The following is a 57,671-nucleotide window of genomic DNA, read 5'->3' as shown; positions in this document are numbered from 1 at the left end:
CTCATGATGTGAAATGGCTGAGCCAACGACACCCAAAATGGAAAAAACTTCGTGGGATTGGTATGACTAAGAATACCATTGATAAAGACGGCGTCATTACGGAAGAAGTTCGTTACTTTATCCTCAGTTTCAAGGGTGATGTGCAGACTTTTTCACAGGTTGTTCGCGGCCATTGGTCGGTTGAGAGCCTACATTGGTTGTTAGATGTGGTTTACCGAGAAGATAAGAACCAGACCTTAGATAAACGAGCTGCTTTCAATTTAAATGCTATTCGTAAAGTTTGTCTTCATCTTTTACAAACTATGACATTCCCTAAGGAAAAATTGAGTTACTGCCGCAAACAACGCTATATTTCTGTCCATTTGGAGGATTATTTGCCACAATTATTTGGAAATCGCGGATAAGGTGGTTGGACAAAGGTAGATATCAAGTTTAAAGCAGTTCTTTCCGGGGACAAAAGGAGAGAAGAAATTTTTCATGCGTATGGCGTGTTAATCGATCACGCCAAACGCATGAAGAAAATTTTGTTTTCGGAAAACGCACTTTCATATTTTATACAGTTTTTAGCAAAAATTTATGCTATAATTAGTCTGAATTTGAGGAATTATTCATGACTAAATGTAAAAGCTATGAAAATAAATTAAAAAATGTATGTAACAAGAAAATGGTTACATGCATTTTCTTTATGCGTACGACGTGGTTAATCGATCACGACAAACGCATGAAGAAAATTTTGTTTTCGGAAAACGTACTTTCATATTTTATACAGTTTTTTAGCAAAAATTTATGCTATAATTAGTCTGAATTTGAGGAATTATTCATGACTAAATGTAAAAACTATGAAAATAAATTGGAAAAATGCATGTGACAAGAAAATGGTTACATGCATTTTCTTCATGCGTACGACGTGGTTAATCGATGAAAAAGGCTTTACAGAGCCTTTTTTTTGTGCTATACTAACCTTTGTGCGAAATAACAGCAGGGCAAAATGAAGCTCGTCAACAGAAGGTCAGCAAGAAGAGTAATCGTTGCTGTTTCGATGAAGGCCTCCTGCACGAATCAGGTTTGCTTAAAACGTTATTTCCTACAAATAATTTTTATATTTTATTTTAGGAGGACATAACTATGTCACGTTATACAGGACCATCTTGGAAACAAGCTCGTCGTCTTGGCTTGTCATTGACAGGTACAGGTAAAGAATTGGCACGTCGTAACTACGTACCAGGTCAACACGGACCAAACAACCGTTCTAAATTGTCAGAATACGGTTTGCAATTGGCTGAGAAACAAAAATTGCGTTTCTCTTACGGTTTGGGTGAAAAACAATTCCGTAACTTGTTCGTACAAGCTACTAAAATCAAACAAGGTACTCTTGGTTTCAACTTCATGCTTCTTTTAGAGCGTCGTTTGGACAACGTTGTTTACCGTCTTGGTTTGGCAACTACTCGTCGTCAAGCACGTCAATTCGTAAACCACGGTCACATCCTTGTTGACGGCAAACGCGTTGACATCCCTTCATACCGCGTTGAAGTTGGTCAAGTGATCTCAGTTCGTGAGAAGTCAATCAAAGTTCCAGCTATCCTTGAAGCTGTTGAAGCAACTCTTGGACGTCCAGCTTTCGTATCATTCGATGCTGAAAAGCTTGAAGGTTCATTGACTCGCTTGCCAGAACGCGACGAAATCAACCCAGAAATCAACGAAGCTCTTGTCGTAGAATTCTACAACAAAATGCTCTAAGATTTGTATTGATATTTTAAAAGCCCTATTTACAAGGGCTTTTTGTCTGTATTTTAGGAGGGATTATGTGGCGTAAGTATTTTTTGCTAGTGCTAATAGCTATTTTGGTCGTAGGTGGGGCCTTCTTTCTATCTCAATCAGCGACTACGCCAAATGAATCAGACTATGTGAAGGCTGTAAAGAGTTACCAGACTATTTCGATAGATGAAGTGGAGCAAAAGGTCCAAGACGAGGAAGAATTTATATTATACATAGGTCGTGAGACATGCCCTTATTGTCGTGATTTTGTTCCGAAATTAACAGAGGCAGTAGAGCAATCACGTGCGACTATCTACTATTTGGATAGCGAGTCGGATCCGAGTGGAAAAATACAACAATTTCGACAGAGTCAAGGTCTTGCTACGGTTCCTAGCTTAACCTATTATAAATCGGGTAAATTATCTGGAATACTTCGTAAAGGGAGTCAGGCAACAATTTCCGAAATAGCAAGCTTTTTAGCTCTTCAAGGGTGGTAAATAATTTTTATTAATGTATGATTTGAATTCTATGCATTTATATTATTGTGAAAAATGTTTCAAAACAGATTGAAAAACATTTCACAATCTTGTATAATACTAATATCAGATAAAAATTGGAGGTTTATCATGAAAAAGAAAGCTTGGTTAGGCTTATTATTGAGTCTACTTGCTGTTGTGTTTTTAGTGGCATGTGGAGGCAAGTCTGAAAAGACAGCTACATCTTCATCATCTACGACCTCTTCTTCATCAGAAGAAGCTGTTTCAGGTGCATCTGAGAAAGTTTATACAGATCCATCTGAGTTGAAAGATAGCTACGATGTTATCGTTGTTGGTTCAGGTGGTGCAGGTATGTCGGCAGCTATCTCAGCTAAAGATGCTGGTGCTAGTGTTGTTTTGTTAGAGAAAATGCCTGTTATCGGTGGTAATACGGCTAAATCATCAGCTGGTATGAATGCTTCACAAACCAAATTCCAAGAAGCGGAAGGTATTGCTGATTCAAACGATAAATTCTATGAAGAAACACTTAAAGGTGGTAAAGGAACAAATGATCCGGAATTACTTCGTTACCTTGTAGATAACTCAGCTGGTGCAATTGACTGGTTGGATGGAATGGGGATTACTCTTAGCAACCTAACTACAACTGGTGGTATGAGCGAGAAACGTACCCACCGTCCTGCAGATGGTTCAGCTGTCGGTGGCTACTTGGTAAATGGTCTTTACCACAATCTTGTTGAACGTGAAGTACCAATTTTTGTCAATGCAGATGTTACAAAACTCCAAGACAAGGATGGGGCTGTGACAGGTGTTGAAGTGAAGATTGCTGGTGAAACTAAGAAAATCTCAGCTAAAGCAGTTGTATTGGCGACTGGTGGTTTCGGTGCAGATTTGGAAATGGTTGCTAAATTAAACCCAGCATTGAAAGGTTATGTTACAACCAACCAAGAAGGTTCAACAGGTGACGGTATTGCACTTGCTGAATCAGAAGGTGCAGCAACTGTTGATATGGAACAAATCCAAATTCACCCAAGTGTTGAGCAAGAAACTTCTTACTTGATTACAGAAGCAGTTCGTGGCGAAGGTGCTATCCTTGTCAACTCAAAAGGTGAGCGTTTTGTTAACGAATTGGAAACTCGTGATAAAGTTTCTGCGGCTATCAATAGTTTGGATCCAAACTACGCTTATGTTATCTTTGATGATGCCTTGAAAGATCGTGTGAAGGCTATTGCTCAGTATGAAGAAAAAGGTCTTGTAAAAACGGGTGCTACTCTTGCGGATTTGGCTAAAGAAATTGGTGTACCTGCGGATGCTCTTCAAACAACACTTGATACTTGGAACAAGGCTGTGGCAGACAAAAATGATGCGGCATTTGGTCGTACATCAGGTATGGACCATGCTTTGAATACTGGTTCTTACCATGCGATTAAAGTTGCACCTGGTGTCCACCATACAATGGGTGGTGTGAAAATCAATACCAATACTGAAGTATTGAAAACAGACGGTTCAGCAATTTCAGGTCTTTATGCTGCTGGTGAGGTAACTGGTGGTGTTCATGGTCAAAACCGTATCGGTGGTAATGCAGTAGCAGACATCATCGTATTTGGTCGTCAGGCTGGCGAACAAGCAGCAGGATTTGCTAAGAAATAAATTGTAGATACAAGAGGCTCGGCAGAAAGATGGTCGAGCTTCTTTTTCTTGTCCCTCTATCTCTAAGATGATATACTTTTAAGGTATGAAGAAGAAAATAGTATTATTGTTAGGAGCTATTGTAGTCATTGTTTTGATTTGGTCTGCTATTGCTGGTCAGCGTCAGCAATCCTATGCCGAGGCTGAATTAAGAGACCAGGATAAAATCTGGATTATCACTGATTTGCATTATTTATCACAGGATTTATTTGATGATGGAGAGGCTTTTTCCTATATAGAAAAAACAGCTGCTGGCAAGGATTTACGTTATGGAAAAGAGCGGATGGAGGCTTTGGTTGAGCAGGTTGAGCGTGAACATCCTTCCTTGTTACTAGTCAGTGGAGATTTGACTCTAAACGGTGAAAAGCATAGCATGGTTGAGTTGGCGCAATACTTTACACGCATGGAAGAACATGGAACGGAAGTTTTGGTGATTCCTGGTAACCATGATGTTGCCAGTGGATGGGCTAGGGCCTTTAAGGGAGACCAGCAGATAGTGACGGATCAGGTCACTGCTCAGCAATTTGCAGAGCTATTTGTCAATCACGGTTATCAACAAGCTAGCAGTCGTGACAAAGCCTCATTGAGCTACCTGGCCAAACCATTTTCCAATGCTTGGTTTCTGATGATAGACAGCAACATCTACTCTGACAGCTACGGAAAAGGAGCTCCTCCAACCAATGGACGTATCAAAAAAGAGACCCTAGAATGGATAGAAGTTCAGCTTCAGGCAGCCAAGGAAGCTGGAGTGAGCCTGATACCTGTTGTCCATCACAATGTCTTGCAACAGCATGCCATGCTGACAAAAGGCTATACTTTGGATAATGCTGCCGATTTGAAGACCTTGTTCAATCAATATGGGATTCATTTTGGTTTTTCAGGGCACACTCATTCTCAGAATATTGTTAAGGAAGACTTGGGACAAGTTAACTATACAGAGGTGGTCAATGGAGCATTTTCTATTTATCCAGCTATTATCGGTCAATTGAGCCTTGATGATACAAGTATTCACTATCAAAAAACTCAACTTGATATGGCTTCGTGGACAGAAAAGCACCAACCTAGTGATCCAAATTTGAAGGATCACGTTACCTACTTACAAACTGTCTTTGACAATACCAGTGACATCATGGTCCACAATGTGTTAAACGATGAGCGTTGGTATGATGGGGAGACGGCAGATGCTATTTCACAATTTATCATGCCGGCCAACCGTGCTTATTTTTCAGGAGAAAAACTAGATCAGACTTGGCTAGATGAGAAGGTATTTCCAAGCCAGACTTATCAGACCTTGCAAGCAGCATCACCGAGAAGTTTCTTGGCTGATTATCTTGATGTGATTATAAAACGGAGCCAAAGTCGAGATGTAGAGCAAGTAACGGTTTCTAAATGATGAATAGAAAAAAGGCTGGGCAAGCCCAGTCTCGCTTCTCAGAGTTCGTGTCAACATCTCAGCGCAGTGGTTGATTGGCAGATTTGTTCGTGTTTCACACTCCAAATCTGACCTATACGACTGATGCGAACAGAATTCGCTTCATCTCCAACCTCAAACTGTCTCCCAGACAGTTTGAGCTGTGCGGGGGTGGGAGTGAAACAGTCTGGGGATAGACTGTTTCAGCTCAACAACTTAAAACGAAAAATTGTTGACGAACTTTTTTAGACTAGTCGAGTTCTATCCCACTCCCTCTATGCTTGTAAAGGGAGAATGATTTTTAGTTGAACCCAATTATCTTCCTTGCTAAGTGTGAGACTGCCACCGTATTTATTGGCAACATACTCCATACTCTTAAGACCGAATCCGTGGTAGTCCTTATTTGTTTTTGAGGTTGCAGGGAGCTGTCCTGTGGATAAGTCAAGTGAAGAAGTATCGTAGTTGTCTAATCGAATGATGAGAAATTGCTGATGGCTGGCAACCTTTAAAGTAATCAAGCGTTGTTCAGGGTTATCTATTTTTTCCACAGCCTCGATGGCATTGTCAATGGCATTTCCAAACAGAGCTGAAATATCCATCACATCCATAAAATGGAGGGGTTCTCCCTGAACAATACAGGTAAAGTTGATTCCATTTTGCAAACAGTAATAATTTTTCTGGCTGAGAATGGTATCTAGAATGGGATTTCCTGTTTCAATCTTGGCATCAAGGGTCTGGATCACCTCGCTCATTTCCTCTAGGTATTGCTCCTTTTTGGTTTTATCCGATTCTTGTTGGATGATGGCCAGTTGATGCTTTAAATCATGGACCTTACGGTCAAGAATCTCACTGTTTTCACGATAGGCTTGGTATTGCTTGTATTGAAGTTGAAAGATATTATTGATAGAAGTCAATTCCTGCCGTAAATAGCGATCGTATTGTTGAGATTCTTGGGTGAATAGGAGTAGAAGACCAGAGAGATTGATGGTTGTCCGGAGAATGAAGATGCTGGTCGAATCTTGAAATTGGCGCGTGCCAGAGAGGATGAAACCAATATTACTGAGAACAAAGATAGATAAGGTTGTAAAGACGGCTACAGTAACATCTCGCTGCTCAATGAATTTATCCAATTCTTCTAAGCGAACTTTTTTATCTTGTAGATAGATGAGCCAGTAAGAAAGTAGAGAAGTTATCAACAGAAATAGCCCCTGTGTCCACAAGTTATCCACAGGTTGTTGATAAATCGTCAAACAGTAGAGATGCCAAGTAATGGAGGCTACTAATTCGGCAATAATAAAGGCTTTTGCTGTCAAATAGAGACTAGTCCTCTTGTGGATAACTCCAAGAAATCGAACGGAAACAAACATCCAAGCGATATTGGTGCCCATTCCTACAGTCCAAAAAAGCAAAGGGAGTTTGCCAGCTACAAGTTGAAGTAAGATTTGGATGAGAAAAATCAGGAGGATACGTACCTGTTTGCGTGACCATTTTTCAGACAAAACAAGTGAGGAACATACCAGTAGGCAGGCCAAGCTTTCTGTTAGTGCAGTATAGAAACGTGGAATATCAGGGAAATTGATCATAGTAGGCTATCTCCGATGAAGTTGGTTAGAGCTGTCATAAATTCCTTTTTCCTTGGGCGGCTAATCGGCAAGGCTGTATTTGTGACGTAAACAAGGCTACCTTCCACTTTTTGAACATGGGACAAATTGATGATATAGGCCGAGTGGGCTCGTACAAACACTTTACTGTCTAACATGGCTTCGAGATTTTTGAGACTATTATGGGTAATGGTTAGGCCACCATCAACTGTGTAGATGTGAACCTGATGTCCTTGACTTTCTAGGTAAACAATATCTTCTTGATAGAGTTTTACGGTGGACTGCTTGCTTTTTATATACAAACTTTGTTTCTCTTGGCTATCGGGTAATTTTCTAAGAATTTTTTTAAAATGTTCCTCAAAGACAAAGGAGCTCAGTGGCTTGAGCAGAAAATCAATAGCTTCAACTGAATAGCCCTGAATAGCGACATGGGAATGATTGGTCACAAAAACGATGAGAACATCTTTATCCACAGACCGAATCTTTTGAGCGGTGGTCATCCCGTCCATAATCTCCATCTCGACATCTAGGTAAATCAGATCAAATTGTTTTTGATAGTCACTAGTGATATGGAGACCGTCATTAAAACAGCTGATTTCCACTACAATCCCAGCTTTTTGGCAGTAGGTTTTGATGTAGTTGGACAATCTCTCTTGCTCGATTTTTTGATCTTCTACAATCGCGATTTTCATAAAGCACCCCTTTTATTTTCTATCAGTATATCAAAATTAAAATGAAATTGTTAGCTATATTTTAGAAAAATCAAATGATAAAATAGCAAGAGTAGGATTATTTTTCTCAATTTACAAATTATGAAGATTAAATGACAGATTATGAAGAAAGGGTTTTCATAATATACTCGCTTTGATAAAGTAAGAGCAAGAAAGGAAAAGGCTTACAAAAGCTGATTCTAAAAAATTTTTAGGAGGAGTCTTATGAAGACTTGGAAAAAACTTGGTTTAGCAAGTCTAGTTACTCTGATGGGAAATGTCGGAGTAACAGTATTTGCGGAAGAGGTGGATTATCCAACAAAATATGTGTCTATGGATAGTAGTACATTCACAAATATACTTTTTTGGGTGGTATTACTGATTATCCTAGCAATGTTTGGTTATTCTATCTGGAGATTCAGATGTAATAAGTCTTTAAAATCTCATTGGAGAAAAGTAGGATTATTCTTTTTAACGATTTTATCTGTTTTTGTATTAGTTTTAAATTTTATTTTAAATATGTTTGCAACAACAGTAAATATGTACTTTTCGCCGTCCTATGCAGATAATGAAAAAATTGAAGTAGCCTCCCAACAAACAAAAGAACTTGTTACAGAGGTACAAGAAGAAGGAACAGTTCTATTAGAAAATAAGAATAAGACTTTACCGTTGAATTCAACAAAAAAAGTAAACTTGTTTGGAATATCTTCTGTTAGTTTGACCTATGGAGGAACAGGTTCTGGTGCCGGAGATGAATCCTCTAATATTACTCTCCAAGAGGGATTGGAACAGGCAGGTTTCGAAGTCAACTCTACTTTAGTTGATTACTACAAAGAGAATTTACCTGAGAAAAGACAAACTGAAATTCACAATTTGACTGGTGGAGATTTCTCAATCAAAGAATTAGATAGTAATAACTATCCGTCAGATTTAATTTCAGAAGCCAAAGACTTTTCAGCTATCGCTATTGTAACTTTTTCTCGTCAAGGAGGAGAGGGTGGAGATTTGCCAATGGATATGGCAGAATATAATGGTGATGCAGGGAAGCACTATTTAGAACTACAAGATGTAGAGCGTTCTCTTTTGGATAAAGTAAAGGAGAATTTTGGAACAGTTATTGTATTGATTAATTCCTCAAACGCTATGGAACTAGGCTTTCTTGAAGAAGAAGGTGTAGATGCGGCTTTGTGGATTGGAGGTCCAGGCTCAACAGGAGCATTGGCAATCGGTAAAATTCTTTCAGGTGAAGTAAATCCTTCAGGAAGACTGGTAGATACATATGCGTATGACGTAACGTCATCACCTGCTTTTTATAATCAAGGGAATTTTACCTATTCCAATATTAGTACAACCGTTGAAAAAGATGGAGAACAAGTGACCGAATATCCTGAACACTTTTTGAACTATACCGAGGGTATTTATGTTGGTTACCGTTACTATGAAACACGTTTTGTAGATAATACGACTGGTCAAGTTGATGAAACAGCTTATGATGCAACTGTTCAGTATCCATTTGGCTATGGTTTGAGCTACACAGAATTTTCTCAAGACATCACAAAAATGACTGAAACAGACGGGCAAATTGAGGTTGAGGTAAAAATTACCAACACAGGCGATGTGGCCGGTAAGGAAGTAGCTCAAGTTTACTACACCGCTCCATATACAGTGGGTGGTATTGAAAAATCTCATGTAGTTCTAGCTGGTTTTGAGAAGACAGAGGTATTAGAGCCAGGACAAAGTGAAACAGTAACCATTAGTTTTGACCGTGACGATATGGCTTCTTATGACTATAAGGGTGAAAAAGCCTACGTTTTGGATAAAGGAAACTATGAAATCAAACTCATGAACAACGCACACGATGTGCTAGATTCTGAAACCTATACTGTTGAAAAAACAGAAGTTTTAACACAACGTCAATCTGATGAAGCTGAAGTAACCAACCAATTTGATGATGCAGCTGGAGATTTAGTCTATGTATCTCGTGCAGATTGGGAAGGAACTCTTCCAACAGAGCGCACAAAAGATCAAGAAGCTTCAGATGAAATTGCTAATGCATTAGATGTAAGCAAAATTGTTATCGAGAATGATGACTCAGATGAAGATATTGTTATAAAAAATAATGGTCTTCGTTTAGTAGACATGATAGGGCTAGATTACAATGATTCTAAGTGGGATTTATTGTTAGAGCAACTGTCGGTCAATGATATGAAGAGATTGGTAGGATCAGGTGGTTATGGTACAGTAGAGATTAAGTCAATTGACAAACCTTCTACTGTCGAATTAGATGGTCCGGCAGGGATTAATGGTATTTTTAAACCTATTTTTGGAACACAACTAAACTCAGAAACAGTTATTGCTTCAACTTGGAATACAGAATTGGCAGGAAAAACAGGAGAAGCATTGGCAAAAGAAGCATTAGCATTTGGAGTAGTGGGGCTTTACGCGCCAGCGGTAAATATTCATCGGACACCATTCTCTGGTAGAAATTTTGAATATTATTCAGAAGACCCTCTCCTATCTGGGAAATTAGCTTCAGCTGTTATTCAAAAAGCATCTGAGCAAGGTGTCTATACTTATCTCAAACACTTTGCTCTTAATGACCAAGAAACAAATCGTCAGCGTGTAGCAACATGGTCAAATGAGCAAGCAATACGTGAAATATACTTAAAGGCATTTGAAGTACCTGTTAAGGAAGGAAAAGCACCAGGGGTAATGTCTAGCTTTAACCGAGTTGGAACAACTTGGACAGGTGCGTCTTATGAGTTACTAACGACAGTTCTACGAGAAGAGTGGGGATTTGTTGGAACAGTAATCACAGATGGTTCATTTGGTAAGGCTTATATGAACGTTGATCAAGCTATTCGTGCAGGAAATGATCTCATTCTCAATCCATTACCACTTGGAAATGCTGTACAAAATAACAATACAACTAATCAGGCATTACGAGCTGCAAGTAAAAATATCTTATACACAATTGCAAACTCTAAAGCAATGGAAATTTATACACCCAAAACGCGTACTTGGATGGTGGTAGCTATAGTAGCAAACGTCATCGTTGTTGGACTATGGTCTTTGGGGATGTATGCATTATCTGGTAAACCGAAGATAAAACAGAAAAAAGAAAAAGTTGCATAGGAGACCGTATGAATGAATGGATTGCCAAACACCCAGACTTGTGGGAATTTATCAAGTTTAATGTGTTATCAAACATAGCGACCATTACAAATTTCTGTGTTCTTTGGTTGTCAACAAATTTCCTCTTTACAGCCTTGTCAAGTCAGCCATTTCACTGGTTCATCTTCCATTATTCCGTAGAAAATGGCGGTTTAAACGGCTTTCTCTCCTTCCTCTTGGCCTATGTAGCGGCACAGATTGTCAACTATATCGTCCAAAGGAAGTTGGTATTCGGTGCAGAAAATGATATTTCCAAAACCCTCCATTGGTATATCTTGACTGTTCTAGTTGCAGGCATTTTGTCCATCGTGCTACCACCTTACACTACTCAACTTTTTACATCATGGGGTTTGAGCTTGGGCTGGGCACAGACAGCGGCCAACTGGGTCAATATTTTCGTTCAAGTGGCTGTCAACTATCCAATGATGAAGTTTGTAATCATGAAATAAGAAGACGATCTCCCTAGTATTTTCTGGGGAGATTTTTTATAGCAGATTATGTCCAAAATCATACAGATTATGAAGAAAGCGTTTTAATTGCTTGTGTAGTCTGATATGATAATGGTAAATAAATATGAATGAGGAACAGGAAATGAAGCATCAGGAGATTATTAATCGTTTAACGTTGGAAGAAAAAGCTGCACTCATGTCTGGAAAATCTGTTTGGGAAACTAAGGATTACCCTGAAAAAGGAATTCCATCTATCTTTTTGTCTGATGGACCACATGGTATTCGCAAGCAAGAAGGCGAAGGAGATCACTTAGGGCTGAACGCTTCTGTTCCTGCCACCTGCTTCCCGACAGCTGCGACCCTAGCAAATTCTTGGGATGTGGACCTGGTTGAACGTGTCGGACAAGGTCTTGGCGCAGAAGCAAATAGCTTGGGTGTCAATGTCATTTTGGGTCCGGGGCTTAATATCAAGCGCAGTCCCTTATGTGGTCGAAACTTTGAGTATTATTCAGAAGATCCATATCAAGCAGGAAAACTGGCGGCCGCAATGATTCGGGGAATGCAGTCGCAAGGTGTTGCGGCAACGCCTAAGCATTTTGCTGTAAACAGTCAGGAATTGCGCCGTATGGCTTCAGACTCCATTGTAGATGAGCGTACACTGAGAGAGCTATATCTGACAGGATTTGAGATTGCAGTGCGTGAAGGAAATCCAAAGGCAATCATGTCTGCCTATAACAAAATAAACGGCGTCTATGCTAATGAAGACAAGCGCCTCTTGCGTGACATTCTGCGTGATGAATGGGGCTTTACAGGCTTTGTTGTATCGGATTGGGGTGGCTCCAATGACCATGTTCTCGGTGTTGAAAATGGTAGTCATCTGGAAATGCCAGGTACTAAAAAGGTCGGTCAAAAGGAAATTATTGACGCTATTCAGTCAGGTCGTCTGTCCGAGCAGGTATTGAATGAGCGCGTGGATGAACTGATTGATTTAGTTTTAGAGTTGGCTCATGCTGAAAAACGATCTGTAGATTATTCTGAACAACATGAATTGGCCCGTCAGGCTGCCACTGAGAGCATTGTGCTATTAAAAAATAAGGATCAGATCTTGCCCTTATCTAGTGAGACAAAAATAGCCCTCATCGGAGAATTTGCCCAAAATCCTCGCTATCAGGGAGCCGGTTCTTCTTTAATCAATACAAGACAATTAGATAAAACAGTGGATTGCATCGCAGATTATCCATTAAATGTTATTGGTTACGAACAAGGCTATCAACGTGTAGATAAAGAAGATAGGGTGTTAGTTGACAGGGCTGTCAATCTTGCAAACCAAGCAGAACTTGTTCTTTACTATATGGGGCTAGATGAAATGAGTGAAAGTGAGGGCTTGGATCGTCATCATATAAGTCTTCCTAAAAACCAGTTATCCTTACTGAATGCCTTGGTGGGGACAGGTAAAAAAATCGTTGTTGTCCTATCAGCAGGCTCAGTTGTGGATATGAATTGGGATGTGGATGTAGATGCGGTTCTTCACGGCTATCTATCAGGAGAAGCTGGTGCCAGAGCCATGTTAGATACCTTGACAGGACTTGTCAACCCATCAGGAAAACTAAGCGAAACCTACCCTATTAATCTTGCAGATGTTCCATCTTCGGATGACTATCCAGCGGAAGGCGATTTTGCCCTCTATAAGGAAGCTCTCTATGTAGGCTACCGTTACTTTACAAGCCTTGACAAGACTGTCAAGTATCCCTTTGGCTATGGATTATCCTACACAGACTTTTCTTACAGTCAATTGGATGTGACCGAATTAGGAGTCACAGTCACTATTACAAATATTGGTCTGGTTGATGGTGCTGAAATTGTCCAATTGTACGTAGGCAAAGAAGATAGTCAGATTTACCGCCCTGCAAAGGAGTTAAAAGGCTTTAAAAAAGTATATGTAAAAGCAGGCGAGTCCAAACAGATTTTTATTCCTTTTGAGGACTATACGTTCCGTTATTTTAATAAAGAGACAGGCCAATTTGAAGTAGAGGCTGGAAATTATCTCTTGCATGTAGGTGCAAGTAGTCAGGATATTCGCTTAGTTGGCGAGATTACCCAAGAAGGCACTATAGACCAATTTCCTGCTTCAGAACAGATTCCGACTTATCTGACAGCCCAAGTGCAGGCCGTCTCATCGCAGGATTTTGCACAATTGCTTGGACGTCCAGTTCCAGAAGAAACCTGGAAAATTGGTCAAGAACTGAGCCTGAACGATCCAGTTTTGAAACTCCAATTTGCTAAGAGTGGGTTGGCACGTGGCGTGCATAAACTATTGGCTAGCTTACTGAAAAAAGCAGAGCAGAAAGGGACTCCTGACTTGAACCTGCTGTTCCTTTATAATATGCCATTTAGGGCTATGGCTAAGATGACAGGTGACATGCTCGATTTACCGATGGTGGAAGGGATTCTAACCATTGTCAATGGCCATTTTTTCAAGGGCCTAGGCCAACTATGGAGAGCCTATCAAGCAAAAAGAAAATATCAAAAGCAACTTTCCTGAAAATGTGATAAAATAGTAACAAATTGTGTCAAATGGAGAGAAAGATGACCTTACTAAGCATTGCCATTCCGAGTTATAATTCGGAGGCCTACCTTCATTACTGTGTTCATTCCCTTGTTATGGGGGGTGATAAGGTTGAAATTCTGATTATTAACGATGGTTCGACCGATCGGACTCAGGAAATTGCAGAGGAACTTGCTAATCAATTTTCGAATGTACGAGCTATTTATCAAGAGAATAAGGGTCATGGCGGAGCTGTTAATACAGGGATACGTGAGGCCAAGGGGAAGTACTTTAAAGTTGTAGATTCAGATGACTGGGTCGATACCAGGGCCTATTTGAAGATCCTAGAGAGTTTGCAGGCTTTGGAAGATGAAAATACGCCAGTTGATGCCTTTATCTCCAACTTTGTTTATGAAAAAGAGGGACAATCTCGCAAAAAATCCATGTCTTATCAGGATGTTTTACCAGAAAATCGGATTTTTGGCTGGGAAGATGTGGGGGCATTTTCCAAGGGACAATACATGATGATGCATTCCTTGATTTACAGGACAGATTTACTGCGTGAGGTTGGTCTTGTTCTGCCAGAGCATACTTTTTATGTGGATAATATTTTTGTATTTACTCCTTTGCAGGCTGTGAAAACGATGTTCTATCTGCCAGTAGATTTTTATCGTTACTTTATTGGGCGAAATGACCAGTCTGTCAATGAATCCGTCATGATTAAGCGCATTGACCAGCAGTTAAAAGTCAATCGAATTTTGGTAGATAATTTAGACTTGGAGGCGATTGACAATCCTGATTTGCGAAGTTACCTGCTCAATCATGTGGAGATTACGACCATTATCTCCTGTGCCCTTCTCAATCGTGCTGGAACAGCTGAACACATGTTGAAAAAGCAGGAACTCTGGCACTATATTCGGGATAATAATCCAGCTCTATTTAAAATCGTTCGAAAAGGGTTACTTGGTCAATTAACCAACCTTTACGGTTATCCAGGTCGAAAAATTTCCAATGCCGTCTATAAAATCGCGAAAAGAATTTATGGTTTTAACTAAAACTCAGTTTCGGCTGAGTTTTTCTATTATAATAAGGAATATGAAAAGCGTTTACAAGGGAGAAGATAAATGCAAAGATTAGGACAAACAGGATTAGAAGTTTCACGAATTGGTCTAGGCTGTATGCGAATGGCTAGTTTGAGCGAGCAGGAAACGGCTAAGGTCTTGAAAACAGTCGTTGGACAGGGAATCAACTTTTTTGATCATGCGGATATTTATGGTGGTGGTGAATCAGAAATTCGTTTTGCCCAGGGAGCCAAGTTGGCAGGCATCAAGCGTGAAGACATGATTCTTCAATCAAAATGCGGCATTCGCAAGGGTTATTTTGATTTTTCTAAAGACTACATCTTGGAGTCAGTGGACGGTATTCTCAAGCGCTTGGATACGGAATATTTAGACGTTCTCGCCTTACACCGTCCGGATGCTCTCATGGAAGCAGAGGAAGTGGCAGAAGCCTTTTATCTCTTGAAAAAAGCAGGGAAGGTTCATCATTTTGGCGTCAGCAACCAAAATATTTACCAAATGGAGTTATTGCAATCCTATCTCGATCAACCGCTTGCAGTTAATCAATTGCAGCTATCTCCTGCTCACACGCCTTTGATTGATGCTGGATTACATGTCAATATGAAAGATGATGCTGCGACTATGCGGGATGGTGGACTGATTGATTATTGCCAGCTTAAAAAAATCACTATCCAAGCTTGGTCTCCTTTCTTGATTGATTTGCAACGAGGTATTTTTGCCAACCATCCTGACTATGCTCTTTTAAATCAGGCCATTGGAGAAATAGCAGAGCGATACAATGTTTCACATGAAACAATTGTCGTAGCTTGGATTTTGCGTCATCCAGCAATGATTCAAACCATTGTTGGCTCCATGAATCTAGAACGTTTGACCAAGATTGCACAGGCTAGTCAGATTACCTTGACTCGACCAGAATGGTACGAGATTTACAGAAGTGCAGGGAACATTCTGCCCTAGGAGGAATGTATGAAGTGGGAAATAAAAACATTTGAACAACTTAGTTTACAAGAACTTTACACCATCTTGACACTTCGGACCGATGTGTTTGTCGTGGAACAAGCCTGTCCCTATCCAGAAATAGATGGAAAGGATCCAAACTGTCTTCATCTTTTGGGAACTGATGAAGGGGAGTTAGTGGCTTATTTGAGAATATTGCCGGCTGGTCTAAGTTATGATGAAGTTTCCATCGGTCGTGTGGTCATCAAGCCAAGCCATCGTGGTAAAGGATTGGGTCGGCCAATGATGGAGCAAGCTATCCATTACATTACAAATGAATGGAAAGAAAGTCAGATTAAAATCGGTGCCCAAGCCTATTTAGAAAAATTCTATCAATCACTTAGCTTTAAGCCAGTTTCTGAAGTATATTTGGAGGATGATATTCCGCATTTGGATATGCTATACATCAAACCAGTCAACTAGGGCTGGTTTTTCGATTTTTTCTCGGCAATTTCTCCCAAAAATCAGCTATTTTATGGTAGAATGAATAGGTATAAAATCAGTAAAAGAGGAAGAATATGAAACGTTCTATGTACGCTGGACGTGTTCGTAAGGAACATGTCGGACAGGAAATTACTTTGAAAGGTTGGGTTGGCCGCCGTCGTGACTTGGGTGGCCTGATTTTCATTGACTTGCGTGACCGTGAAGGCATTATGCAATTGGTGATTAACCCTGAATCAGTTGAAGCTGAAGTGATGGCAAAAGCGGAGAGTCTTCGTTCCGAGTTTGTTATCGAAGTAACAGGAACGGTTGTGGAGCGTGAGCAAGCTAACGACAATATCCCGACAGGAGCTGTTGAACTGCAAGTAACCAGCTTGACAGTGTTGAACACGGCTAAGACAACTCCGTTTGAAATCAAGGACGGCATTGAAGCCAGTGATGATACCCGTCTTCGTTACCGTTATTTGGATCTTCGCCGTCCAGAAATGCTTAACAACTTCAAATTGCGTGCAGCTGTAACCCACAGCATTCGCAACTACTTGGATGACTTGGAATTTATCGATGTGGAAACACCAATGTTGACCAAGTCAACACCAGAAGGTGCGCGTGATTACTTGGTGCCATCTCGTGTGTCAAAAGGTCACTTCTATGCCCTTCCACAAAGTCCACAGATTACTAAGCAGCTTTTAATGAACGCTGGTTTTGACCGTTATTACCAAATCGTTAAGTGTTTCCGTGACGAAGACTTGCGTGGGGATCGTCAACCTGAGTTTACACAGGTGGACTTGGAAACCTCATTCTTGAACGAAGTTGAAATCCAAGACATCGTAGAAGGCTTGATTGCTAAGGTCTTGAAAGATACCAAAGGGATCGACGTGACTTTGCCATTCCCACGTATGTCCTATGACTACGCCATGAATTTCTACGGTTCAGACAAGCCAGATACTCGTTTTGACATGCTCTTGCAAGACTTGACAGATACTGTCAAGGAAGTTGACTTCAAGGTCTTCTCAGAAGCACCAGTTGTTAAAGCCATTGTGGTCAAGGGTGCGGCGGATAGCTACTCACGTAAAGATATTGATAAATTAACAGACTACGCGAAACAATTTGGTGCTAAGGGACTTGCTTGGGTTAAAGTAGACAAGGGAGAATTAGCTGGCCCGGTTGCCAAGTTCTTGACAAACATTACAGCAAACTTGACAGCAAGTTTACAACTGGAAGACAAGGACTTAGTTCTCTTTGTGGCAGATGAATTGGAAGTAGCCAATAATACCTTGGGAGCCTTGCGTAACCGCTTGGCAAAAGAGCAAGGTTTGATTGATGAAAGCAAATTCAACTTCCTCTGGATTGTAGACTGGCCGATGTTTGAGTGGTCTGAAGAAGAAGGTCGCTACATGAGTGCCCACCACCCATTCACCTTGCCGACGGAAGAAACAGCTCATCATTTGGATGGTGATTTGGCGCAGGTGCGTGCAGTTGCCTACGATATTGTTTTGAATGGTTATGAATTGGGTGGCGGTAGTCTTCGTATCAACCAAAAAGAGATGCAAGAACGGATGTTCAAGGCTCTCGGTTTCTCAGCTGAAGATGCGCATGAGCAGTTTGGTTTCTTGCTTGAAGCTATGGACTACGGTTTCCCGCCACACGGTGGATTGGCTCTCGGGTTGGACCGTTTTGTCATGTTATTGGCTGGTGAGGATAACATTCGTGAAGTAATTGCCTTTCCGAAGAATAACAAGGCATCTGATCCGATGACACAGGCACCGAGTACGGTTGCATCAGCTCAATTAGAGGAATTGGCTTTAGACATTACACTTGAAAATGAATAAATTTTTCAGAAAACAGCGAATACGCTTGATAAGAATGACCAGAAAGAATAAGTTTTGGTCGGTCATTTTGGGAATTTCTCGGGAAAAATATGCTGAACGGATATCGGGGTCCATTATTTATGGACTCCTATCTAGTATTGCAGTCAATTTTTTCTTTCGACCAGGGAATGTCTATTCGTCTGGAGTTACTGGTCTTGCACAGATTGTTTCTGCTCTGGCAGCTTCTTACGCTGGTTGGAATGTACCGATTGCGGTGGTCTACTACGGCCTGAACATTCCCTTGCTTATCTTAGCTTGGTATAAAATTGGTTATAAATTTACTATCTTTACCTTTATTACGGTATCCTTCAGTTCTTTCTTTATCCAATTTATGCCGCCAGTTACCCTGACGACGGATCCGTTAGTCAATGCTATTTTTGGTGGTCTCATGCTGGGAACTGGAATTGGCTTTGCGCTTAGGAATAATGTATCCAGTGGTGGTACTGATATTGTCTCTATTATTATTCGCAAGAAGACGGGACGACAAGTTGGCTCCATTTCCTTGATTGTCAACATCCTGATTATGTTGATTGCAGGGATGACCTTTGGCTGGCAATATGCCCTGTATTCAATGGTTGCGCTATTTATCTCCAGCCGAATGACGGATGCAATCTATGTCAAGCAAAAGCGGATGCAGGCTATGATTATTACCAATCAACCAGAACGAGTTATCAAAAAAATCCATAAGAAGCTCAATCGCGGTGTGACCATTATCAACGGTGCTGAGGGTGCTTATAACCATGAGCAAAAAACGGTACTGATTACTATTATCACGCGTGCGGAGTTTAGTGAATTTAAGCAAATTATGAAAAAAGCAGATCCTCAAGCCTTTGTATCGGTAGCTGACAACGTCAATATTATTGGTCGGTTTGTGGAAAGTGACTGATTGACAAACACTACATGTAGGAGTAAAATAGTATTTACAGTCTACATGTAGTGTTTTTATTATAAAGAGGAAATGTATGAAGAAGAAAATATATTTGGTTTACATCAGTTTGAGTGGCAATACAGAGAGTTTTGTGAAACGTCTAAAGTCCTTTTTCCAATTTCAAACTGACTGGGAGATTGAGCTAGTTCATGTTAAAGATTTGGTCAAGCAGGATATTCCTTTCTATCAGCTAGATGCACCCTTTGTCGCCTTTTTACCAACCTACTTAGAAGGTGGAAATGGAGTGGACAACGGAGATGTGGAAATTCTGACCAATCCTCTCGGAGATTTTATCGCTTTGGGGACCAATGCAGAGCTCTGTCTGGGTGTCGTTGGCTCAGGTAACCGCAATTTTAACAACCAATATTGTCTAACTGCTAAGCAATATGCTGAGCGATTTAATTTTCCTGTTATAGACACCTTTGAACTCAGAGGAATGCAGAATGACATTGAACGCATTGGTCGGAAGATAATGGAATTGATGTAAAGAGCCTCAACTCAGCTTTATGCTGGGTTGTTTTTTTGGTCACACAAAAAAACTCACCAGCGTGACCGATGAGTTTTAAGGAGATTATGAAAAATATTTAGGATTGACTATAGTATACCTCAGACTATATCGTGTTTCATCGGTCTAAAGTCCTATTTGTCTTCTAAAATGCAAATACTCTGTCCTGCAATCGTGATTTCTTGCTGATCACGCTCTTCGACTGGAGGATAGTTGTAGAGAACTGCCTTATCTTTTTCACGTTCATAGGTAAAGTCGCTATCCGCAAAGTTGATGATAAATTGAATGGTCTTTTCTTCACTTGTTACTTGATAGCGAAGAACATATTCAGTTAACCAGTAGAAATCACAAGTTTCTTGGATACTTTCGTAGTTATCCTGGCTGAGTATTGGATTATTTTTGCGGAAGGTAATTAATTCCTGAATGAACTCGATATGTTCCTTATAACGAATAGCTCGTGTCCAGTCCAGACGGTTGATACGGTCAGGGACATTGTAAGTATTATCTATTTCATCTTTTGTACGGAAAAATTCTTGTCCACTATGAATAAAGGCCATACCCTGAGAAATCAAAATCAGTTGAAGTCCAAAGCTTGCAGCACGTTTCTGCTGTTGAGGTGTCCAGTTTGGATTCTCAATATGGAAATAGTCAAATGCTGTAGCATTATCATGGCATTCGATGTAGTTGAGGGACTGTTGAGGCGTTAAGAAATGGCTTAATCGGCTACCAGTCAGGAGATGTTGTACCTTTTCGTGTAATTGCTTATCTACTAGACGGTTTGGATTGAGCAAGAGTTTCTTAAAGGTATCACGGTAATCGTCATTGAAGAAGCTGATTTCAGGTAACTGCTCTGCATTGTACTGGTGAGCCAGCTTTTCAAATTCGAGGCCTGTTGCCATTTTCCATCCTTCACCATAGAGGTAGACATTTGGGTAAATGGCAGATAATTCAGTTTGAATCTGGTTGATTGTTTCGCTATCTAAAATACCCATAAGGTCGAAACGGAAGCCATCAAAACCATAGAGTTCTAGCCATTGGCGAAGGGATTGTTTGATGTAGTTGCGGACCATACTGCGCTCGCTGGCAACGTCGTTACCGCAGAATGTCCCGTCTGTTCGCATGCCGTGGTCATCATAGCGATAGAAGTAGCCTGGAACGATGAGCTCAAATGCGTACTTTTCAGCATGATAGACGTGGTTGTAAACAACGTCCATAATAACTGAAATATCTGCATCATGGTAGGCCTGGATAGCCTCTTGTAGCTCTAGAATACGTGCGTAAGGATCGTTTGGTTGGCTAGAATAGGAACCTTCTGGCAGATTGTATTGCATAGGGTCGTAGCCCCAGTTGTAAACAGCTTGGGGTTTATTTTCATCCACACTGCCAAAATCATAAACAGGCAATAATTGAATATGGGTAACGCCTAGTTCTCTGATGTAATCCATTCCTAGCTTCATTCCATCCATGGTAGGAGACTCTGTCAATCCGAGAAATTGACTGCGATGCTTGAACCCGGCTTCTTTTTGCCATGAGAAATCACGGACGCTCATTTCATAGATAATGGCCTGAGAGATAGGTCGTTGGGTCTTAGCACGACGAATTTTATGAAGTTTATCTGGATTGATAACGTAGCTGTCACCTGAGTTGGCTGTGGAAGACAGGGCGTAGGGATCGTGAACGGAAATCCATTCACCGTTTACTTTGTGGAGATAGTGATAGCTGTGCGCTTCTAGGTCTCCTTCAACAGTAATTTCCCAAACTCCTTTTGCTCCCTTAGTCATTGTATGTGGGTTTCCTTCTAGAACAAGAAAAACTTGCTTAGAAATAGGTGCCCATAACTTAAAGGTTGTTGCCTCTGGTCGATAGGTTGCTCCCAAGTCTTGGCCATTGTATGTATAACTTTGTTCAAAAAGTGTAGAGCGAACGATATGACCATAGCCGAGTTCAGCTTTATTACGGTCCTGGTCGTAGATGGTATAGTCCTTGTCCAATGTCAATGCATGGAGGCTGGTTAGATAATAGATAACGAGATTGTCTACTTCTAGACAGGAATGGATAAAAAGTTGAGACGTAGCATCATTTGATTCGAGTGAGAAGCTCATATGTTCGGAGTCGAATCGTTTTTCCATGACCAAGCGAATAGTAGCTACATCATCTAGAAATGCTTGAAATTGTCGTAATGCCATGAGCCGAACGGCTCCTTTCTAGGTTAAAGTTCAGTAATCGTATGTGGAATGACGCGGCGGTAGCAGACCTGCTTGTCTTCCTTATTGTCGCTGATGATTTGGTGCAGAGTGTTGAATGCGACGCGTCCTAGTTTAATAGCGTGGACGTCAACGTAGGCTTCAATATCTAGTTTTGGCTTGACGGAGTCAAAAGAAATGATAGGAAGTTTGACTCCGACTTCGTTGAGATATTTGACAACACCTTCGGCAACGGAAGTGTCGGTTGTGACGATTGCATCCAGGTCTTGTTTGAGTAATTTCTTAGAAATTTTATAGGCACTGTCTTCGAGAAGGAAGCCAGACACAAACTTGACCTTGTTTTCATCCAGGGGAATATTGTGCGATTTAAGGGCGTTCTTGTAACCAGTATAACGGTCTTGAGATACGACTAACTCTTTGTTACCAGCGACGAAGGCAATGTTTTTGTAACCTTTATTGATGAAGTAGTTGGTAGCTTCAAAGCCGGCCTGGATATTATCATTATCAACTAGTGATATGAATGGAGAATCCGCCTTACCAAGAATGAGGAAGGGGAATTTGTGTTGGATAGCTAATTGTACCAATGGATCGTCGGGCTTGGAATAGAGGAAGATGAGGCCGTCCACTCGTTTGCCGTAGACCATCTGAGAAATTGCTTCTAGACGTTGTTCTTCATTCTTTCCTGTGGAGATTTGGATGGCATAATTATGATCTGCCGCAACTTGAGAAATTCCTCGTAAGGCGGTAGGGAAGAAGGGGTTTTGATAGAAAACATCCGAGTCATCTGGCAAAACTAGTCCGATAACCTGTGTATAGCTAGAAACTAGGCTTCGAGCGTTGAGGTTTGGATGGTAGTTGAGATCCGCCATGGCTTTCCGCACCAAGTCTTTCGTTTTTTGGCTAATGGCAGAGCTATTTTGAATGACACGAGTAACTGTAGATGGCGAGACACCAGCTAATTTGGCCACATCTTTGATGGTAGCACGCATATAGACCTCCTAGATTTCATCTCTGAATTTTGTTTTGAAAAATACCCATAACAAGCATAGCACAAATAGGATATTTTGTATGGTTAGAAGGGTAGTCACAGGTTGACCAAATAGTCCAATTAGACAGGCTATAAGAGTAGGCAGGCCCAGACAGTTGAGAGCAAAATTATAGCACTCTGCAAACGTTTCAAAATGGAAGAAACGAGACTTTTTAGTCAAAAAGAGGAAGAAGCTGGCTCCTAGTAGGATGAAGAGTAGGTTTGTTGTTAAAATAAAGGTCGAAATAAGAGTGATGGACAGTCCGACAGCTGCTCGGTTGGCTTGATACCATTTTTTAGAGATGGTTGCAGTCAAGGTCTCCTTACTAGCAAAATCGTCAGTATTCAAACCTTCATAAGTCAATTCGCTTAGAATATCACTTCCTTTACGAATAGTCAGAGACTGATTGGCGAATTGATAAGTAAAGTCAGAACTAGAGCTAACGGTATCACCAAATGTCACTTGCTCCCAGTTAGTATTTCCAGTATAGGTTAGGTGGTTGTTTTCGATGACTGCGTGTTGCCGGAGGTCATCTACGACCGGATCTGTCAGAGGTGCATAGATACCTTCTACGAAATTTTCTAAAGGATAGGTTTCGAGATTGACAGTCTGTAGGGAGCTCGGAATGAGCAAGAGCGCCACTAAAAAAAGCGTTGTAAACAACCGTTGCCAAAGGTTCATTAGTCTACGATTGGCAAACATATTTCTTGGAGAGAAGATACTAGAAAAATAGGAAAAAGGATATGGGAGCATTCGTTGAACCTTTCATAAATATCAATGTTTCCCCTGAAAAGGGAAAAGGTGGGACAGGGTTATCCCTTGTCGCCACCGCTTGTTAAACCAGATACAAAGTTCTTTTGTAGGAAGAAGAATAGGATACTGATAGGGAGGGCAATAAGAATGGCACCTGCCGCAAAGTAGGCAATCTTCATATTCTTCACATCACTGATGAAGGTTTGAAGGCCGACAGCTACAGTATAGAATTCTTTTTCACGAAGCAAGAATTTGGATAGGATGTAATCTCCAAAAGGTCCCATGAAGGCCCAGAGCGCTTGTACAGCAATCATTGGACGAACGAGTGGGAGGACGATTTGCCAGAAACGTCTGAAGTGACCGGCACCGTCTAGTTTTGCAGATTCATCAAGTGAGATTGGCACCGTATCGAAGTAGCCTTTCATGAGCCAAGCGTTCATTGGGATACCACCACCGACATAAAGGAAGATGAGGAACCAGCTTTGGTTGAGCGCATTGAGCATGAGGGCCATAACGAAGAAGGCGGTAAGAGCAGCCATGGTTGGTACCATTTGGATAATCAAGAAGAAAACCAAACTCTGCTTACGAGCGATGAAGTTATAGCGACTATAAGCGTAACCCGCTAGTACCACTATACTTGTTTGAATAACCATTGTCAAGAGAGCAATGATAAGCGTATTGAGGTACCAGGTTCCGTATAGAGTCTCGCTAAAGAGCTTGCTGAAATTGTCTAGTGTAAAGTTGATATTGCTATCCAATTTGAAGGCAACCACGTTACCAGACTTGAAGGCGGACATGATTGTAATCAAGAGAGGATAGATGATGATAACAGACAGAACAATCAGATAGAGATAGGTTAAGGTCTGATTGATTCTACGTCTAAATTTTACAGATACTTTCATCTTATACATCCTCCATTTCAAAAGCATTTAGTTTTTTGAAGGCAATCATGGAAATACTGATGACAATCATTGAGATAATCAATGTAACTGCTGCCGCCATTGAGTATTGAGGTGATGTACCTGTGGTTAATTTATAAATCCATGAAATCAAGATGTCAGTTGAACCTGCTCCACCACCGACGCTACCAGGACCACCATTGTTGAAGAGGTAGATGATAGAGAAGTTGTTGAAGTTGAAGGTGTATTGACTGATTAGTGTTGGAGCTGCTACTGCTAAAATCATCGGAAGGGTGATGTTACGGAATTTTTGAATGGCACTTGCACCATCAATGTAAGCAGCTTCGTACAAGTCGTTTGGAATGGATTGTAAAATACCCAAGGTCAAAACATAGATATAAGGGAAACCAAGCCAAGCCTGCATCATAATGAGAGCAACTTTAGTCCAGAATGGGTCGGTCTTCCAAGGGATAAGGAAATTATCGATGAATGGTAGGAATTTGCTCAAGAATGGCAATACCTGTGTGTTAATAGCACCGACACTATCGTTGAACATGTTACTAAAAGTCAAGATAGTTACGAAGGCAGGGACAGCCCATGGGAGCAAGAAGATAACACCGAAGATACGTTTTCCTTTGATGAATGGCTGATTTGCGATGATGGCTGTCAAGATACCGATAACAATTTGAGCTGTTGAAGCGCAGAGTGCCCAGATAATTGTCCAGCCAAGTACAGAACCAAATGCGGTACGGAATGTGCTTAGTTTCCAGATGTTTGTAAAGTTAGTAATACCAATCCAATCCAACAATGCGCTTGGTGGCAGGTGTTTGAAGTCGTAGTTTGTAAAGGCGATAAACAATGTAACGACAACTGGGAAGATGATAGCAAAGGTCATCGCAATATATGATGGGATAATCAAGAGATATGGGAAACCATTCTCATAGATACCTTTTACCATTTCTTTTAATGTGGTAGCCACTGGCATCCCTGAATTCCATCGTTTCGCGGTATCACGTGCATCTTTTAGGTTGAGTGCATAGAAAGCGAGATAGACAACCGTGATAATCAAATGGAAAGAACCGCGAATCAGCATGAATAGTGAATTATCTTGTCCACGAACACTACCGAGGGTAATCAAGTTGCCTAATTCACCAGCTGCAATAGCAATAAAATAAACAAGGAAGGCAAGCGTAACACCTAAAAAGATGTATCCTTTAGCTTTTTGTTTATTGTAGATTTGTCCGAGACCAGGGATCAGGGACAAAAGGAGTGCCTTACCTGGATTTTGTTTCATAGTCATAGTCTCCTTATATAGCTTCTGAATAGATGGTGGATGTTATCGTCATTTAGTTTTTCTTTTATTACTTCGTTAACTCGCCTTGCCTAACTTCAGTTATGCCTGCGGCTCATTACCTCGGAATAAAAGCAAACTAAAAGACTATATCTATTCAGTTTATCGTTAAGTAATAAAGTAGACTGGGAAGAGAACTCCCAGTCCAACTTTAAACTTGACTAGTTGCTGTGTTTTTGAGCAATTTCGTCTGCAATAGCTTTCACAGCGTCTGTTGCAGCAGTCTTAGCGTCTTTTGAACCACTTGCAGCTTCGAAGAGCATGTTACCAGCTGGTGTCCAAACTGAACCCATTTCTGAGATGTTTGGCATTGGTTGAGCTGAAGCAAACTGGTTGATAACTGCAGTTGTCAATTCGTCTTTTTTGCTTACAGCATATTCACGAGCTTCAGTGTTAGCTGGAACTTCGTTTGTAGCGTCGTAAAGTGCTTTTTGTTGGTCTGTAGCAGTCAAGAAGTCAACAAACTTTTGAGCCATTTCTTGGTTTTTAGCACCTGCTGGAACAACCCATGCTTTACCACCACCGAATGCTGAGTAGTTTTTGCCGTTTACAAGAGTTGGTATTGTTGCTACACCATAGTTTACACCAGCTTCTTTATATGAAGCTGCTTTCCAAGGACCTTCGATGATAGCAGCTGCTTTACCGTCTGTAAATTGAGTGTTAATCAAGTTGTTTGCAGCAGTACCGTCTTGAAGACCTTGAGGCCATTTTTCGTACCAAGTTTTAGCGTATTCAATTGCTTTGATGGCACCTTCATTAGCAAGTCCGATGTCTTTTGGATTTGTACCATTTTCACCGAATACATAGCCACCGTAACCAGAAAGAAGTCCGTATGTATAGTAGAAATTCGTCCAGTCAGCTAGGAATGCTGAAGTTTTACCCTCTTCACCAGCAAATGCGTATTTACTGTCTTTAGCAAGTGTTTCAAGTTCTGCAAATGTTTTAGGAGCTTCAGTCAACAAGTCTTTGTTGTAGTAAAGAACAAGTGTTTCGATAACCGCAGGTGAACCATAAACTTTACCACCGTTTGTTACAAGAGCAGTTGTTGTGTCATCTGCTTTGCTATCATCTGCAAGAGTCAATTCAGATAGTTGACCTTCAGAACCAAGGCTACCTACACGGTCGTATGGTGCCATCATAACGTCTGGAGCTGAACCAGATTGGTTATCCAATGACAAGTTATCCAAACCAGTTAAAGCATCACCAGTTTTAACGGTAACAGATACACCATTTTCTTTTTCGAAGCTAGCTTTGACATCGTTGATGTAAGATTCATAACCTTGGTCAACGTAGACAGTCAATTCTTTGCTACCTTCAGCAGACTTAGATGCCTCTGTTGATGAACCTGAGTTTGAGCATGCAGCTAAAACAGCAGTTGATGCAGCAAGAAGAGCAACGCTCTTAAAGAGATTGTGTTTCATTTTCTTCCCTCCGAAGATAAATAGTTTTGTGTGACGCTTGCTTTGCGCAAACGTTTTCCTAAGTTGATTTCATTATACACTAGATTGAATCCGTTTGCAAGCGTTTTTATAAAAATTTTTAAAATTTTTTTTGAGTTTAAAAAAATATAAGAATTTTTTTGCACACATTAATGAAAAGAAATATGGAATGGCATGTGAACTAACAGAATTAAATGGAAATTTCTTGATTTGTTACCGTTTTCAGTATATAATAAAAAAGAGAAAACGTTTGCGTTGTGCAAGCGGATTAGATAGGAGAACTTATGAAAGTAAGACAGAGTGGTGTGCTGATGCACATTTCATCATTACCAGGGAAATATGGAATTGGTTCCATGGGACAATCGGCTTATGAATTCGTTGATTTTTTGGTAAGAACTAAGCAACGCTATTGGCAAATCTTACCTTTGGGAACAACCAGTTATGGAGACTCTCCTTACCAGTCATTTTCAGCTTTTGCAGGGAATACTCATTTTATTGATTTCGATATATTGATTGATAAAGGCTGGCTGGCAGCAGAGGATTTGCAAGGTGTTCAGTTTGGGCAGAAACCTACAGAGGTAGATTACGCAGCTGTTTTTTATGCTCGCCGTCCATTACTGGAGAAGGCGGTTGCCAACATGAAGGCACAAGGCTTGCCAGAAGATTACTGGATGTTCTTAGGGGAGAATGACTTTTGGATTCATACCTTTGCGGAGTATATGGCTATAAAAGAGCATTTTGATCTCAAACCTTGGACAGAGTGGGAAGATCAAGGTGCACGCTTACGTTACCACGATACCTTGGAATATTATCGTCACTTGTTAGCAGATCGAATTGATTATCACCGCATTACACAATATTTATTCTTTTCACAATGGAAGGCTTTAAAGGCTTATGCCAATGCCAAAGGGATCGAGTTTGTTGGGGATATGCCGATTTATATCGCAGCTGATTCAGCTGATATGTGGGCCAACCCACACTTCTTTAAGACGGATGAAGAAGGCAAGCCAAGTGTGGTTGCAGGCTGTCCACCTGATGCCTTTTCAGAAATCGGTCAGCTCTGGGGCAACCCAATTTATGACTGGGAAGCGATGAAACACGATGGCTTTACTTGGTGGGTGGCACGCTTACGTGAATCCTTCAAGATTTATGATATGGTTCGGATTGACCACTTTATCGGCTTTGCTTCCTTCTGGGAAATTCCAGCTGGGGAAGAAACGGCAGTTAACGGCTACCGTGTAGAAGCACCAGGTTTTGAACTGTTTGAAACCATCAAGTATCACTTGGGTGATTTAAATATCATCGCAGAAGATTTGGGAACTGTGACAGACAAGGTGATTCAACTGCGTGAAACAACTGGTTTCCCAGGTATGAAAGTCTTGCAATTTGCCTTTGATCCTGAGGGCGACAGCATTGAAATGCCGCACAATCATCGCAATAATGTCGTAGCTTATACTGGTACGCATGACAATGATACGATTCTTGGTTGGTATGAAAAGGAAACGACGGAAGAATCCCGTGCATTCTTAGACAAGTACAGCAATCGTCGTGAGGATGAAACGGTTAGCCATGCGATGTTCCGCTTGCTGTTCGGCTCACCTGCCTTCATGGCCGTGGCTACTATGCAGGACTTGCTTGGTCTGGATGGGTCAGCTCGTATGAATCTGCCAAATACCCTTGGTGGCAACTGGACCTGGCGGATGACTGCTGACCAACTCACCCCTGCAATTGAGGCGGACTTGCTTGATTTGACAGTAACCTACCGCCGTGAGAATGCTATTATAAAAGCAAAAGAACAAGAAATGACAGAACCATCAGCCTAGGCTGGTGGTTTTTTGTAAAGGCTTGCAAGATATGGTATACTGTTTGGGTAAGGATGAACAGGTGAAGTAGGGGGACTAGTATGGATTTAGGACAAAAAATTGAACGCTTACGATTAGAAAAGGGGCTGAGCCGTCCAGATTTTTGCGGAGATGAATCCGAGTTGACGGTACGGCAATTAGCTCGGATAGAAAGTGGTCAATCGCAGCCCTCTATACCTAAGTTAGAGTATATTGCCCAGCGTTTGGGCATTCCAGCCTATAGCTTGATGCCAGACTATAAGGAACTACCACAAGGCTATTTGGAGCTCAAGTATAAGTTGCTGCGGGAGCCGATATATAATAAGATTGAGGTGCTGGATAAAAAGGAAATACAGTTAGAAGACCTTTATAATCGTTATTACGAAGAGCTACCTCTAGATGAACAGCGAGTGTATAGCGTTCTGCAAGCGACGATAGATACGACAAGTAGTAGAAATCCAGAATTTGCTAGTGCCATCTTAGATGAATATCTACCTAGCTTGGAAACGAAAACAGTCTATACTATAAACGAAATCTTGTTAATTCGTCTCTTTTTCTTTCAGTTGCTAGAGAGAAAGGACATCTATCAATACGGACAAAAGATAGATTTATTTATGTTACGGCTTGTCGAGCAGTTTAAAATTACACGTCAAGAAGATTATTTTATTGTGCGTGATGTACTCTTTTCAGGTCTGTGCTGCCTTGAAAAGATTGAACATTATGATTATTTTGATACCTATCTGGAGTGTTTGCAGGATGTTATGGAAGCGACGGAGGATTATCAGAAAAAACCACTTGTATTGATGCTCATCTGGAAGCAACTGTTGAGAAAGACACAAGATTTTTCAACTGCTGAGCCGATGTTTCAATCAGCTAAAACTTTTGCCAAAATCATCGGAAATGACCATCTAGCACAGAAATTGACAGAAGAGTGGCAAGAAGATTTGAAAAAATATTTGTAAGGAGGAGGGGCGACATGATTTTAGGACAAAAAATCGAGCAACTGAGACTAGAAAAAGGGCTGAGCCGTCCAGATTTTTGCGGAGACGAATCCGAGTTGACGGTACGGCAATTAGCTCGGATAGAAAGTGGTCAATCGCAGCCCTCTATTCCTAAGTTAGAGTACATTGCTCAACGTTTAGGCATTCCAGCCTATAGCCTGATGCCAGACTATAAGGAATTGCCACAAGGTTATCTGGAGCTCAAGTACAAGTTGTTGCGGGAGCCGATATATAATAAAGTGGAGGTGTTGGATAAAAAGGAACTATACCTTGATGAAATAGAGGAACTGTATTGTGAACAATTACCACCAGAGGAATCGGTGTGGGTTGAAACGTCAAGAGCGATTTTAGATGTTATTCGCACACAACATCCAGAATATGCAGTAGCCTTATTAGAAACGTATTTACCTGAACTTGAGGAGAAAGAAGTCTTTTCGTTGAAGGATTTAGAACTGATTAGTCTGTATTTCGTCAGTGTATTTGCACATATAAAAAATAAGAAAAATCAGTTATCAGAAATTGGCAAGTTGCAATCGTTCTTATCGCGTTTAATAAAGCATGTCAATCTTGTTCAGCCAGAGCAATTATTTCTTCTGAGTAATGTTATTTTTTCAGGTCTGGCTTGTTTGGATATGCTGGGGTCCTATGAGTTTTTTGACCTTTATATTGCTTGTCTTCAAGAAATAATGGAGAAGACACAGGATTTCCAAAAGAAACCAATTTTACTTATGTTGCATTGGAAACATGCTCTTGTTGTGGAGAATAAGTATAGTTTGGCAGAAGGGTGCTATCAAAAAGCAAAACTATTTGCTGATATGATTGGAGATACACATTTGGTAACCATGTTAGAAAAGCAATGGCAAGAAGATTTGAAAAAATATTTGTAACTATAATTTATCGGTGACATGAATGTCATCGCTGAAAGACCTAAAAGATATGATAGTTCGTCTTTTAGGTCTTTTTCTATCTCTTGAATGCCTTTTTACGAGTTTTAGACTATTTTCGATGACATTGCTGTCATTGGTGATTTTGTAGAAAGTAGATATACTCATAATGTAAATAAAATTAAAGGAGTTAAGAAAGTATGTTTGGCTATTTCAAAATTTTGGATATTTCAGGTTGGTGGATAAAGAGAGGATAGAAAATGAGATGTATTTTTGAAAAGGTGTATATTCTATGATAGGAAGTTAGACCTAAAAAATAAACAATAAAAACAGAAAAAAACAAAAGGAGAAAATTAAAATGAAAAAGACACTTAAAAAATTTGCACTCATCGCGGGACTTGTAGCAACAATTGGCGGAACAGCAGTAGCTTCAGCGGCTGTACAGTATCCTGGTGGAGGAGTTTGGACGTACGGATCAGCAAATGGTGGCGCTTATTCAAACTATTATCACAGCAGTCGCTACCATAGTTCAACAGTTGTAAGTAGATGGACTGGAGCCTCAAGTAAAGGGTATGCACAGGCAGGACAGACCTCTCGTGCATGGATTAGTACAAAACGTGGAGAGCAAGCAGCTTTCTATTACAACTATTAACACAGTGTATTTTGCTTGGGACTACTTTCTGTAGTTTCCAAGCAATTCTTTGGAGGAGACGATGAAACGTTTATTTATTCTAGTATCGACCGTATTGGTAGCGATTTACCTGGGTATTTCTTTGGCTGGTCAGGTTAGTCTTGTAGAGTTTGGTTCATATCAGGCAGTGGATGTTATCGGGAAAGATACCAATAGACAGACAGCCAATCGTGACCAGGTGACAGAGGTCTTGACCGACTTGGCAGATGAGCATAAGAGTGTGATTGCTAGACGGATTGTCGAGCCTAATGCTTCTGGGGAAACCAGTTTTACCTACGCTATCTATGGTAGCGGACAGGTTCCAGAAGGTTTGACCGTTTCCTCCAAGGAAAGTGCTGAAACCAGCGACTTGGTTAGTTCTTATCTGATTGTTTCAGGAGATTTGGACAACCAAGTCTTGAAAGAAAGTTTGGAATCACTGGGTTATAGTGGCATGGTCCATCATGGCTATTCTCTTTTTAGCATCTTCCTGTCCACAGTCGTTTCAGAAGTGGCCATACTGAGCTTCTTTGTCTTTCTCTTGACTTTCATGGCTCTCACCTTAATCTATCGGATCAAGACTTTACGATTTGCAGGGATTCGTCTGATTTCTGGTCAAGGTTTCTTACAGGTGGTGGCTCGACCTTTATGGGAGGATATTTGTCAGATTACGGTAGCTACATTGGTGGGGTCTATAATCGGACTTCTTATTCTCTATCTTCAAGCTGGATTTTTACTATCCATCTTGCAGGTCTTCTTCCTGGGGCTTTTCCTCTATGCACTGGCTCTTGCTAGTATTTCTGTCCTACTTAGCCTGGTGTATTTACTAGGGTTGAGGCACAATAGCTTGGTTGATTTGCTAAAGGGAAAACTTCCTCTCAAACGGATGTTGGCTATGATGATGGTTGGGCAACTGCTGGCTATTTTGGTAGTAGGTTTTAGCTCTAGCCGTCTATTGCAGGGCTATCAGGAAATCCGCTTGTTGGAACAGGCACAGGAGGAATGGGCATTGAGAGATAACTATTACAAATCTGTTTTTAGTTACAGCTCTGCTATGATGTCTGAAGAGGAAGTCGCCCAGCAGAATAAAAAGTGGCGGGAGTTTGCCAAGGGACAGCTAGAAGCTGGGTCGGCTCTATTTGTGAAAAGCAATGTAGACCAGTATCTCTTTGGTAGTGATGTGGATCCAGAGGGTAATCGCCTGACGGATTATAGTCCTCGTGGCAATGTCCTCTATGTAACGCCAGCATATCTGACCGAGCAGAAGGTGGCAGTGGATACCGCATTCTTGGAGAAGATGAATCACTTGACTTTAGGGGAATATGGCTTGATTTTGCCAGAGAGCTTGCGACATCAAGCGGAGCAAGTAGAGGAGATGTTTCAGGCAGAATTAGAAGGATTTTCTCGTGAAAGCTTGGAAATAAGTAGCCAGCAGTTATTTGATACTAAGATCAGTCTGACCTATACAGATAGCGGTCACCAGCGCTTCCTCTATAATGACGGTGAGCGTAGCCAGCTTCAATATCTGACAGATCCGATTATAGTTGTCTTAACTCCTGAGTCCACAGGAGCAACACCGATTTCCGATATGTTCTGGGGAACCAGTATTGATGTGGGGATGAAGTTTAAGAACTATCAGGCTACGATTGAATCCATGAAGGAACAAGGTGTGTATAACTGGGTGTCGTATTTGGTCAATCATCGTTTGACCTTTATGGGTGTCTTGAACACCAAGCGGACAGAGTTTTATTCGCTACTCATTGGCACTGTCTTGACTTTAGCAACGGCTATTTTGCTCTTTGATGCCATGAACTTGCTCTATTTTGAGCAATTCAGACGGGAAATCTTTATCAAGCGTTTGGCAGGAATGACCTTCCGTGAGCTTCATGGACACTATCTCTTGGGACAACTGGGGGTGTTTGTAGTAGGTTTACTTACATCAGTTTGGTTGACAAGTAATCTTGTTATGAGTAGTTTGGCAGTGGGCTTGCTTGCTGTCAATGCCATGGTGATATTGAAACTGCAAGATAAAAAAGAACAAACTGCCAATGTCGCAGTATTGAAAGGACAATAAGATGATTGAGATTCAGGGATTGAAAAAGAGTTTTGAACAACGGGTGATTTTTTCTGATTTGAATATGAAGCTTGAAAAGGGGAAAATATATGCCTTGATTGGTAAAAGCGGCAGTGGCAAGACGACCTTGTTGAATATGCTGGCCAAGCTGGAAGCTACTGATGGTGGGCGGATTATGTATCATGGACAGGATTTGTCCACCTTATCTTCTCAGGTTTTCTTTCGGCAGGAGATGGGCTATCTGTTTCAACATTTTGGCTTGTTGGAAAATCAGTCCATCAGAGAGAATTTGGACTTGGGATTTGTTGGACAGAAGCTGTCAAAAGCTGAACGCCTGCAAAGGCAGTTGGTGGCTATGGAACAGGTCAATCTGGGCTATTTAGATGTGAATAAACCTGTCTATACCCTATCAGGTGGAGAGGCGCAGAGGGTCGCCCTAGCCAAATTGATTTTAAAAAATCCTCCCTTGATTTTAGCGGATGAACCAACCGCTGCACTGGACCCTAAAAATTCTGAAGAGGTCATGCAGCTTTTGACAGAATTAAAAAATGACAAGCGTGTGATTGTCATTGCGACCCACAATCCTGCTATTTGGGAAAAAGCAGATGTGGTAATTGATATGAAGGAGATTGGACATGGATAATAAATTTAGGTATTATCGCAATCCAGACTATACGATCGGACGGCGAAAGATGGATATGCTGGTCATTGAAAATTTGACGGATAACTTAATGTTGTATCAAGTTCGGGTAAATGGGTATTTGCTGGACTTTGTCAGTGCAGAGGGGCACGTAATCAGACGTTATAGACTGAAGGATTTGCCCTTGGATGTCGAATTAACCGTGGCAGATGTGGAAGACGATGTAGATTTGACCTTACCGGAAAATCAAACCTACCGCCAATTTGACTTTTTCCAAAATCTTGCCTCTAAATAAAAATTATCTCCTCTAGGTCGAACTTAGAGGAGATTGTTCTTATTTCTTCTGTTTACGGACATAGAGCCAGTAGCGAATCCAGTAGTAGATGGTGTGGAGCAGGGCGGCAACAAGGCTCCAAAAACCGATAGCAGCCAAAATATTAGTGAGGTCAGGGAAAATCATTTTTGCAAATAGATAGAAGATTAGGTAGAGATACCAGTAAAGCCAGTAGTTTTTTCTAAAATGTTTCATCGCTTCTCCTCCTTACTACTTTTCTTTATTATAGCATTTTAATATATTTATTTCAACTTGTTCACAAAATCACATTGACAAAGCATGGTTTTTGGAGTAGAATAAGACTAAAATTAGGAGGTGCTTATATGAAAAGACCAATTCATCTGTATATTTTTGTGATACTATCCAGTATTGCCAGTATTTTAAGGCTGTTCAATGCCTTTGTTTCGACCTTTAACGAGGAGCAAGTTCGCACAGCTATGCAGGGAGCTGTTGGGATTGATGTGGAAGAGTTAATTCTTGTTTCGAGAGAAACAGCCAATCTCCAGACCAGCATGATTCAGAAGATAGCAGCTATAGCTATGTTTGGTCTGCTGATTGCGGTCATTGTTTTCCTCTTCATGAAGAAAAATGAGCTGGCCTCCTATCTTTACATTGGCTATCTATTTTCAACCTTATTGCTGAGTACCTATAACTACCTAGCAGGTAAAGGTGTTGCTCAACTCTACTCAGACGCAGCCTTTCGTGATGTGACAGCAGCAGGTATGCTAGGGGCTTACATCCTTAACATTGTCCTATTTGCCATTTACTTTGGTGTGACCATCTTCTTCCATCTGCGTAAGCCCAAGGAACAGGCAAGTACAGCTATCAATTCTACTGATATTTAAAAATCCAAAAAACTGCATGGTTCATATTGACCCTGCAGTTTCTTTTATTTTATGGGATAGCAATGTAACGACGAGCTCCTGAATAGCTGATATAGCTAATCCACTGGCGGCCCTCGGCTGTGACGACCCGATCATAGCGGACACTTTGTCCAATACCATAGTGGAATAAGACAGGGGAAGAGAGACTCGGACTGTTTCGAATGGCTAGTCGGGATTTAAAGGTATAGGTTCCAGACGATGGTAGGGAATTTGTATTTGCAGCTGTAGTAGAAAGCTGGGTTGTTGTGCTTCCTATAAAATCAATCTGATTTGCAGCATCTGTGAAATAGACGTGGATGTGGTATTTTCCGCTATCATTTTTATGCTTGCTAGCTAAAACTTTCACCTTGTAGCTACCATCGTTTTGTCGTTGAGCAGGGTACCAAATGAGGTCGTCTTGTCCACCCTTATCTGACCAAACAGGTACAGATACAGCTGTAATTTCTTTTGGTGATTTAGCTCCTGTTATAAGAACCTCAAAACTACCTTCTGCTTGATTGATATTTGTAATGTGAATTTTCCCTTGAGGTTTGATGGAAGTCGATACGATTGGTTGCTGGGGTGCAGGGGAGGGCTGTACTTGTTTGATAGGAATGTAGCGTCTTTGACCACTATAGCTGAGGTAGCTAATCCACTGGTAGCCATCAGCTGTTAGAACCCGGTCGTAGCGTACGCTCTCACCGGCATAATAGTAATCCAAGGTTGTGCTAGATTGTTTGGCTTCATTTTTAATTGGTGCTTGCTTGGTAAAGGTATAGGTACCGCTGTTTGCTAAGCCAGCTGCCTGAGTAGGTGCAGTGCTAGTTTGACTGACAGGGGAGCTAGCTAGATCCTTGAAGTGAATATAGCCACTGACAGAGTTCTTATGGATCAGACGGCGATTGTAGGTGTATCGAGTACCGTAGTTGTATTCTTCAATTTCGACCATGTCACCTTGGATGCTAGATACCCAGGCAACGTGCATAGGGGAGGTCCACCAAGCTACTGCTCCCACGGCAGGGTTCATATCCACGCGGTAACCCTCACGCTGCGCTCGGTATCCCCAGACATCCGCATTACCGTAAGCTGGTGGGATTTCAAAACCGTTGACTTTACTGAGGCGAAAGGCTACAAAAGAAGTACATTGACGGGTGTAGAGCCTCCAGGGGTCAATAGCGTCAACCGCTGTATAAGGATAATCATCCCCCAAGGCACTGGTGGAGCTAGAACGTGTGCTGGCAGTACGAGTTTGGGTAGTCAGTCGAGTTCTGGTGGTGTTGGTTTGTGTTTGGGTGTTTGTTTTTTGGGAAATGGCAGAGCTACTTGTTGATGAAGTATTAGTTTGAATTTGGTTGGTACTTGTTTGTCTAGTCTGGTTTTGACTTTGCTGTGAGGAAGGTGTTGTTTGTTGAGAACGTGTTTGACTAGCTGGACTAGTTGATGGTGTAGTGGTTTGGATTGGTTGAATTGCTGACGTTGTTGTACCCGTAACGTTTTTTTCTTGCGATATTTGTTCTGTATTGGACTTAGTGGATGGTGTAGTGTTTGTTTGGTTTGTACTAGATTGACTAACTTGATTGTTTTTTTGTTCAGTAGTGCTATTTGTTGTTTGGGCTATAGTTGGGCTTGTAGATGGATTAGTTGTCGTATTGGCACTAGCTACTGGAGCAGCTGCCAGACAGGCATAGGCTAGTAGGACAGAAGCGGCACCGAGAGAATAGGTGCGGATAGAAAAACGAGGTTGGTTTGCTGTAAGTGATGTTTTTGTCATTCAGACTCCTTTGATGATTTTTTGTAGGGGTCTTAGAACCTGTATTCACAAGTAAAGTGCTTTTAGATAAGAGATAGTTTTTCGCTAATCAAGGCAGTTTTTTGAGGGAATACTGACTGTATTTTGAAAAAAACGAACGATGAGTAACTGGAAAACTAGCCTTAGGTGAACGTGCTGAACTGTGAATACAGGTTCTTACTCCCCCTCGCTAAATCTATTCGCAAGAAGTTGGATAATTTTTTGGCATTTTATATTTGTTTTCTGAAATTGATAAATTATCGCAAACGAAAAATCCTCAACCAGTAGGATTGAGGATAGTTTAGTATTACATTTTCTCTGGAGCTTTTACACCAAGAAGACGAAGTGCTTCTTTTAGGACGACACCAGTTGCGTAGGCAAGTGCCAAGCGGCTGTCACGCTCTGGGCTTTCATCCAAGATACGAGTGTGTGCGTAGTACTTGTTGAAGGCTTGAGCTAGGTTGATAGCGTATTTGGCGATAAGTGATGGGTCAAATTTGTCACCAGCACGTTCTACAACGTTTGAGAAGTTTTGGATGTGCTTGATGATGTCCCAACTTTCTGCATCAGCCAGTTTGTAGTCATTTTCTGCGCTTGGTACAAAGTTGGCTTTGCGCAGGATAGACTGGATGCGGGCGTATGCGTATTGGACATAAGGACCTGTTTCGCCTTCGAAGGAGACCATAGCTTCTAAGTCGAAGTCGTAGCCATTGTCACGGTCGGTTTTGAGGTCGTAGAACTTAACAGCACCGACACCAACTGCGTGTGCTACTTCTTCCTTGTTTTCAAGGTCAGGGTTTTTGGCTTCGATTTGAGTAAGGGCGCGTGAAATAGCTTCATCTAGAGTTGGCTCGAGCAGGATGATATTTCCTTTACGAGTGGATAGCTTTTTCTTGTCCTTGGTAACCAGACCGAAGGTGATATGGATCATATCGTCGCTCCAGTCGAAATCCATTTCTTTCAAGACAGCCTTGAGCTGTTTGAAGTGGTTGATTTGCTCCTGACCAACGACGTAGATGCTTTTCACAAAGTCGTAAGTGCGTTTGCGGTACATAGCTGTTGCCATGTCACGTGTGATGTAAAGTGTTGCACCGTCTGTTTTCATGATGAGGGCTGGTGGAAGATTGTAGCTCTCAAGGTCAACGATTTTGGCACCTTTAGATTCTTGAAGAAGTCCTTTTTCTTCTAAGATTTGGATACCTTCATCCATCTTATCGTTGTAGAAAGCTTCGCCATTATAGCTGTCGAACGTTACATCGAGTTTGTCGTAGATGCGGTTGAATTCGACCAAGCTTTCATCACGGAACCATTGCCATAGCTCGTGAGCTTCTGGATCACCGTCTTCCAATTTTTTGAACCATTGACGTGCTTCGTCGTCCAACTCAGGCTTTTCTTCTGCCTCAGCGTTGATACGCACATAGAGTTTGAGGAGTTCTGAAATTGGGTCTGCTTCGACCGCAGCCTTGTCTCCCCAAAGTTTGTAGGCAACAATCAACATACCGAATTGTTTGCCCCAGTCACCCAAGTGGTTGATACGGATTGGGTTGTAGCCAAGCTTTTCGTGGATGTTAGCAAGGGCATCACCGATAACGGTTGAGCGCAAATGGCCAACTGAGAATGGTTTAGCAATGTTTGGACTAGACATATCAATCGTCACATTGCGTCCTTGACCGATGTTGAGTTTACCGTATTGGTCTTTTTCAGTAATGACATCTGTCAAGACTTGGTGGGAGATAGCAGCCTTGTCCAAGAAGAAGTTGACGTAAGGACCCGTTGCAACGACTTTTTCAAAACCAGTCGTATCCAATTTTTCAACGATGTCTGCTGCGATAGCCTGTGGAGCCTTGCGTTCTACTTTTGCCAAGGAGAAGGCTGGGAAGGCAATATCGCCCATTTCTGATGATTTTGGTTTTTCTAGCAGATTGTAGATAGCTTCCACTTCCAAACTCGGAAGGATGGCAGCCAATTTTTCTGCAATCACTTGTTTTTGATTCATATAGGATTTCCTCCAACGTTATTGATTCTATTTTATCACATTTCTAGGCTAATAGCGGGGAAAAGTGTTATAATATTTCTATAAATATACATTCTGAGGTAAAATGATGAATAAAACAGGACGACATGATTTGATTCGGGCCATGATTCGTCAGGAAAAGATTGGACGTCAAACAGATATTCAGCAGGCATTGGAGGCTCAAGGAGTAGTGGTGACCCAGACCACATTGTCACGGGACTTGCGTGAATTAGGCGTGATAAAAATTCATGAAAATGGGCATTCCTTTTATTCTTTGGCAGTGGAGGAAGACGGAGTTAACTTTATCCAACTATTGGCACAATATGCATATAAAGTCGACAGGGCTAGTTTCATCCTAGTTCTCCATTCGGAACTCGGTGAGGCAGCCTTGATGGCCAATATTATCGATGCTGAAAAGCCAAAGTCGATTTTAGGAACCTTGGCAGGCGCAGATACCTTATTGGTTATATGTCGAGATGAAGAGGCCGCCAAACAGGTTGAGGCTGAAATAAATTATTACTTGAATTAGAATTGAGAGAAAGAATGGCAACAGATAAAATTTCTCCAGGCATGCAGCAGTATCTGGATATCAAAGCAAACTATCCAGATGCTTTTTTGCTGTTTCGCATGGGTGACTTTTACGAATTATTTTATGAAGATGCAGTAGAGGCTGCACAGATTTTGGAATTGTCCTTGACCAGTCGGAATAAAAATGCGGAAAATCCCATTCCTATGGCTGGTGTTCCCTATCATGCGGCCCAGCAGTACATTGATACATTAGTTGAGCTGGGGCACAAGGTGGCGATTGCCGAGCAGATGGAGGATCCTAAGCAGGCAGTCGGTGTGGTTAAGCGGGAAGTGGTGCAGGTCATCACACCGGGTACAGTCATGGATTCCACCAAAATGGGAGCTGACAGCAACTACCTGGTCACCATTGACCGTCAGGGCGTACAATTTGCTCTTTCATACATGGATGTGTCAACAGGCCAGTTTTTCGTGACTAGCCTAGACGATTTTACCAGTCTTTGCGGTGAGATTCGCAACCTGCGAGCACGGGAATTGGTCATTGGCTATGCGCTGTCGGAGGAAGAAGAGCAGGTCTTTTCTAACCAGATGAACCTGTTGCTGTCTTTTGAAGATGAGGTGATAGAGGATGTTCAGCTGATTGATAATTCGCTGACAGACTTGGAAAAGGCTGCGGCGGGCAAACTCCTCAGCTACCTACACCGGACACAGATGCGGGACTTGAGTCATTTGCAGAAGGTGGTCCACTATGAAATTAAGGACTATCTGCAAATGGACTATGCCACCAAGTCTAGTCTGGACCTGCTTGAAAACGGTCGGACAGGTAAGAAGCATGGCAGTTTGTACTGGTTGCTAGACGAAACAAAGACAGCCATGGGCATGCGGCTCTTGCGGGCTTGGATTGACAGGCCCTTGATTGATCTCAAGCGGATTGAGAGCCGACAGGCTGTCGTGCAGGTTTTTCTGGATTATTTCTTTGAGCGGAGCGACTTGGTGGAGGCCTTGAAGGGTGTTTATGACATCGAACGCTTGGCCAGTCGGGTGTCTTTTGGCAAGACCATGCCCAAGGACCTCTTGCAACTTTCTCAAACCTTGGGAAATGTCCCTGCTATCAAAAATATCCTGCAACAAATGGACCCGTCTGTTCTGGCTAGCTTGGTAGCTGGTCTGGACCCAATCCCAGAACTGCACGCTCTGATCAGCTCTGCTATTGACCCAGAGGCCCAAGGGGCTATTACAGACGGCAATATCATTCGCACGGGCTTTGATGAAACCTTGGACCAGTACCGTCTGGTTATGCGTGAGGGGGCGGGCTGGATTGCGGAGATTGAGGCCAAGGAGCGTGAAGCATCTGGTATCAACAATCTCAAGATTGATTACAATAAAAAAGACGGTTACTATTTCCATGTGACCAATTCCAATCTGGGCAATGTGCCTAGTCATTTTTTCCGTAAGGCGACCTTGAAAAACTCGGAGCGCTATGGAACGGAAGAGTTGGCTAAGATCGAAGGGCAGATGTTGGAGGCGCGTGATAAGTCTGCTAATTTGGAGTACGAGATTTTCATGCGGATTCGCCAAGAGGTTGAGAAGTATATCGGTCGCTTGCAGAAGCTGGCTCGGACTATTGCAACCATCGATGTTTTGCAGGCCTTTGCGGTTGTGGCGGAGCAGCAACATTTGGTTTGTCCACGCTTTACAGATCAAAGAGAACTGACCATTGATCGTGGTCGTCATGCGGTGGTGGAGAAGGTCATGGGCAAGCAGACCTACATTCCCAACTCTATTCACTTGAATACCGATACGCATATGCAACTGATTACTGGTCCAAACATGAGTGGTAAGTCTACCTATATGCGGCAGTTGGCGGTTATCGTCATCATGGCGCAGATGGGTTCCTATGTGCCTGCGGATCAGGCTGAATTACCGATTTTTGATGCTATTTTCACCCGAATTGGGGCGGCAGACGACCTAGTTAGTGGTCAATCGACCTTCATGGTCGAGATGATGGAGGCCAATAAGGCAGTCCGTCTGGCGACAGATCGGTCGCTCATCCTCTTTGATGAGTTGGGACGGGGAACAGCCACCTATGACGGTATGGCTCTGGCCCAGTCTATCATCGAGTACATCCACGACAAGATTGGTGCCAAGACTCTTTTTGCCACCCACTACCATGAGTTGACAGACCTTAGCCAGACCTTGGAACACTTAGAGAATGTCCATGTATCGACCTTGGAGAAGGACGGCCAAGTCACCTTCCTCCACAAGATTGCCCAAGGTCCAGCTGACAAGTCCTACGGGATTCATGTGGCTAAGATTGCGGGAATGCCAGAGGAACTACTGCAGCGGGCGGATAGGATTTTGCAGACGCTTGAAAACCAAGCTCCTACTGCACCAGCAAAACCAGCTCCATCAGTGGTGGCAGAACCGTCTGGTCAAATCGACCTCTTTGCAGACACCCCTTCTCACCCAGTCCTTGATGAACTGGAAAAACTAGACATCTACAATATGACCCCCATGGAAGTAATGATGGCAGTGGCGGAGTTGAAGAAAAAATTATAAGACAATGAAAGTCAGGACAAACGTTCTGGCTTTTTTTGAGCAAAGAACGAACGTTTGAATCCTTTTTTGTAAAAATCTTGTTTTTTTTGATGTGCATAGGCTATACTGATGAAAGAAAAAAGTAAAGAATGGGATATGACTGGCTATGCAAAATCATCAGGACGTGCGTGCGAAACTGTTTCAATTGGAACAATTGGTTTTGGATATATATGCTGAACTAGAAAGGCAAAATCCGCAATTTGCCCCGATTAGCTGGTATGTGTATCATCTGGGTTTGGATGATGAACAGGCTAGCGAACTCATGCAGTATTTTCTCTTTCAACAGGATAAGTCTCTTGAGGAACTAACGGCTTGGTTGGAAGAGTGGGTTGCGACCAATCGTTACTCTTATCCTCGTGATTTTATTGAGAAGATGGCTCGTCGCTACCATGAAGAAGTTACACGGGCAGTGGATAGGGCGGATGCCAGTCTGTCCTTAGAAGATTTGGAGCAGTTGAAGGCAAGCGGAGCCTTCGATGGGCTAGATGACTTTGAAGAGTAAAGCCCCAGAGGTTTTTGGTTCCTCACATAAAAAAGTTGATATAAAAGACTAAGTCAGGACTCTTGTTCTGGCTTTTTTTCAAATAAAAAAACTGCTTCCATGGAGAAAAGCAGGGGATATATAGTAGTTTGAATTAGGAAAATGACAACTTTAAGTTATAGTGTCAATAACCCACTCCTAAAATAACTTTAGAGTTCTCAGATTGATAAACTTAGATGTGTCCTGTTTTTACTTCAACCAGCTATATTAGTCCAAATAGTTCTGTAAACTCTCGATGAGTTCCTGATTGTACTTGACGTACGATTGTTTTTTTTCTATAGTCAGGCCATCGAGTTGGCGAAAGCAGGAAAGTAGCTTATCTTCAAGAATGGCTTGGAGTTTTTGACCATCTTCGGTGAGCTGGACAAGGAGTTGTCGTTTGTCTCCCAGAGGAATGCTTCGCTGGATGTAGCCCTTTTCCTCAAGCCGCTTTAGGAGTGGCGTCAAGGTGTTGCTGGCCAAATCTAGCTTTCCACCGAGTTCCTTGAGTGTCAGTGGAGCTTTTTCCCAGAGGACAACAAGCACGAGGTATTGGGTATAGGTCAAGTCAAATTCCTTGAGATTTTTCAGATAAAATTGATTAAAGAGTTTGTTGACTTGGTAGAAGGAATAGCAGAGCTGCTTTGAATAATGATAGTCGGACATGGTTTCTCGCTTTCTAATCGTGCACGATAAAAATATCTTATCAAAATTCTTTTACCTTGACAAATCAAATGAATAGGGATAGACTAGACACATAACAAAAACAATCGCACGCGATTGAAATTGGGAGGAAGCATGAAAAAAGCACTGATTGTCCTAACCAATACAGAACAATATGGTGAGCATGAACGGTTGACAGGTTTATGGCTCAGCGAGCTGACTCACTTTTATGATGAGTTGGTCAAAGTTGGTTATGAAGCGGATTTTGTCAGCCCAAAAGGTGGTTATGTGCCCCTAGACCCACATAGTTTGACCACGATGGATGATGTGGACCGTACTTACTATAGAAACGCGACTTTTCGCAATCGTGCCTTGGGTCAGACCTTACGACCAGAAGAGGTTAAGGCGACGGACTATGAGTTGATTTACTATACAGGTGGTCATGGGGTCATGTGGGATTTCCCAGAGTCTGTGGAAATAGCAGAGCTGGCAAGCCAGATTTACCAAAACGGAGGTCTCGTCACAGCAGTTTGTCATGGTGTGGCAGGACTATTGCCAATCAAAGATGAGGCTGGTCAACCCTTGATTGAAGGAAAAGTCGTTACAGGCTTTACCAATCAAGAAGAGGAATTAAACGGCACCGCAGACTTGGTACCATTTTTAACGGAGACAGCTCTTCGTGAAAAAGGGGCTAAAGTTGAAATTGGAACAGCCTTTTCCCCCGTTGTGCGCCAGGATGATCGCATCTTGACAGGTCAAAATCCCCAATCTGCTCGTGCCCTAGGCCAAGCAGTTGTTTCGAAGTTGATGAATTAGGAGGAAGAATGATGTATCAATACGATGTTACCTTTATCGGTTCAGGACATGCCAACTGGCATGCCGCGGTTGATTTAGCAAAAGCAGGCAAGAAAGTAGCCATTGTCGAAAAAGATATCACAGCAGGAACTTGCACAAACTACGGTTGTAATGCCAAGTTTTTACTAGAAAGTCCCTTTGAGTTTATGGATGGATTGGCACGGTATGAAAAAGCAGGGATTGCCAAAACAGGAGAAATTTCTTGGGAAAAATTGATGGCGTATAAAAAAGAGGAGATTCCAACCTACTCTCCTATGCTAGAAGGTATGTTTGCCAGCCTGTCAATTGATCTTTTAAAAGGACACGGGCAGTTAAAAGATCTTCACACAGTGATGGTTGATGATAAGGAAATTACCACAGAATTTGTCGTGATTGGCACAGGTCAACGCCCTGCTCGACTAAATGTCCCTGGGAATGAATGGTTTCAAGACAGCCGTGCCTTTCTTGATATGGACCATATGCCAGAAAGAATCGTCTTTATCGGTGCTGGGATTATTTCGCTAGAGTTTGCGACAATGGCTTCGCTACTGGGCTCAGAAGTTCACATCATCGAGTTTGCAGATCGTGCTTTAGCAGCCTATCCTGAGCAAATGGTAGCTAGTGTGGTTGATAAAATGACCGCCGATGGTGTTAGCTTCCATTTCAATCAGGCAGTTGTTTCAGCTGAAAAAACAGCAAGTGGTCTTCTTGTCAAAACGGCTCAGGGCTTAGAAATCGAGACAGACACCATTATTGATGCCACAGGCCGTGTCTCAAATGTAGAAGGTCTAGGCTTAGAAGAGGTTGGAGTGGATTTTGATCGCACTGGCATCAAGGTGAATGAATTCATGCAGACAAGCCAGCCTACTATCTACGCGTCTGGTGATGTGGTTTCTAAAACGATTCCTCGCTTGACACCGACTGCTAGCTTTGAGTCTAGCTACATTGCGGAGCATATTTTGGGCAATCCAGCTCCGATTGCCTATCCAGTTGTTCCAAATGTCGTTTTCACGCTGCCACGTCTGGCTCAAGTTGGTGTTACGGTTGCAGAGGCTAAGGTGAATCCTGAACAGTACAAGATTGTAGAGATTCCCTTTGGACAACAATTAAAATTCCAAACTAAGTTGGAGACAGAAGCTCACTTTACGCTGATTGTAGGAAGTGACAAGACCTTGAAGGGTGCAGCCTTGATTGGGCATGAAGCAGGAGAGATGATTAATTTGCTGACCTTGGTTATTAACCAAAAGCTGACGGCAACAGATCTAAATCGCATGATTTTTGCTTTCCCTGCAACGACCAATGGTTTACTTGGAGCTGTTAAGCAGGCTCTGGCATAGAAGGGAGCAAGATGCGAACAACCAATTTACAGAAACTTGGAGCTGTTGGCTTTCTAATAAATGCCAGTATTTACCTAGGAACCGAATTAATCGCTGCCATTGGAACGGGCTATCCGCTTAGCTATGTCTATGGTCGGCAGTTTATTTCAGCTCTTGGGGTATACAATGGCCAGCAGGTAGCTGGTGTGCCAGAAAACTTTTCAAATTGGGCGATTGTCATGAATAGTGGCTTTATTCTAACTGCGATTGGCTTTGTCTTTTCTTATGCTCTGCTTATTTTCTCTAAGATAAGGCGAAGACATCCAATTTTGGCAATCCTTATCCTGCTGATCGTCATCCTTTTTGGTTTTGGAAGCCTTCTAGTCGGTTTTTATCAAGGTGGTGTACCTGGTCAGGACGGTTTGCATGGATTTGGGGCACGTCTGTCCTTTATGATGGGCAATAGCACCTTGCTGTTGACAGGTCTTTTCCTGCCCGATCAAAAAATGGTTTATCGCTCCATTAGTATTTTTCTCGGATTGTGTGGTTTTGTCGCTGCAGGATTGTTGCAGACGGCAATCGCAGAAAATCAAGTGGTGGTAATGGCCATTTATGAACGCTTAACCGTCTATCCTATCACAGCTTGGCAGATAGTGACGGGGCTAACATTTCTAAAGAATGACTAAGTCAGGACAAACGTTCTGGCTTTTTTGCCGTTTAGTGATGAAAAACGACCACATAGCCAAAAGTCCTTGAAACCACTCGAGAAATGGTGTTTAATAGGGGCAGAAAGAGAAAGGAGAGAATATGAAAGTAAAACTAGCTATTTCATCAGATATTGTAGAAGACTTAGTAACTATTGAAGCTCAAGCTATGTCTGAGCAGGTTACTCATCTGGTATCCTATATTCAAAACTTGGATAAGCAGAGGTCCAGTCTAACCGTCAAAAAAGGGGAACAGGTTTATCTTTTGGAGCATGATGAGATTGTCAGACTCTACTTGGAAGATAAGGTTTTACAGGTGGAAACAGTAGAAACTACCTATACTTCCAACCTACGCTTGTATCAGGTTAAGGAGGACTTGCCGGCAAACTTCTTACAAATCTCCCAGTCGGAAATCATTCACATCAAGCAACTGGACCACCTCAAACTAACTGCCAACGGCCTGATCAAGCTGGTCATGAAGAATGGGTCGGTCACCTACTCATCCCGTCGCTATCTAAAAGTTATCAAAGAAAGGTTAGGATTATGAAAAAATACGTCTTATCAGCTAGTTTAGGCATTACCATCGGAACTATTATCTCCATTATCACATCAGCCGTCTTCGGACAGGGAACCTATTTTCCTCTAAATCCCTTTTCAACCATGGGGGCTTACTACCTGAGCAACTTTAATCAAGTAACCGTCATGATGATTTGTGTAGTTATTTGGGCGGCAATCGGTCTCTTGTTCCAGCTGGCAGACAAGATTTTTGAACAGGACTGGAGCCTTCTACGAATGACTGCGACACATTTTTGTATCACAGCTTTAGGCTTCACACCGCTGGGCATTTTGGCTGGTTGGTTTCCCGTGAAACTTGGGACTCTTATCTTCTTTTGGTTCCTCTTTATCTTGGTCTACGCTTCTCTCTTTTTCCTAAATTATCGGAAAATGGAGCGGCAAATCAAGGACATAAACGGTCGTTTGTAGTATAATAGCACTATCATTTTGTTGGAGTGTTTTATGAAAATTATTTTGACGATTGTCTATAGCTTGGGGGTAGTGTGGAATACTCTCTATATTGCCTACAATGTCGGTAAACTTCCTTTGTTAAATTTGCTTTGGCCTGCTGTGATTTTAGTGGCCTGTGCCATCAATTTGTACTTCTTATGGACCAGAAAACAAGAGTCAGAATAGGCTCTTGTTTTCATTTGTTTTTCAGAAACGAAGTCTATATTTAGTGTAATTTTTCTATTTTTATATTTTTTTACACAAGATATTGATTTTTGTTTTGTGAAGTGCTACACTAATAGAAGTGAAGAATTTTGGAGGTTTGTCAGATGAATGTGCAAGAAAATGTCTTACCGAGTATAGAATTATTGGTTTTGAAACGTGATGGACGGACAGTATCCTTTGACCAGGATAAGATTTTTTCTGCTCTTCGGCGGGCAAACCAAGAATTAGAACATCCTGTTTCAGAGGCAGGTTTAAAAATTGTATTAGAAGCTGTTTTGGCTGAAATTGGTCGCCGATTTGAGAAAGATGTTCAAATTTACGAAATTCAAACGGTCGTTGAACAGGAATTGTTAAACGCCCATTTGTATGATTTGGCGGAGCTTTATATTCAATACCGAACACGCCGTGATTTTCGCCGTCATCAGGCTACCGATATTAATTTTGAAATTCATAAGCTGCTGAGCAAGGACCAGTCTGTGGTCAATGAAAACGCTAATAAAGATGCGGATGTTTTCAACACCCAGCGGGACCTGACAGCAGGTATTGTCGGAAAGTCTATCGGTCTCAAATTATTGCCAGCTCATGTGGCCAATGCTCATCAAAAAGGGGACATCCATTATCATGATTTGGATTACAGCCCTTATACACCAATGACCAACTGTTGTTTGATTGATTTCAAAGGTATGTTGGCACAAGGCTTCAAGATAGGAAATGCGGATGTAGAAAGTCCAAAATCAATTCAAACTGCTACGGCTCAGATTTCACAAATCATTGCCAATGTGGCCTCTAGTCAATATGGTGGTTGCTCAGCTGACCGTATCGATGAAGTTTTGGCGCCCTATGCGGAGCTCAACTACCAAAAGCATTTGAAAGACGCCAAGGATTGGGTATTAGCAGACAAGCAAGAAGAATATGCGCGTGCTAAAACGCAAAAAGACATCTATGACGCTATGCAATCTTTGGAGTATGAAATCAACACCCTTTTTACTTCCAATGGACAAACACCCTTTACCTCACTCGGTTTTGGGTTAGGGACATCATGGTTTGAGAGAGAAATTCAAAAAGCGATTTTGAACATTCGTATCAAGGGTCTAGGGAGAGAAGGTCGTACAGCTATCTTTCCTAAGCTGATTTTCACAGTTAAGCGTGGCTTGAACTTGGAGCCAGATTCTCCAAACTATGACATCAAGCAATTGGCGATTGAATGTGCGACCAAGCGTATGTATCCAGATATGCTTTCTTATGATAAGATTGTTGAGTTGACAGGTTCCTTCAAGGTACCAATGGGCTGTCGCTCTTTCCTTCAAGGTTGGAAGGATGAAAATGGCCAGGATGTGACATCTGGTCGTATGAACCTAGGTGTCGTAACCGTCAATTTGCCACGGATTGCCATGGAGTCCGCTGGAGATAAGGATAAGTTCTGGGAAATCTTTGCAGAACGTATGGCCATTGCCAAGGATGCCCTGATCTATCGTGTGGAACGAGTGAAAGAGGCAACCCCGGCCAATGCTCCAATTCTCTATCAATATGGGGCATTCGGAAAACGCTTGGCTAAGACAGACGCAGTAGATGAAGTCTTTAAAAATCGTCGAGCAACCGTATCTTTGGGGTACATTGGTTTGTATGAAGTCGCAACAGTATTTTACGGTGGCGAATGGGAGACCAACCCAGAGGCAAAAGATTTCACGGTGGATATTATCAAGAAAATGAAAGCCTTGGTTGAAGATTGGTCGGATGAATATGGTTATCATTTCTCAGTTTATTCGACACCATCTGAAAGCCTGACAGACCGCTTCTGCCGAATGGATACAGAGAAATTTGGCATTGTTAAGGACATTACGGATAAAGAGTATTACACTAATAGTTTCCACTATGATGTACGCAAAAATCCAACACCGTTTGAAAAACTGGACTTTGAGAAAATTTATCCTGCTGTAGGTGCTAGTGGTGGATTTATCCATTACTGTGAATACCCTGTGCTGCAACAAAATCCAAAGGCCTTGGAAGCTGTTTGGGACTATGCTTATGACCGTGTTGGTTACTTGGGAACCAATACTCCGATTGACCATTGTTACGCTTGCGATTTTGAAGGTGATTTTGAGCCGACGGAGCGTGGCTTCAAGTGTCCAAATTGCGGGAATAGCGATCCTAAGTCGGTGGATGTTGTTAAACGAACTTGTGGTTATCTAGGCAATCCACAGGCCCGTCCGATGGTAAAAGGCCGTCACAAGGAAATTTCGGCGCGTGTGAAACACATGAATGGGTCGAGCTTATAAGTAATAAACAGACTATGTAGAGCTTCCACAGTTCCAGTTAGCTGTGGAAGTTTATTATAAACAAATAAGAGATAAAAAAAGAGGAGAAAACAATGGGAAAATATCAATTAGACGATAAGGGGAAGGCCCTGGTGACACGCTATCATGAGAAGAATTCTAATGTGAAACAGGACAAGAAGGCGCGTTTGCAGGAATTACTCAAGCAAGCAAAAAATAAGAAAAAATAGTATGGACTATACAGATATCAGTATTCTCCATACCAATGATATGCATTCCTACATGGAGAATTTTCCAAAGAAGGCGCAACTGATTGCGAACATTCGGGATGGTAATAAGAAAAAGGGGATTCCGACCTACAGACAGGCCTCCACCCTCAGATGTGGGGCATTGTCCCGGGCGGTGAGGATCTTTTGGTCAATGGCAGAGCTGTCGAGCCAGATAGGGTCTATCAGATTGTGACCAATTCCTTTGTTTGGAGCGGTAATGACAACTATGACGATTTCCACAAGGCAGAAATTGTGCAGGACTTGGGACTGGATATAGACATCATCAGTGAATTTTTCAAGAGACAATATGGAGACTAGAATGGAACTAAGAAGACCAACTGTGGCGGATAAGGAAACGATTTTGGAGATGCTGGCAGAATTTGAAAAAGCAGGCTCAGCTATGGACGGAGGATTTATCTCCAAAGATGTGGACTTTGAAGGCTGGATTTTGAGAAACCAAGACTATGAGGCAGGCATCAACCTGCCAGAAGGTTTTGTTCCCTCTATTCAGTATGTATCATTTGACCAGACAGGTCGAGCCCTTGGTTTTCTCAGTCTACGCCTACGGCTCAACGATTTCCTGCTCAATAAAGGCGGTCACATCGGTTATTCCATTCGCCCAACCGAGCGAGGAAAGGGCTATGCCAAGGACCAGCTGCGACTAGGTTTGCAGGAGGCGGTTAGTAAAAATATTTCCAAAGTCCTCGTGACCTGCTCGACAGACAATCAAGCCAGCCGTCGCACGATTGTGGCTTGTGGTGGCGTTTTGGAAGATATTCGAGACGGAATAGAAAGATACTGGATTGAATAAGAGAGGAGGTAGCTATGCGAGAGCAGACTTGGAACAATCCCAAGCCAGGTGAGTGGAAGAGTGAAGAACTCAGTCAGGGACGGATTATGGACTACAAGGCCTTTAACTTTGTGGACGGCGAAGGCGTGCGCTGTTCCCTCTATGTCAGCGGCTGCCTCTTTCACTGTCCAGGCTGCTACAATGTCGCCACCTGGTCCTTCAAGGCCGGCATTCCCTACACCAAGGAGCTGGAAGACCGCATCTTAGCAGACCTGGCCCAGCCCTATGTGCAGGGGCTGACCCTCTTGGGCGGAGAGCCCTTTCTCAATACAGGGACCGTCCTTCCCCTCGTCAAGCGGGTGCGGGATGAATTGCCAGACAAGGACATTTGGTCCTGGACAGGCTACACATGGGAAGAATTGATGCTGGAAACGCCAGACAAATTAGAACTGCTTAGCCAGTTGGACATTCTCGTAGATGGTCGCTATGACAAAAGCAAACGCAATCTTATGTTGCAGTTCCGAGGCTCTTCCAACCAACGCATTATTGATGTGCAGAAATCATTGCAGGAAAAACGAGTTGTCCTGTGGGATAAGTTAAAAAAATAGCCCTTCACAATGTGAAAGGGTTCTTTTTGACCAATTCTCTCAAAAAACGAGAAAAAGCCTTGATAAATCAAGACTTTCCTCATATCAACCAATATCCTCCCTGTAGGGATCGAACCTACGACCCACGGATTAAGAGTCCGCTGCTCTGCCAGCTGAGCTAAGGAAGGTAAAAAATAAAAATGCTGTATTGGTACCGGTTATTCAAAGATTGTATTGATCCCGCACGCTAGAAGCAGGTGGGTGACGTGTTTCTGACTTAGTTGCTTCTGGGTGTGCCAGCCTGCATACTGCCAAAAGATCTTTGTCTCCCTAGTAATACAAAAATAGTCGGTCAACACATAGGTATGAATTCGTATACCACAGCAGTTCTTATTTATGATTTAATATTACCACATTTTAAAAAAAAATCAAGAGAAAATTGGCAAAAAATGAAAACGGTATCAACTTTTTTTCTTGTTTTGTTTTAGATGCTTGATTTTTTCTTGGGTCATGCCCAAGGCACGCTCGTATTTGCCGGTGTCGTTGGCGGTGAAGTAGTCCGCATTTAGTAACTTGTCGGGCAGGTATTGTTGGTCCACCCATTTTTCAGGATAGGCATGCGGATACTGGTAGCCAATAGCATTTCCCAGCTCCTTACTACCAGCATAATGGCCGTCCCGCAGGTGATTTGGAATGGGCAGATGACCGTTTTTCCGTAAATCAGCTATAGCTGCATCCATAGCCAGATAGGCAGAATTGGACTTGGGAGAAAGAGCCAAATCAACGACCACGTTGGCAATCAAAATCCGTGCCTCTGGAAAGCCGATTTTCTGGGCCGCTTCAAGTGCAGTCACCGTATGAATCTGAGCCTCTGGATTGGCCAAGCCTATGTCTTCGTAGGCAATAACGGTTAAGCGACGAGCCAGGCTAGGTAGGTCTTCGGCCTCAATCAAACGAGCGGCGTAGTGGAGGCTGGCATTGACATCGCTGCCTCGAATGGATTTTTGCAGGGCTGAGAGAATGTCGTAGTGGGCATCGCCCTTCTTGTCCATGCTGATGTAGGACTTTTGCAGGCTATTTTCCACTGCGTCCAGGTCAATGTAGCGGCTACCGTCGTCGCTTTCCTTGGTCGAAAGCACAGCCAGCTCTAGTGAATTATAGGCGGCACGAAGGTCACCGTTGGTAGCATTAGCTAGGAAGTCTAGAGCCTGAGGTTCAATGGTAATAGGAAAGTCAAAACCATGTTCGCTGTCTGTCAGAGCCAGTTCCAAGGCTTGTCGGATATGGCTGGTTTGCAAAGGCTGCAATTCAAAAATCTGTACCCGACTACGAATGGCAGGCAAAATAGAGAAAAATGGATTTTCTGTCGTCGCTCCAATCATGATGATATTGCCGTTTTCCAGGAGAGGAAGCAGGAAGTCTTGCTTGGTCTTGTTGAGGCGGTGGATTTCATCGAGCAGGAGAACCAGACCGCCAGAAAACTTAGCCTCTTCAGCGATTTCCTGCAGGCGTTTTTGGTTGTCGGTCGTGGCATTAAAGGTCCGAAAGGCATACTTGGTCGTGCCAGCAATTGCGGACGCAATCGAGGTCTTGCCAATCCCTGGCGGACCGTAGAGAATCATGGACGACAGCATATTGGCATCAATCATGCGACGGATAATCTTTCCAGGACCGACCAGGTGCTCCTGACCGATCACTTCATCAATGGATTTGGGCCGCATACGAAGAGCGAGATTGGCTGGCATAGGCTTCCTTTCAGTACATTTATGGTATAATCATTATACTACAATTTTAAGATTTGGAGAGAAACGAAGATGGCGGAGTTGACGGTGACTGTTTTGGAAGAATACTTGCGTGACCACTATGGGACGACAGTTCCAGAGCAAAGTCTCTTTATGAAATTAGTGGAAGAAATTGGTGAAGTGGCAGAGCTACTGAATCAGCGTGCAGGCCGCAAGATGATGGATGGCGAAGACGACAGCTCTGCTCGTCTGGCAGAAGAATTAGCTGACGTTATTCACTATGCTGTAGCCTTGGCAGCGGTGAATCAACTAGATTTAACCAAGTCTATTTTGGAGAAAGACAAGCGGGCTTCCGTCAAATACGGTCGAGAAATAAATTTATTGGAGTTTATAGAAAAGAGGAAATAGAATGGCGAAACATGGCTTTTTAGATGTGCTGGAAGCGGCACTGGACAAACATTTTACTTATGATTACGAGCTTAACTGGGACAAGAAAAACCACGCAGTTGAGTTGGCTTTTATCTTGGAAGCACAAAATGTGGCTGGGATTGAAACGGTGGACGACGAAGGCAATGCTTCTGCGGAGGATATTTTCCTGGAGGAGTACGTCCTTTTCTACAACCAGGACAAGTCTCGCTTTGACGAGGAAGACTATCTGGTCGCTCTGCCATTTGACGCCAAGAAGGGCTTTTCAGCAGAGTTTCTGACCTATTTTGCAAGCTTTCTCAAGGACACCGCAGACCAAGGCCTAGATGACCTCATGGACTTTTTGGCGGACCCAGAAGCCCAAGAATTTGCGATTGCATGGGATGGCGAGGCTTTTGAAAAAGGCAGAGCAGAATTGGTGGAGGGGGAGTTCTACCCATATCCGAGGTATTGAGATGGTTCATGAAATGTTATTGGCTCCAAAGCCTTTTGAAATGATGAAGTCTGGTCAGAAGACCATTGAGCTACGACTTTATGACGAGAAGCGCAAGCATATACAAATTGGAGATCGCATCCGTTTTTATTGTACAGAAAATCAGATGCAAACGATCGAGGTGCAAGTATTAGATCTTCACATATTTGATAATTTTGCTCAGTTATACAAAGAACTGGATTTATTGTCTTGTGGGTATACGCAAAGCAGTATCAGAGAGGCGAACCCAGAAGATATGGAAGTTTACTATTCACGAGAACAATTAGAACAGTACGGTGCAGTGGGTATAGAATTGAGGGTAATAGATTCTATTTGACATTCCGTTTTCTCTCTTGCTTGACTGCAGGTGAAACTTTTGCTATTATAAAAATAGAAAAGGCGCTGAGTTCCAGCTCAACGCCCAGTAGGACCGCTAAACGGTGGTTCAGTTCGTTAGATTAAATAACCGTCAGAACTGTGTCAAAGTTTGCTGACGGTTATTTTTTATCTCGAATAGCTAAAATGATGACGATTATCAAGCTCAGCATCTCAACAAGTAGACTTGATAAATATAAATCCAGAGATCTCCGACGTGAGAGTTTTGAAACGATATTTTTCAAAACTCGAGCTAGTGCGTGCCCTAGACAAATCTTATAGGATTTGTCGTTGCCAGATGAGTAAGTTAGCTTACCATCTGGCATGGGCTAGCCTTTCTAGCAGATTTGCTGTCCACTTCCATGGGCATCACCTCCGTTCAGAAACTTGGAACCACCGTCTCAAACTTTCCTACACATGTTTATTCGCAGTGCGATTAGAAAATTTTCGAAAAAGTATTATTAGGGCTCCATTGCGTAACATTAACTTGTAAAATGGGCTAGAAATCGGTACAATAATACAGTGATTGACGCATAGAAAAAGTAAAGGAAAACAAACATGAACTCATGGCAAGAATTAACGATTCACGTGCATCGTGATGCAGAAGAAGCAGTTTCAAATCTGATGATTGAAACGGGCAGTCAGGGGGTGGCCATTAGTGACTCGGCTGACTATGTGGGACAGGAGGACCGTTTTGGTGAACTCTATCCCGAGGTGGAGCAGTCGGATATGATTGCAATTACGGCCTATTATCCTGATACTGTGGATATTGAGGAAGTTAAAGCAGACTTGGCGACTCGCTTGGCGGATTTGACAGGCTTTGGCTTGGAAACGGGTCAGATCAGCCTAGAAAGTCAGGAACTGGCAGAGGAAGACTGGGCGGACAACTGGAAGAAATACTATGCGCCAGCCCGTATTACCCATGATTTGACCATTGTACCGTCTTGGACAGACTACGAGGCGACTGCTGGTGAGAAGATTATCCGCCTGGACCCAGGCATGGCTTTCGGTACGGGAACTCACCCGACGACTAAGATGAGCCTTTTTGCTCTTTCTCAGGTCCTGCGTGGTGGCGAAACGGTCATTGACGTTGGCACAGGCTCAGGCGTCCTCTCCATTGCAAGTTCTCTCTTGGGTGCTAAGGAGATTTACGCTTATGACTTGGATGAGGTGGCGGTGCGTGTGGCCCAGGAAAACATTGACCTCAACGCCCACACCAGCAACATCCATGTCGCGGCAGGCGACCTGCTTCGTGGCGTTGACATTGAAGCAGAAGTCATCGTTGCCAACATCTTGGCGGATATTCTCATCCATCTGACGGAGGATGCCTACCGTCTGGTCAAGGACGAAGGCTACCTGATTATGAGCGGCATCATCGCGGACAAGTGGGACATGGTGCGAGCATCTGCAGAGGCGGCTGGCTTCTTCCTCGAAACCCACATGATTCAGGGTGAGTGGAATTGCTGTATCTTCAAGAAAACCGCTGACCGCTCAGGTGTGATTGGAGGCTAGGATGCAGCAGTATTTTGTCAATGGCAGAGCACCGCAGGGCGTTTTCCAAATTAAGGATAAGGACACTGCCAAGCACATGTTTTCTGTCATGCGCTTGCAGGCAGATGACCAGATTGTCCTGGTCTTTGATGACGGCATCAAACGCTTGGCACGGGTAGTGGACAGCCAGAGCCAATCTGTTGAAATTATCGAAGAACTGGCAGACAATGTTGAATTACCCGTTTCCGTTACCATTGCCATGGGCTTTCCCAAGGGAGACAAGCTAGAATTTGTCGCCCAAAAGGCAACGGAATTAGGCATGGCAGCCCTCTGGGCCTTTCCAGCTGACTGGTCCGTGGTCAAATGGGACGGTAAAAAACTGGCAAAAAAAGCAGAAAAGTTAGAAAAAATCGCCCAAGGCGCAGCCGAGCAAAGCAAACGCAATCGCATTCCAGCTGTTCGCTTGTTTGAGAAAAAAGCGGATTTCCTAGCTCAGCTGGTAGGATTTGACCAGATTATCTTAGCCTACGAAGAGGCTGCAAAAGAGGGTGAACAAGCCAACCTGGTGAAAATCTTATCTGGCTTAGAAGCTGGCCAATCAGTCCTTGTTATCATCGGTCCAGAAGGTGGCGTGTCGCCTGAGGAAGTAGCCGCATTTGAAGGATCAGGAGCGGTCAAGACAGGTCTTGGTCCTCGTATCTTACGAGCGGAGACGGCTCCACTTTATGCTCTTTCTGCCATTAGCTACGCGACGGAATTGCTGAGGTAGTATATGTTTGCCTTAGGTACGATTATCAATACGGTGGCTATTGCCCTAGCAGGTTTGCTAGGGTCTTGGTTTGGACATTTACTGAAAGAACGGCATCAGTCTGGTCTAACCTTGGCCAGCGGTGTTGCTATTCTATTTTTAGGGATTTCTGGCACGCTGACAGGTCTTTTAAGAGTGGAAAATGGTCAACTGGTCACCCAGAACACCATGCTCTTTGTACTCAGTCTGGCTTTCGGTACTTTCTTAGGAGAAGTCCTTCATATCGAAGGTTGGTTTGAGCGTTTGGGTATCTGGCTCCGAGAAAAGTCAGGAAACGGTCAGGACTCTCAGTTTTTAGATGCTTTTCTAACCGCATCCCTGACGGTCTGTATCGGTGCCATGGCCATTATCGGCTCTATCCAAGACGGATTGACGGGGGATTATACCCTCCTCGCCATTAAGAGCATTCTGGACTTTATCATCATATTTATCATGACAGCAAGTCTGGGTAAGGGAGCAGGATTTTCGGCAGTACCTGTCTTGATTTTTCAAGGCTCTGTGACTCTTTTGGCGCGCTTGATTGAACCTTTGATGACGGACCAGGCCCTTGCCAATCTCTCCTTTATCAGCTCCGCCCTCATCTTTTGTGTCGGAGTCAATATCATCTGGGACAAAAAGA

At 42.4% G+C, this 57,671-nt stretch carries 56 protein-coding genes, 1 tRNA gene and 1 other RNA gene (1 of these 58 running past the window's edge); 42 read left to right on the top strand and 16 right to left on the bottom strand.

Translation table 11 applies throughout. From position 1 onward, the window contains the following. The 5 genes from F9856_RS04925 to F9856_RS04905 all read left to right on the top strand — a co-directional run. On the top strand, nt 1-404 hold the 3' portion of the coding sequence (locus F9856_RS04925) for an ISAs1 family transposase (RefSeq protein ID WP_202105940.1). The gene continues 727 nt to the left of window position 1, outside the view; 404 of the gene's 1,131 nt are visible here — the last part of the coding sequence; its start codon lies off the left edge, out of view; it ends in the stop codon at nt 402-404. Between the two features lie 721 nt (nt 405-1,125). Continuing rightward, a complete protein-coding gene (gene rpsD / locus F9856_RS04920; RefSeq protein ID WP_002938227.1) occupies nt 1,126-1,737 on the top strand; it encodes a 30S ribosomal protein S4 in 612 nt (203 codons plus the stop codon). A gap of 65 nt (nt 1,738-1,802) precedes the next feature. After that, the gene (locus F9856_RS04915; RefSeq protein ID WP_024377573.1) at nt 1,803-2,252 is read left to right on the top strand and encodes a thiol reductase thioredoxin; all 450 of its coding nucleotides are present in this window, start codon (nt 1,803-1,805) and stop codon (nt 2,250-2,252) included. 129 nt (nt 2,253-2,381) lie between these two features. Next, a complete protein-coding gene (locus F9856_RS04910) occupies nt 2,382-3,899 on the top strand; it encodes a flavocytochrome c (RefSeq protein ID WP_024376006.1) in 1,518 nt (505 codons plus the stop codon). An 85-nt stretch (nt 3,900-3,984) separates the two neighbouring features. After that, complete coding sequence (locus F9856_RS04905) at nt 3,985-5,331, top strand: metallophosphoesterase (RefSeq protein WP_202105939.1); 1,347 nt, start codon at nt 3,985-3,987, stop codon at nt 5,329-5,331. 293 nt (nt 5,332-5,624) lie between these two features. Here F9856_RS04905 and F9856_RS04900 read toward each other — a convergent pair whose 3' ends face one another. Together F9856_RS04900 and F9856_RS04895 are read right to left on the bottom strand one after the other, a co-directional pair. After that, nucleotides 5,625-6,932: a sensor histidine kinase gene (locus F9856_RS04900; RefSeq protein ID WP_202105938.1), complete on the bottom strand. Its 1,308-nt coding sequence runs from the start codon at nt 6,930-6,932 to the stop codon at nt 5,625-5,627. Then, nucleotides 6,929-7,642: a LytR/AlgR family response regulator transcription factor gene (locus F9856_RS04895; protein ID WP_202105937.1), complete on the bottom strand. Its 714-nt coding sequence runs from the start codon at nt 7,640-7,642 to the stop codon at nt 6,929-6,931. Before F9856_RS04895 ends, F9856_RS04900 begins: the two co-directional genes overlap by 4 nt. Before the next feature lie 243 nt (nt 7,643-7,885). Between F9856_RS04895 and F9856_RS04890 the strand changes: the two genes are divergently transcribed. The 9 genes from F9856_RS04890 (at nt 7,886) to nrdI (ending at nt 19,627) form a co-directional block, all read left to right on the top strand. Further along, on the top strand, nt 7,886-10,795 hold the full coding sequence (locus F9856_RS04890; protein ID WP_202105936.1) for a glycoside hydrolase family 3 protein: 2,910 nt from the start codon (nt 7,886-7,888) through the stop codon (nt 10,793-10,795). A gap of 8 nt (nt 10,796-10,803) precedes the next feature. Next, the gene (locus F9856_RS04885; protein WP_202105935.1) at nt 10,804-11,283 is read left to right on the top strand and encodes a GtrA family protein; all 480 of its coding nucleotides are present in this window, start codon (nt 10,804-10,806) and stop codon (nt 11,281-11,283) included. 142 nt (nt 11,284-11,425) lie between these two features. Beyond that, a complete protein-coding gene (locus tag F9856_RS04880) occupies nt 11,426-13,825 on the top strand; it encodes a glycoside hydrolase family 3 C-terminal domain-containing protein (RefSeq protein ID WP_202105945.1) in 2,400 nt (799 codons plus the stop codon). 44 nt (nt 13,826-13,869) lie between these two features. Beyond that, nucleotides 13,870-14,883: a glycosyltransferase family 2 protein gene (locus tag F9856_RS04875; RefSeq protein WP_024379397.1), complete on the top strand. Its 1,014-nt coding sequence runs from the start codon at nt 13,870-13,872 to the stop codon at nt 14,881-14,883. Between the two features lie 69 nt (nt 14,884-14,952). After that, on the top strand, nt 14,953-15,864 hold the full coding sequence (locus tag F9856_RS04870; protein WP_202105934.1) for an aldo/keto reductase: 912 nt from the start codon (nt 14,953-14,955) through the stop codon (nt 15,862-15,864). Nucleotides 15,865-15,873: 9 nt separating this feature from the next. Next, nucleotides 15,874-16,326, top strand: coding sequence for a GNAT family N-acetyltransferase (locus F9856_RS04865; RefSeq protein ID WP_202105933.1), 453 nt, complete (start codon nt 15,874-15,876; stop codon nt 16,324-16,326). A gap of 95 nt (nt 16,327-16,421) precedes the next feature. After that, nucleotides 16,422-18,173 (top strand): aspartate--tRNA ligase, encoded by a 1,752-nt coding sequence (aspS, locus tag F9856_RS04860; protein WP_202105932.1) that lies wholly within the window; start codon nt 16,422-16,424, stop codon nt 18,171-18,173. Continuing rightward, a complete protein-coding gene (locus F9856_RS04855) occupies nt 18,160-19,098 on the top strand; it encodes a YitT family protein (protein WP_202105931.1) in 939 nt (312 codons plus the stop codon). Before aspS ends, F9856_RS04855 begins: the two co-directional genes overlap by 14 nt. 76 nt (nt 19,099-19,174) lie before the next feature. Beyond that, nucleotides 19,175-19,627: a class Ib ribonucleoside-diphosphate reductase assembly flavoprotein NrdI gene (gene nrdI / locus F9856_RS04850; RefSeq protein WP_009911016.1), complete on the top strand. Its 453-nt coding sequence runs from the start codon at nt 19,175-19,177 to the stop codon at nt 19,625-19,627. A 152-nt stretch (nt 19,628-19,779) separates the two neighbouring features. Here nrdI and pulA read toward each other — a convergent pair whose 3' ends face one another. The 6 genes from pulA to F9856_RS04820 all read right to left on the bottom strand — a co-directional run bounded on the left by pulA (nt 19,780) and on the right by F9856_RS04820 (nt 27,301). Next, on the bottom strand, nt 19,780-21,831 hold the full coding sequence (gene pulA / locus F9856_RS04845) for a type I pullulanase (protein ID WP_202105930.1): 2,052 nt from the start codon (nt 21,829-21,831) through the stop codon (nt 19,780-19,782). 23 nt (nt 21,832-21,854) lie between these two features. Next, a complete protein-coding gene (locus F9856_RS04840; RefSeq protein ID WP_029173762.1) occupies nt 21,855-22,838 on the bottom strand; it encodes a LacI family DNA-binding transcriptional regulator in 984 nt (327 codons plus the stop codon). 9 nt (nt 22,839-22,847) lie between these two features. After that, nucleotides 22,848-23,558: a hypothetical protein gene (locus F9856_RS04835; RefSeq protein ID WP_236659547.1), complete on the bottom strand. Its 711-nt coding sequence runs from the start codon at nt 23,556-23,558 to the stop codon at nt 22,848-22,850. A 131-nt stretch (nt 23,559-23,689) separates the two neighbouring features. Then, on the bottom strand, nt 23,690-24,532 hold the full coding sequence (locus F9856_RS04830) for a sugar ABC transporter permease (RefSeq protein WP_024384271.1): 843 nt from the start codon (nt 24,530-24,532) through the stop codon (nt 23,690-23,692). A 1-nt stretch (nt 24,533) separates the two neighbouring features. Further along, entirely contained in the window at nt 24,534-25,829 is a 1,296-nt protein-coding gene (locus F9856_RS04825; RefSeq protein WP_009911009.1) for a sugar ABC transporter permease, read from the bottom strand. Between the two features lie 212 nt (nt 25,830-26,041). After that, nucleotides 26,042-27,301 (bottom strand): extracellular solute-binding protein, encoded by a 1,260-nt coding sequence (locus F9856_RS04820; RefSeq protein WP_202105929.1) that lies wholly within the window; start codon nt 27,299-27,301, stop codon nt 26,042-26,044. 302 nt (nt 27,302-27,603) lie between these two features. Between F9856_RS04820 and malQ the strand changes: the two genes are divergently transcribed. The 7 genes from malQ (at nt 27,604) to F9856_RS04785 (ending at nt 34,724) form a co-directional block, all read left to right on the top strand. Beyond that, nucleotides 27,604-29,142, top strand: coding sequence for a 4-alpha-glucanotransferase (gene malQ, locus F9856_RS04815; protein ID WP_202105928.1), 1,539 nt, complete (start codon nt 27,604-27,606; stop codon nt 29,140-29,142). An 80-nt stretch (nt 29,143-29,222) separates the two neighbouring features. Continuing rightward, entirely contained in the window at nt 29,223-30,122 is a 900-nt protein-coding gene (locus tag F9856_RS04810; RefSeq protein WP_202105927.1) for a helix-turn-helix domain-containing protein, read from the top strand. A gap of 14 nt (nt 30,123-30,136) precedes the next feature. Continuing rightward, nucleotides 30,137-31,048, top strand: a complete 912-nt coding sequence (locus F9856_RS04805; protein WP_202105926.1) for a helix-turn-helix domain-containing protein — start codon at nt 30,137-30,139, stop codon at nt 31,046-31,048. A 355-nt stretch (nt 31,049-31,403) separates the two neighbouring features. Beyond that, nucleotides 31,404-31,697 (top strand): lactococcin 972 family bacteriocin, encoded by a 294-nt coding sequence (locus F9856_RS04800; RefSeq protein WP_202105925.1) that lies wholly within the window; start codon nt 31,404-31,406, stop codon nt 31,695-31,697. 61 nt (nt 31,698-31,758) lie between these two features. Then, nucleotides 31,759-33,789, top strand: coding sequence for a bacteriocin-associated integral membrane family protein (locus tag F9856_RS04795; RefSeq protein ID WP_202105924.1), 2,031 nt, complete (start codon nt 31,759-31,761; stop codon nt 33,787-33,789). 1 nt (nt 33,790) lies between these two features. Beyond that, nucleotides 33,791-34,432, top strand: a complete 642-nt coding sequence (locus tag F9856_RS04790) for an ABC transporter ATP-binding protein (RefSeq protein WP_202105923.1) — start codon at nt 33,791-33,793, stop codon at nt 34,430-34,432. Next, the gene (locus tag F9856_RS04785; RefSeq protein WP_002941928.1) at nt 34,425-34,724 is read left to right on the top strand and encodes a hypothetical protein; all 300 of its coding nucleotides are present in this window, start codon (nt 34,425-34,427) and stop codon (nt 34,722-34,724) included. Before F9856_RS04790 ends, F9856_RS04785 begins: the two co-directional genes overlap by 8 nt. 39 nt (nt 34,725-34,763) lie before the next feature. Here F9856_RS04785 and F9856_RS04780 read toward each other — a convergent pair whose 3' ends face one another. Then, entirely contained in the window at nt 34,764-34,958 is a 195-nt protein-coding gene (locus tag F9856_RS04780; protein ID WP_002941929.1) for a hypothetical protein, read from the bottom strand. Between the two features lie 128 nt (nt 34,959-35,086). Between F9856_RS04780 and F9856_RS04775 the strand changes: the two genes are divergently transcribed. Continuing rightward, nucleotides 35,087-35,608, top strand: coding sequence for an MFS transporter (locus F9856_RS04775; protein WP_202105922.1), 522 nt, complete (start codon nt 35,087-35,089; stop codon nt 35,606-35,608). A gap of 49 nt (nt 35,609-35,657) precedes the next feature. Here the strand turns inward: F9856_RS04775 and F9856_RS12135 are convergent, their stop codons facing one another. Together F9856_RS12135 and argS are read right to left on the bottom strand one after the other, a co-directional pair. Further along, nucleotides 35,658-37,397 carry an SH3 domain-containing protein gene (locus F9856_RS12135; protein WP_236659546.1) on the bottom strand — a complete coding sequence of 580 codons (1,740 nt, stop codon included), beginning with the start codon at nt 37,395-37,397 and terminating at the stop codon, nt 35,658-35,660. 325 nt (nt 37,398-37,722) lie between these two features. Then, nucleotides 37,723-39,411, bottom strand: coding sequence for an arginine--tRNA ligase (gene argS, locus F9856_RS04755; protein WP_202105921.1), 1,689 nt, complete (start codon nt 39,409-39,411; stop codon nt 37,723-37,725). A gap of 106 nt (nt 39,412-39,517) precedes the next feature. Here argS and argR point away from each other — a divergent pair, with 106 nt between their 5' ends. The 3 genes from argR (at nt 39,518) to F9856_RS04740 (ending at nt 43,054) form a co-directional block, all read left to right on the top strand. Continuing rightward, on the top strand, nt 39,518-39,958 hold the full coding sequence (gene argR / locus F9856_RS04750; RefSeq protein ID WP_202105943.1) for an arginine repressor: 441 nt from the start codon (nt 39,518-39,520) through the stop codon (nt 39,956-39,958). A gap of 14 nt (nt 39,959-39,972) precedes the next feature. Then, complete coding sequence (gene mutS, locus F9856_RS04745; protein WP_202105920.1) at nt 39,973-42,513, top strand: DNA mismatch repair protein MutS; 2,541 nt, start codon at nt 39,973-39,975, stop codon at nt 42,511-42,513. A 145-nt stretch (nt 42,514-42,658) separates the two neighbouring features. After that, nucleotides 42,659-43,054, top strand: a complete 396-nt coding sequence (locus F9856_RS04740; RefSeq protein WP_100881824.1) for a hypothetical protein — start codon at nt 42,659-42,661, stop codon at nt 43,052-43,054. Between the two features lie 246 nt (nt 43,055-43,300). On the opposite strand, the gene F9856_RS04735 is transcribed toward F9856_RS04740, so the two are convergent. After that, nucleotides 43,301-43,738, bottom strand: a complete 438-nt coding sequence (locus F9856_RS04735) for a MarR family winged helix-turn-helix transcriptional regulator (RefSeq protein ID WP_202105919.1) — start codon at nt 43,736-43,738, stop codon at nt 43,301-43,303. A gap of 132 nt (nt 43,739-43,870) precedes the next feature. On the opposite strand from F9856_RS04735, the gene F9856_RS04730 reads away from it, so the two are divergent. From F9856_RS04730 to nrdG, 11 genes are all read left to right on the top strand, one after another. Next, nucleotides 43,871-44,551 carry a type 1 glutamine amidotransferase domain-containing protein gene (locus F9856_RS04730; RefSeq protein WP_202105918.1) on the top strand — a complete coding sequence of 227 codons (681 nt, stop codon included), beginning with the start codon at nt 43,871-43,873 and terminating at the stop codon, nt 44,549-44,551. A gap of 11 nt (nt 44,552-44,562) precedes the next feature. Continuing rightward, on the top strand, nt 44,563-45,906 hold the full coding sequence (locus F9856_RS04725) for a dihydrolipoyl dehydrogenase family protein (RefSeq protein WP_202105942.1): 1,344 nt from the start codon (nt 44,563-44,565) through the stop codon (nt 45,904-45,906). A gap of 11 nt (nt 45,907-45,917) precedes the next feature. After that, on the top strand, nt 45,918-46,571 hold the full coding sequence (locus tag F9856_RS04720) for a DUF998 domain-containing protein (RefSeq protein ID WP_100881820.1): 654 nt from the start codon (nt 45,918-45,920) through the stop codon (nt 46,569-46,571). 121 nt (nt 46,572-46,692) lie between these two features. Then, the gene (locus tag F9856_RS04715) at nt 46,693-47,136 is read left to right on the top strand and encodes a LytTR family DNA-binding domain-containing protein (protein WP_202105917.1); all 444 of its coding nucleotides are present in this window, start codon (nt 46,693-46,695) and stop codon (nt 47,134-47,136) included. Further along, nucleotides 47,133-47,573 (top strand): DUF3021 domain-containing protein, encoded by a 441-nt coding sequence (locus F9856_RS04710; protein ID WP_202105916.1) that lies wholly within the window; start codon nt 47,133-47,135, stop codon nt 47,571-47,573. The genes F9856_RS04715 and F9856_RS04710 overlap by 4 nt, the downstream gene beginning before the upstream one ends. 33 nt (nt 47,574-47,606) lie before the next feature. Then, nucleotides 47,607-47,780, top strand: coding sequence for a hypothetical protein (locus F9856_RS04705; RefSeq protein ID WP_002941962.1), 174 nt, complete (start codon nt 47,607-47,609; stop codon nt 47,778-47,780). A 143-nt stretch (nt 47,781-47,923) separates the two neighbouring features. Beyond that, nucleotides 47,924-50,095 (top strand): anaerobic ribonucleoside-triphosphate reductase, encoded by a 2,172-nt coding sequence (gene nrdD / locus F9856_RS04700; RefSeq protein WP_202105915.1) that lies wholly within the window; start codon nt 47,924-47,926, stop codon nt 50,093-50,095. Nucleotides 50,096-50,187: 92 nt separating this feature from the next. Continuing rightward, a complete protein-coding gene (locus tag F9856_RS12285) occupies nt 50,188-50,322 on the top strand; it encodes a hypothetical protein (RefSeq protein ID WP_032497857.1) in 135 nt (44 codons plus the stop codon). Between the two features lie 150 nt (nt 50,323-50,472). Beyond that, nucleotides 50,473-50,679, top strand: a complete 207-nt coding sequence (locus F9856_RS04695) for a 5'-nucleotidase C-terminal domain-containing protein (RefSeq protein ID WP_024377587.1) — start codon at nt 50,473-50,475, stop codon at nt 50,677-50,679. A gap of 1 nt (nt 50,680) precedes the next feature. Next, nucleotides 50,681-51,172, top strand: coding sequence for a GNAT family N-acetyltransferase (locus F9856_RS04690; RefSeq protein WP_053864632.1), 492 nt, complete (start codon nt 50,681-50,683; stop codon nt 51,170-51,172). Nucleotides 51,173-51,186: 14 nt separating this feature from the next. Next, nucleotides 51,187-51,759 carry an anaerobic ribonucleoside-triphosphate reductase activating protein gene (nrdG, locus tag F9856_RS04685; RefSeq protein ID WP_053864633.1) on the top strand — a complete coding sequence of 191 codons (573 nt, stop codon included), beginning with the start codon at nt 51,187-51,189 and terminating at the stop codon, nt 51,757-51,759. Nucleotides 51,760-51,853: 94 nt separating this feature from the next. On the opposite strand, the gene F9856_RS04680 is transcribed toward nrdG, so the two are convergent. The 3 genes from F9856_RS04680 to F9856_RS04670 all read right to left on the bottom strand — a co-directional run bounded on the left by F9856_RS04680 (nt 51,854) and on the right by F9856_RS04670 (nt 53,483). Next, nucleotides 51,854-51,926, bottom strand: a tRNA-Lys gene (locus tag F9856_RS04680). Between the two features lie 8 nt (nt 51,927-51,934). Further along, nucleotides 51,935-52,128, bottom strand: a non-coding RNA gene (gene ssrS, locus F9856_RS04675) — 6S RNA. 71 nt (nt 52,129-52,199) lie between these two features. Continuing rightward, nucleotides 52,200-53,483 (bottom strand): replication-associated recombination protein A, encoded by a 1,284-nt coding sequence (locus tag F9856_RS04670; RefSeq protein ID WP_202105914.1) that lies wholly within the window; start codon nt 53,481-53,483, stop codon nt 52,200-52,202. A 69-nt stretch (nt 53,484-53,552) separates the two neighbouring features. On the opposite strand from F9856_RS04670, the gene F9856_RS04665 reads away from it, so the two are divergent. From F9856_RS04665 to F9856_RS04655, 3 genes are read left to right on the top strand one after another with little or no spacing between them, the layout of a single operon-like run. After that, nucleotides 53,553-53,888, top strand: a complete 336-nt coding sequence (locus F9856_RS04665) for a MazG nucleotide pyrophosphohydrolase domain-containing protein (protein ID WP_202105913.1) — start codon at nt 53,553-53,555, stop codon at nt 53,886-53,888. Between the two features lies 1 nt (nt 53,889). Continuing rightward, nucleotides 53,890-54,360: a DUF3013 family protein gene (locus tag F9856_RS04660; RefSeq protein ID WP_202105912.1), complete on the top strand. Its 471-nt coding sequence runs from the start codon at nt 53,890-53,892 to the stop codon at nt 54,358-54,360. Between the two features lies 1 nt (nt 54,361). After that, on the top strand, nt 54,362-54,715 hold the full coding sequence (locus tag F9856_RS04655) for an ASCH domain-containing protein (RefSeq protein WP_202105911.1): 354 nt from the start codon (nt 54,362-54,364) through the stop codon (nt 54,713-54,715). A 160-nt stretch (nt 54,716-54,875) separates the two neighbouring features. Here F9856_RS04655 and F9856_RS04650 read toward each other — a convergent pair whose 3' ends face one another. Continuing rightward, entirely contained in the window at nt 54,876-55,079 is a 204-nt protein-coding gene (locus F9856_RS04650) for a hypothetical protein (protein ID WP_079268172.1), read from the bottom strand. 232 nt (nt 55,080-55,311) lie between these two features. Here F9856_RS04650 and prmA point away from each other — a divergent pair, with 232 nt between their 5' ends. From prmA to F9856_RS04635, 3 genes are all read left to right on the top strand, one after another. Beyond that, nucleotides 55,312-56,265, top strand: coding sequence for a 50S ribosomal protein L11 methyltransferase (gene prmA / locus F9856_RS04645; protein WP_202105910.1), 954 nt, complete (start codon nt 55,312-55,314; stop codon nt 56,263-56,265). 1 nt (nt 56,266) lies between these two features. Continuing rightward, nucleotides 56,267-57,013, top strand: a complete 747-nt coding sequence (locus F9856_RS04640) for a 16S rRNA (uracil(1498)-N(3))-methyltransferase (RefSeq protein WP_202105909.1) — start codon at nt 56,267-56,269, stop codon at nt 57,011-57,013. Between the two features lie 3 nt (nt 57,014-57,016). Continuing rightward, nucleotides 57,017-57,671, top strand: a 655-nt coding sequence (locus F9856_RS04635) for a DUF554 domain-containing protein (protein WP_202105908.1), incomplete at its 3' end; no start/stop codon positions are given.

It is taken from the genome of Streptococcus suis, from assembly GCF_016743335.1.
Lineage (GTDB): Bacteria > Bacillota > Bacilli > Lactobacillales > Streptococcaceae > Streptococcus > Streptococcus suis_Y.
Note: the sequence above shows the minus strand (reverse complement) of the source record. Positions and strands in the feature narration are given on the sequence as shown.

What these genes read in the sequence shown, in the direction of transcription:
- F9856_RS04795 (WP_202105924.1), top strand. Translation starts at nt 31,759, where the DNA reads ATGAAACGTTTATTTATTCTAGTATCGACCGTATTGGTAGCGATTTAC.
- F9856_RS04825 (WP_009911009.1), bottom strand. Translation starts at nt 25,829, where the DNA reads ATGACTATGAAACAAAATCCAGGTAAGGCACTCCTTTTGTCCCTGATC.
- F9856_RS04670 (WP_202105914.1), bottom strand. Translation starts at nt 53,483, where the DNA reads ATGCCAGCCAATCTCGCTCTTCGTATGCGGCCCAAATCCATTGATGAA.
- F9856_RS04655 (WP_202105911.1), top strand. Translation starts at nt 54,362, where the DNA reads ATGGTTCATGAAATGTTATTGGCTCCAAAGCCTTTTGAAATGATGAAG.
- aspS (WP_202105932.1), top strand. Translation starts at nt 16,422, where the DNA reads ATGAAACGTTCTATGTACGCTGGACGTGTTCGTAAGGAACATGTCGGA.
- F9856_RS04895 (WP_202105937.1), bottom strand. Translation starts at nt 7,642, where the DNA reads ATGAAAATCGCGATTGTAGAAGATCAAAAAATCGAGCAAGAGAGATTG.
- F9856_RS04695 (WP_024377587.1), top strand. Translation starts at nt 50,473, where the DNA reads ATGTGGGGCATTGTCCCGGGCGGTGAGGATCTTTTGGTCAATGGCAGA.
- F9856_RS04875 (WP_024379397.1), top strand. Translation starts at nt 13,870, where the DNA reads ATGACCTTACTAAGCATTGCCATTCCGAGTTATAATTCGGAGGCCTAC.
- F9856_RS04660 (WP_202105912.1), top strand. Translation starts at nt 53,890, where the DNA reads ATGGCGAAACATGGCTTTTTAGATGTGCTGGAAGCGGCACTGGACAAA.
- F9856_RS04910 (WP_024376006.1), top strand. Translation starts at nt 2,382, where the DNA reads ATGAAAAAGAAAGCTTGGTTAGGCTTATTATTGAGTCTACTTGCTGTT.
- F9856_RS04915 (WP_024377573.1), top strand. Translation starts at nt 1,803, where the DNA reads ATGTGGCGTAAGTATTTTTTGCTAGTGCTAATAGCTATTTTGGTCGTA.
- F9856_RS04830 (WP_024384271.1), bottom strand. Translation starts at nt 24,532, where the DNA reads ATGAAAGTATCTGTAAAATTTAGACGTAGAATCAATCAGACCTTAACC.
- argS (WP_202105921.1), bottom strand. Translation starts at nt 39,411, where the DNA reads ATGAATCAAAAACAAGTGATTGCAGAAAAATTGGCTGCCATCCTTCCG.
- F9856_RS12285 (WP_032497857.1), top strand. Translation starts at nt 50,188, where the DNA reads ATGGGAAAATATCAATTAGACGATAAGGGGAAGGCCCTGGTGACACGC.
- F9856_RS04905 (WP_202105939.1), top strand. Translation starts at nt 3,985, where the DNA reads ATGAAGAAGAAAATAGTATTATTGTTAGGAGCTATTGTAGTCATTGTT.
- F9856_RS04880 (WP_202105945.1), top strand. Translation starts at nt 11,426, where the DNA reads ATGAAGCATCAGGAGATTATTAATCGTTTAACGTTGGAAGAAAAAGCT.
- F9856_RS04730 (WP_202105918.1), top strand. Translation starts at nt 43,871, where the DNA reads ATGAAAAAAGCACTGATTGTCCTAACCAATACAGAACAATATGGTGAG.
- F9856_RS04900 (WP_202105938.1), bottom strand. Translation starts at nt 6,932, where the DNA reads ATGATCAATTTCCCTGATATTCCACGTTTCTATACTGCACTAACAGAA.
- F9856_RS04885 (WP_202105935.1), top strand. Translation starts at nt 10,804, where the DNA reads ATGAATGAATGGATTGCCAAACACCCAGACTTGTGGGAATTTATCAAG.
- F9856_RS04780 (WP_002941929.1), bottom strand. Translation starts at nt 34,958, where the DNA reads ATGAAACATTTTAGAAAAAACTACTGGCTTTACTGGTATCTCTACCTA.
- F9856_RS04865 (WP_202105933.1), top strand. Translation starts at nt 15,874, where the DNA reads ATGAAGTGGGAAATAAAAACATTTGAACAACTTAGTTTACAAGAACTT.
- F9856_RS04715 (WP_202105917.1), top strand. Translation starts at nt 46,693, where the DNA reads ATGAAAGTAAAACTAGCTATTTCATCAGATATTGTAGAAGACTTAGTA.
- argR (WP_202105943.1), top strand. Translation starts at nt 39,518, where the DNA reads ATGAATAAAACAGGACGACATGATTTGATTCGGGCCATGATTCGTCAG.
- F9856_RS04840 (WP_029173762.1), bottom strand. Translation starts at nt 22,838, where the DNA reads ATGCGTGCTACCATCAAAGATGTGGCCAAATTAGCTGGTGTCTCGCCA.
- F9856_RS04710 (WP_202105916.1), top strand. Translation starts at nt 47,133, where the DNA reads ATGAAAAAATACGTCTTATCAGCTAGTTTAGGCATTACCATCGGAACT.
- F9856_RS04640 (WP_202105909.1), top strand. Translation starts at nt 56,267, where the DNA reads ATGCAGCAGTATTTTGTCAATGGCAGAGCACCGCAGGGCGTTTTCCAA.
- F9856_RS04805 (WP_202105926.1), top strand. Translation starts at nt 30,137, where the DNA reads ATGATTTTAGGACAAAAAATCGAGCAACTGAGACTAGAAAAAGGGCTG.
- F9856_RS04835 (WP_236659547.1), bottom strand. Translation starts at nt 23,558, where the DNA reads ATGAACCTTTGGCAACGGTTGTTTACAACGCTTTTTTTAGTGGCGCTC.
- F9856_RS04820 (WP_202105929.1), bottom strand. Translation starts at nt 27,301, where the DNA reads ATGAAACACAATCTCTTTAAGAGCGTTGCTCTTCTTGCTGCATCAACT.
- malQ (WP_202105928.1), top strand. Translation starts at nt 27,604, where the DNA reads ATGAAAGTAAGACAGAGTGGTGTGCTGATGCACATTTCATCATTACCA.
- F9856_RS04810 (WP_202105927.1), top strand. Translation starts at nt 29,223, where the DNA reads ATGGATTTAGGACAAAAAATTGAACGCTTACGATTAGAAAAGGGGCTG.
- F9856_RS12135 (WP_236659546.1), bottom strand. Translation starts at nt 37,397, where the DNA reads ATGACAAAAACATCACTTACAGCAAACCAACCTCGTTTTTCTATCCGC.
- F9856_RS04690 (WP_053864632.1), top strand. Translation starts at nt 50,681, where the DNA reads ATGGAACTAAGAAGACCAACTGTGGCGGATAAGGAAACGATTTTGGAG.
- prmA (WP_202105910.1), top strand. Translation starts at nt 55,312, where the DNA reads ATGAACTCATGGCAAGAATTAACGATTCACGTGCATCGTGATGCAGAA.
- F9856_RS04735 (WP_202105919.1), bottom strand. Translation starts at nt 43,738, where the DNA reads ATGTCCGACTATCATTATTCAAAGCAGCTCTGCTATTCCTTCTACCAA.
- nrdG (WP_053864633.1), top strand. Translation starts at nt 51,187, where the DNA reads ATGCGAGAGCAGACTTGGAACAATCCCAAGCCAGGTGAGTGGAAGAGT.
- F9856_RS04775 (WP_202105922.1), top strand. Translation starts at nt 35,087, where the DNA reads ATGAAAAGACCAATTCATCTGTATATTTTTGTGATACTATCCAGTATT.
- F9856_RS04740 (WP_100881824.1), top strand. Translation starts at nt 42,659, where the DNA reads ATGCAAAATCATCAGGACGTGCGTGCGAAACTGTTTCAATTGGAACAA.
- F9856_RS04665 (WP_202105913.1), top strand. Translation starts at nt 53,553, where the DNA reads ATGGCGGAGTTGACGGTGACTGTTTTGGAAGAATACTTGCGTGACCAC.
- F9856_RS04890 (WP_202105936.1), top strand. Translation starts at nt 7,886, where the DNA reads ATGAAGACTTGGAAAAAACTTGGTTTAGCAAGTCTAGTTACTCTGATG.
- F9856_RS04720 (WP_100881820.1), top strand. Translation starts at nt 45,918, where the DNA reads ATGCGAACAACCAATTTACAGAAACTTGGAGCTGTTGGCTTTCTAATA.
- nrdI (WP_009911016.1), top strand. Translation starts at nt 19,175, where the DNA reads ATGAAGAAGAAAATATATTTGGTTTACATCAGTTTGAGTGGCAATACA.
- F9856_RS04790 (WP_202105923.1), top strand. Translation starts at nt 33,791, where the DNA reads ATGATTGAGATTCAGGGATTGAAAAAGAGTTTTGAACAACGGGTGATT.
- nrdD (WP_202105915.1), top strand. Translation starts at nt 47,924, where the DNA reads ATGAATGTGCAAGAAAATGTCTTACCGAGTATAGAATTATTGGTTTTG.
- mutS (WP_202105920.1), top strand. Translation starts at nt 39,973, where the DNA reads ATGGCAACAGATAAAATTTCTCCAGGCATGCAGCAGTATCTGGATATC.
- F9856_RS04785 (WP_002941928.1), top strand. Translation starts at nt 34,425, where the DNA reads ATGGATAATAAATTTAGGTATTATCGCAATCCAGACTATACGATCGGA.
- F9856_RS04650 (WP_079268172.1), bottom strand. Translation starts at nt 55,079, where the DNA reads ATGCCAGATGGTAAGCTAACTTACTCATCTGGCAACGACAAATCCTAT.
- pulA (WP_202105930.1), bottom strand. Translation starts at nt 21,831, where the DNA reads ATGGCATTACGACAATTTCAAGCATTTCTAGATGATGTAGCTACTATT.
- F9856_RS04725 (WP_202105942.1), top strand. Translation starts at nt 44,563, where the DNA reads ATGTATCAATACGATGTTACCTTTATCGGTTCAGGACATGCCAACTGG.
- F9856_RS04870 (WP_202105934.1), top strand. Translation starts at nt 14,953, where the DNA reads ATGCAAAGATTAGGACAAACAGGATTAGAAGTTTCACGAATTGGTCTA.
- rpsD (WP_002938227.1), top strand. Translation starts at nt 1,126, where the DNA reads ATGTCACGTTATACAGGACCATCTTGGAAACAAGCTCGTCGTCTTGGC.
- F9856_RS04800 (WP_202105925.1), top strand. Translation starts at nt 31,404, where the DNA reads ATGAAAAAGACACTTAAAAAATTTGCACTCATCGCGGGACTTGTAGCA.
- F9856_RS04705 (WP_002941962.1), top strand. Translation starts at nt 47,607, where the DNA reads ATGAAAATTATTTTGACGATTGTCTATAGCTTGGGGGTAGTGTGGAAT.